This window comes from Allorhizobium sonneratiae, assembly GCF_023700755.1.
GTDB lineage: Bacteria > Pseudomonadota > Alphaproteobacteria > Rhizobiales > Rhizobiaceae > Allorhizobium > Allorhizobium sonneratiae.
This window is the reverse complement of the sequence record NZ_JAMKOJ010000013.1, coordinates 1-56,958: the sequence shown is the minus strand read 5'-3', so window position 1 is coordinate 56,958 and position 56,958 is coordinate 1. Positions and strand designations below refer to the sequence as shown.

General features: G+C 59.3%; 52 protein-coding genes, 1 tRNA gene and 1 pseudogene (1 of these 54 only partly in view). 36 read left to right on the top strand and 18 right to left on the bottom strand.

Going from position 1 to position 56,958, the window contains the following annotated elements:
* Together NAC44_RS19520 and NAC44_RS19515 are read left to right on the top strand one after the other, a co-directional pair.
* Positions 1-1,122, top strand: the 3' portion of a protein-coding gene (locus NAC44_RS19520) for a D-alanyl-D-alanine carboxypeptidase (protein ID WP_250943239.1). The gene continues 189 nt to the left of window position 1, outside the view; 1,122 of the gene's 1,311 nt are visible here — the last part of the coding sequence; the start codon falls outside the window, past its left edge; its stop codon occupies positions 1,120-1,122.
* Between the two features lie 171 nt (positions 1,123-1,293).
* Positions 1,294-1,593 (top strand): pyrophosphohydrolase domain-containing protein, encoded by a 300-nt coding sequence (locus tag NAC44_RS19515; protein WP_250943238.1) that lies wholly within the window; start codon positions 1,294-1,296, stop codon positions 1,591-1,593.
* On the opposite strand, the gene NAC44_RS19510 is transcribed toward NAC44_RS19515, so the two are convergent.
* From NAC44_RS19510 to NAC44_RS19495, 4 genes are all read right to left on the bottom strand, one after another.
* The gene (locus NAC44_RS19510; protein WP_250943237.1) at positions 1,594-2,265 is read right to left on the bottom strand and encodes an HAD family hydrolase; all 672 of its coding nucleotides are present in this window, start codon (positions 2,263-2,265) and stop codon (positions 1,594-1,596) included.
* Positions 2,262-2,711, bottom strand: a complete 450-nt coding sequence (locus tag NAC44_RS19505; RefSeq protein ID WP_250943236.1) for a bleomycin resistance protein — start codon at positions 2,709-2,711, stop codon at positions 2,262-2,264. The genes NAC44_RS19510 and NAC44_RS19505 overlap by 4 nt, the downstream gene beginning before the upstream one ends.
* Positions 2,708-4,123 carry a metalloprotease TldD gene (gene tldD / locus NAC44_RS19500; RefSeq protein WP_250943235.1) on the bottom strand — a complete coding sequence of 472 codons (1,416 nt, stop codon included), beginning with the start codon at positions 4,121-4,123 and terminating at the stop codon, positions 2,708-2,710. The genes NAC44_RS19505 and tldD overlap by 4 nt, the downstream gene beginning before the upstream one ends.
* A 70-nt stretch (positions 4,124-4,193) precedes the next feature.
* Positions 4,194-4,766, bottom strand: coding sequence for an invasion associated locus B family protein (locus NAC44_RS19495; RefSeq protein WP_250943234.1), 573 nt, complete (start codon positions 4,764-4,766; stop codon positions 4,194-4,196).
* A 550-nt stretch (positions 4,767-5,316) separates the two neighbouring features.
* Here NAC44_RS19495 and coxB point away from each other — a divergent pair.
* The 9 genes from coxB (at position 5,317) to ispH (ending at position 13,044) form a co-directional block, all read left to right on the top strand.
* On the top strand, positions 5,317-6,210 hold the full coding sequence (gene coxB, locus NAC44_RS19490; protein WP_250943233.1) for a cytochrome c oxidase subunit II: 894 nt from the start codon (positions 5,317-5,319) through the stop codon (positions 6,208-6,210).
* 16 nt (positions 6,211-6,226) lie between these two features.
* On the top strand, positions 6,227-7,900 hold the full coding sequence (gene ctaD, locus NAC44_RS19485) for a cytochrome c oxidase subunit I (protein ID WP_250943232.1): 1,674 nt from the start codon (positions 6,227-6,229) through the stop codon (positions 7,898-7,900).
* Between the two features lie 63 nt (positions 7,901-7,963).
* Complete coding sequence (locus NAC44_RS19480) at positions 7,964-8,896, top strand: heme o synthase (RefSeq protein WP_250943231.1); 933 nt, start codon at positions 7,964-7,966, stop codon at positions 8,894-8,896.
* Entirely contained in the window at positions 8,896-9,030 is a 135-nt protein-coding gene (locus tag NAC44_RS21285; protein ID WP_274706972.1) for a hypothetical protein, read from the top strand. Before NAC44_RS19480 ends, NAC44_RS21285 begins: the two co-directional genes overlap by 1 nt.
* A gap of 92 nt (positions 9,031-9,122) precedes the next feature.
* Positions 9,123-9,725 carry a cytochrome c oxidase assembly protein gene (locus NAC44_RS19475; RefSeq protein ID WP_250943230.1) on the top strand — a complete coding sequence of 201 codons (603 nt, stop codon included), beginning with the start codon at positions 9,123-9,125 and terminating at the stop codon, positions 9,723-9,725.
* 61 nt (positions 9,726-9,786) lie between these two features.
* Entirely contained in the window at positions 9,787-10,665 is an 879-nt protein-coding gene (locus NAC44_RS19470; RefSeq protein ID WP_250943229.1) for a cytochrome c oxidase subunit 3, read from the top strand.
* Positions 10,666-10,716: 51 nt separating this feature from the next.
* Entirely contained in the window at positions 10,717-11,100 is a 384-nt protein-coding gene (locus NAC44_RS19465; protein ID WP_250943228.1) for a DUF983 domain-containing protein, read from the top strand.
* A gap of 5 nt (positions 11,101-11,105) precedes the next feature.
* Positions 11,106-11,834, top strand: coding sequence for an SURF1 family protein (locus tag NAC44_RS19460; RefSeq protein ID WP_250943298.1), 729 nt, complete (start codon positions 11,106-11,108; stop codon positions 11,832-11,834).
* Between the two features lie 199 nt (positions 11,835-12,033).
* Positions 12,034-13,044: a 4-hydroxy-3-methylbut-2-enyl diphosphate reductase gene (gene ispH, locus NAC44_RS19455; protein ID WP_250943227.1), complete on the top strand. Its 1,011-nt coding sequence runs from the start codon at positions 12,034-12,036 to the stop codon at positions 13,042-13,044.
* A 3-nt stretch (positions 13,045-13,047) separates the two neighbouring features.
* Here the strand turns inward: ispH and NAC44_RS19450 are convergent, their stop codons facing one another.
* Complete coding sequence (locus NAC44_RS19450; RefSeq protein ID WP_250943226.1) at positions 13,048-14,031, bottom strand: MATE family efflux transporter; 984 nt, start codon at positions 14,029-14,031, stop codon at positions 13,048-13,050.
* A gap of 54 nt (positions 14,032-14,085) precedes the next feature.
* On the bottom strand, positions 14,086-16,764 hold the full coding sequence (gene ppdK / locus NAC44_RS19445; protein ID WP_250943225.1) for a pyruvate, phosphate dikinase: 2,679 nt from the start codon (positions 16,762-16,764) through the stop codon (positions 14,086-14,088).
* A 585-nt stretch (positions 16,765-17,349) separates the two neighbouring features.
* Between ppdK and NAC44_RS19440 the strand changes: the two genes are divergently transcribed.
* Together NAC44_RS19440 and NAC44_RS19435 are read left to right on the top strand one after the other, a co-directional pair.
* Positions 17,350-17,853 carry an invasion associated locus B family protein gene (locus tag NAC44_RS19440; protein ID WP_250943297.1) on the top strand — a complete coding sequence of 168 codons (504 nt, stop codon included), beginning with the start codon at positions 17,350-17,352 and terminating at the stop codon, positions 17,851-17,853.
* A gap of 15 nt (positions 17,854-17,868) precedes the next feature.
* A complete protein-coding gene (locus NAC44_RS19435; protein ID WP_250943224.1) occupies positions 17,869-18,483 on the top strand; it encodes an SH3 domain-containing protein in 615 nt (204 codons plus the stop codon).
* Between the two features lie 166 nt (positions 18,484-18,649).
* Here NAC44_RS19435 and mhpT read toward each other — a convergent pair whose 3' ends face one another.
* Positions 18,650-19,885, bottom strand: a complete 1,236-nt coding sequence (gene mhpT, locus NAC44_RS19430; RefSeq protein ID WP_250943223.1) for a 3-(3-hydroxy-phenyl)propionate transporter MhpT — start codon at positions 19,883-19,885, stop codon at positions 18,650-18,652.
* A 441-nt stretch (positions 19,886-20,326) separates the two neighbouring features.
* Positions 20,327-20,932 (bottom strand): hypothetical protein, encoded by a 606-nt coding sequence (locus NAC44_RS19425; protein ID WP_250943222.1) that lies wholly within the window; start codon positions 20,930-20,932, stop codon positions 20,327-20,329.
* A 17-nt stretch (positions 20,933-20,949) separates the two neighbouring features.
* Here NAC44_RS19425 and NAC44_RS19420 point away from each other — a divergent pair, with 17 nt between their 5' ends.
* The 5 genes from NAC44_RS19420 (at position 20,950) to NAC44_RS19400 (ending at position 27,786) form a co-directional block, all read left to right on the top strand.
* Entirely contained in the window at positions 20,950-21,309 is a 360-nt protein-coding gene (locus tag NAC44_RS19420; protein WP_250943221.1) for a hypothetical protein, read from the top strand.
* Between the two features lie 30 nt (positions 21,310-21,339).
* On the top strand, positions 21,340-22,737 hold the full coding sequence (gene thrC, locus NAC44_RS19415; RefSeq protein WP_250943220.1) for a threonine synthase: 1,398 nt from the start codon (positions 21,340-21,342) through the stop codon (positions 22,735-22,737).
* Positions 22,738-22,787: 50 nt separating this feature from the next.
* Positions 22,788-24,089, top strand: a complete 1,302-nt coding sequence (locus NAC44_RS19410) for a M16 family metallopeptidase (protein WP_250943219.1) — start codon at positions 22,788-22,790, stop codon at positions 24,087-24,089.
* A gap of 158 nt (positions 24,090-24,247) precedes the next feature.
* Positions 24,248-24,862 (top strand): GNAT family N-acetyltransferase, encoded by a 615-nt coding sequence (locus NAC44_RS19405; protein ID WP_250943218.1) that lies wholly within the window; start codon positions 24,248-24,250, stop codon positions 24,860-24,862.
* Entirely contained in the window at positions 24,862-27,786 is a 2,925-nt protein-coding gene (locus NAC44_RS19400) for an EAL domain-containing protein (RefSeq protein WP_420839994.1), read from the top strand. Before NAC44_RS19405 ends, NAC44_RS19400 begins: the two co-directional genes overlap by 1 nt.
* A 39-nt stretch (positions 27,787-27,825) precedes the next feature.
* Here NAC44_RS19400 and NAC44_RS19395 read toward each other — a convergent pair whose 3' ends face one another.
* The gene (locus NAC44_RS19395) at positions 27,826-28,533 is read right to left on the bottom strand and encodes an ArsR/SmtB family transcription factor (protein ID WP_250943216.1); all 708 of its coding nucleotides are present in this window, start codon (positions 28,531-28,533) and stop codon (positions 27,826-27,828) included.
* Between the two features lie 121 nt (positions 28,534-28,654).
* Between NAC44_RS19395 and NAC44_RS19390 the strand changes: the two genes are divergently transcribed.
* On the top strand, positions 28,655-29,590 hold the full coding sequence (locus NAC44_RS19390) for a DMT family transporter (protein ID WP_250943215.1): 936 nt from the start codon (positions 28,655-28,657) through the stop codon (positions 29,588-29,590).
* Here NAC44_RS19390 and NAC44_RS19385 read toward each other — a convergent pair.
* Complete coding sequence (locus NAC44_RS19385) at positions 29,581-30,186, bottom strand: YqgE/AlgH family protein (protein ID WP_250943214.1); 606 nt, start codon at positions 30,184-30,186, stop codon at positions 29,581-29,583. The two genes, NAC44_RS19390 and NAC44_RS19385, sit on opposite strands and share 10 nt — an antisense overlap.
* A 515-nt stretch (positions 30,187-30,701) precedes the next feature.
* On the opposite strand from NAC44_RS19385, the gene NAC44_RS19380 reads away from it, so the two are divergent.
* From NAC44_RS19380 to NAC44_RS19360, 6 genes are all read left to right on the top strand, one after another.
* Entirely contained in the window at positions 30,702-31,565 is an 864-nt protein-coding gene (locus NAC44_RS19380) for a protein-disulfide reductase DsbD domain-containing protein (protein WP_250943213.1), read from the top strand.
* A 70-nt stretch (positions 31,566-31,635) separates the two neighbouring features.
* Positions 31,636-32,121 (top strand): peroxiredoxin, encoded by a 486-nt coding sequence (locus NAC44_RS19375; RefSeq protein ID WP_250943212.1) that lies wholly within the window; start codon positions 31,636-31,638, stop codon positions 32,119-32,121.
* 195 nt (positions 32,122-32,316) lie between these two features.
* Positions 32,317-32,442: a hypothetical protein gene (locus tag NAC44_RS21280; protein WP_274706980.1), complete on the top strand. Its 126-nt coding sequence runs from the start codon at positions 32,317-32,319 to the stop codon at positions 32,440-32,442.
* The gene (locus NAC44_RS19370) at positions 32,439-33,188 is read left to right on the top strand and encodes a metal ABC transporter ATP-binding protein (RefSeq protein ID WP_250943211.1); all 750 of its coding nucleotides are present in this window, start codon (positions 32,439-32,441) and stop codon (positions 33,186-33,188) included. Before NAC44_RS21280 ends, NAC44_RS19370 begins: the two co-directional genes overlap by 4 nt.
* On the top strand, positions 33,185-34,057 hold the full coding sequence (locus NAC44_RS19365) for a metal ABC transporter permease (RefSeq protein WP_250943210.1): 873 nt from the start codon (positions 33,185-33,187) through the stop codon (positions 34,055-34,057). The genes NAC44_RS19370 and NAC44_RS19365 overlap by 4 nt, the downstream gene beginning before the upstream one ends.
* A gap of 16 nt (positions 34,058-34,073) precedes the next feature.
* Positions 34,074-34,970 (top strand): metal ABC transporter solute-binding protein, Zn/Mn family, encoded by an 897-nt coding sequence (locus NAC44_RS19360; protein ID WP_420839990.1) that lies wholly within the window; start codon positions 34,074-34,076, stop codon positions 34,968-34,970.
* 96 nt (positions 34,971-35,066) lie between these two features.
* On the opposite strand, the gene rnhA is transcribed toward NAC44_RS19360, so the two are convergent.
* The 3 genes from rnhA to NAC44_RS19345 form a co-directional block, all read right to left on the bottom strand.
* Positions 35,067-35,504, bottom strand: a complete 438-nt coding sequence (gene rnhA, locus NAC44_RS19355) for a ribonuclease HI (protein WP_250943209.1) — start codon at positions 35,502-35,504, stop codon at positions 35,067-35,069.
* Entirely contained in the window at positions 35,501-36,481 is a 981-nt protein-coding gene (locus tag NAC44_RS19350) for a homoserine kinase (RefSeq protein WP_250943208.1), read from the bottom strand. Before NAC44_RS19350 ends, rnhA begins: the two co-directional genes overlap by 4 nt.
* 82 nt (positions 36,482-36,563) lie before the next feature.
* Positions 36,564-37,253, bottom strand: coding sequence for an HAD family hydrolase (locus NAC44_RS19345; protein WP_250943207.1), 690 nt, complete (start codon positions 37,251-37,253; stop codon positions 36,564-36,566).
* Between the two features lie 154 nt (positions 37,254-37,407).
* Between NAC44_RS19345 and NAC44_RS19340 the strand changes: the two genes are divergently transcribed.
* The 4 genes from NAC44_RS19340 (at position 37,408) to NAC44_RS19325 (ending at position 41,825) form a co-directional block, all read left to right on the top strand.
* Positions 37,408-37,836: a DUF1284 domain-containing protein gene (locus tag NAC44_RS19340; protein ID WP_250943206.1), complete on the top strand. Its 429-nt coding sequence runs from the start codon at positions 37,408-37,410 to the stop codon at positions 37,834-37,836.
* A 137-nt stretch (positions 37,837-37,973) separates the two neighbouring features.
* Entirely contained in the window at positions 37,974-39,104 is a 1,131-nt protein-coding gene (locus NAC44_RS19335; protein WP_250943205.1) for a site-specific DNA-methyltransferase, read from the top strand.
* Positions 39,105-39,724: 620 nt separating this feature from the next.
* Entirely contained in the window at positions 39,725-41,152 is a 1,428-nt protein-coding gene (locus tag NAC44_RS19330; RefSeq protein WP_420839993.1) for an O-linked N-acetylglucosamine transferase, SPINDLY family protein, read from the top strand.
* A gap of 67 nt (positions 41,153-41,219) precedes the next feature.
* On the top strand, positions 41,220-41,825 hold the full coding sequence (locus NAC44_RS19325; RefSeq protein ID WP_250943203.1) for a pyridoxamine 5'-phosphate oxidase family protein: 606 nt from the start codon (positions 41,220-41,222) through the stop codon (positions 41,823-41,825).
* A 120-nt stretch (positions 41,826-41,945) separates the two neighbouring features.
* On the opposite strand, the gene NAC44_RS19320 is transcribed toward NAC44_RS19325, so the two are convergent.
* The 3 genes from NAC44_RS19320 to mutY all read right to left on the bottom strand — a co-directional run bounded on the left by NAC44_RS19320 (position 41,946) and on the right by mutY (position 44,593).
* On the bottom strand, positions 41,946-42,554 hold the full coding sequence (locus tag NAC44_RS19320; protein ID WP_250943202.1) for an HAD family hydrolase: 609 nt from the start codon (positions 42,552-42,554) through the stop codon (positions 41,946-41,948).
* Positions 42,555-42,865: 311 nt separating this feature from the next.
* Positions 42,866-43,234: a hypothetical protein gene (locus NAC44_RS19315; RefSeq protein ID WP_250943201.1), complete on the bottom strand. Its 369-nt coding sequence runs from the start codon at positions 43,232-43,234 to the stop codon at positions 42,866-42,868.
* 228 nt (positions 43,235-43,462) lie between these two features.
* On the bottom strand, positions 43,463-44,593 hold the full coding sequence (gene mutY / locus NAC44_RS19310) for an A/G-specific adenine glycosylase (protein WP_250943200.1): 1,131 nt from the start codon (positions 44,591-44,593) through the stop codon (positions 43,463-43,465).
* 81 nt (positions 44,594-44,674) lie between these two features.
* On the opposite strand from mutY, the gene NAC44_RS19305 reads away from it, so the two are divergent.
* From NAC44_RS19305 to NAC44_RS19280, 6 genes are all read left to right on the top strand, one after another.
* Positions 44,675-45,175 (top strand): DUF721 domain-containing protein, encoded by a 501-nt coding sequence (locus NAC44_RS19305; RefSeq protein ID WP_250943199.1) that lies wholly within the window; start codon positions 44,675-44,677, stop codon positions 45,173-45,175.
* A gap of 126 nt (positions 45,176-45,301) precedes the next feature.
* Positions 45,302-45,991 carry a DsbA family protein gene (locus tag NAC44_RS19300; RefSeq protein ID WP_250943198.1) on the top strand — a complete coding sequence of 230 codons (690 nt, stop codon included), beginning with the start codon at positions 45,302-45,304 and terminating at the stop codon, positions 45,989-45,991.
* A gap of 72 nt (positions 45,992-46,063) precedes the next feature.
* Positions 46,064-49,522 carry an AAA family ATPase gene (locus tag NAC44_RS19295; protein WP_250943197.1) on the top strand — a complete coding sequence of 1,153 codons (3,459 nt, stop codon included), beginning with the start codon at positions 46,064-46,066 and terminating at the stop codon, positions 49,520-49,522.
* A 16-nt stretch (positions 49,523-49,538) separates the two neighbouring features.
* Complete coding sequence (locus NAC44_RS19290) at positions 49,539-49,991, top strand: Ivy family c-type lysozyme inhibitor (RefSeq protein ID WP_250943196.1); 453 nt, start codon at positions 49,539-49,541, stop codon at positions 49,989-49,991.
* A gap of 276 nt (positions 49,992-50,267) precedes the next feature.
* Positions 50,268-52,292 (top strand): O-linked N-acetylglucosamine transferase, SPINDLY family protein, encoded by a 2,025-nt coding sequence (locus tag NAC44_RS19285; RefSeq protein ID WP_250943195.1) that lies wholly within the window; start codon positions 50,268-50,270, stop codon positions 52,290-52,292.
* Between the two features lie 560 nt (positions 52,293-52,852).
* A complete protein-coding gene (locus NAC44_RS19280; protein ID WP_250943194.1) occupies positions 52,853-54,799 on the top strand; it encodes a hypothetical protein in 1,947 nt (648 codons plus the stop codon).
* 188 nt (positions 54,800-54,987) lie between these two features.
* Here NAC44_RS19280 and NAC44_RS19275 read toward each other — a convergent pair whose 3' ends face one another.
* Positions 54,988-55,419, bottom strand: a complete 432-nt coding sequence (locus tag NAC44_RS19275) for a hypothetical protein (RefSeq protein WP_250943193.1) — start codon at positions 55,417-55,419, stop codon at positions 54,988-54,990.
* A gap of 376 nt (positions 55,420-55,795) precedes the next feature.
* On the opposite strand from NAC44_RS19275, the gene NAC44_RS19270 reads away from it, so the two are divergent.
* A tRNA-Pro gene (locus NAC44_RS19270) sits at positions 55,796-55,872 on the top strand.
* A 347-nt stretch (positions 55,873-56,219) separates the two neighbouring features.
* Here the strand turns inward: NAC44_RS19270 and NAC44_RS19265 are convergent.
* Positions 56,220-56,958, bottom strand: a pseudogene (locus NAC44_RS19265) (beta strand repeat-containing protein); the annotation flags it as partial.

Here is a 56,958-nt window from a genome sequence, read left to right as displayed (position 1 = left end):
GAGGCGATCCGCCGGGGCGATCTGAGCTGGGACAGCCCGGTGCCGTTTTCCAAACATGCCGCCTCGCGTCCGCCGACCAAGCTGCGTCTGAAGCCCGGCGATGTCATTACCGTGCGTCAGGCCATTCTGGCCATGATCACGCTGTCGGCCAATGACGCGGCTGTGGCGCTGGCGGAAAAGATCGGTGGCACGGAAGAGCATTTTGCCGAGATGATGACGGCAAAGGCCCGCGAACTGGGGATGCCGCATACCACTTATGTCAATGCTTCTGGCCTGCCGGATGACCGCCAGATCACCACGGCGCGGGACATGTCGACGATGGCGGTGGCGCTGCTGCGTGATTTTCCCAATGACTACAAGCTGTTTTCCACCCGCAAATTCGATTTCCGTGGCCGTACCATCTATGGTCACAACAATCTCATGTACCGCTTCAAGGGCATGGACGGTATCAAGACCGGCTATACTGATGCTTCCGGCTTCAATCTGGTCAGCGCCGTCGAAGACGGGCGCAAGCGCGTGATCGGCGTGGTCATGGGCGGTCGCACCGCCGCCAGCCGCGACAATCTGATGGCGCGGCTGATCAATCAGAACCTGTCCAGGGCGCAGGATGGCGATTCGCTGATTGCCAGCGCCACACCGACGCCGCCCATCGTCGTGGCCGCCACCACTGGCAGCATCCCGACCCCGGTGCATCGTGACACGCCGGAAGAAAAACTGGTCACCGTGGCTGATGTTGACACGCCGGTGCTCGGCTCCCGTTTCGGCAATGCCTATGCTGGCGGCAGCGCCAACAGTGCCGCCGCGGCCGCCGATGCGATGATCATGGGCGCTCACCCGCGGCCGCTCAAACCCATTCCGCTCAACCGGGATGGCTCCTGGCAGATCCAGATTGCCGCAGCCCAGAGCGCCGAACAGGCAATGAACATGCTGCAGTCTATCCGTCGCAAGATCGGCGGCCCGCTGACGGATCGCGATATCTACACCGAAGCTGTCACCCGCAATGGCGCCACCGTCTATCGCGCCCGTTTCACCGGCTTTACCAGCAAGGAAGAGGCGCAGAGCGCCTGCCAGAAACTGGTCGAAAGCCGCTATGATTGCGTGCTGATGCCCGCTCGGGGATAGTGCCTGTTTCAAGTCTTTTTTGACGCATCGGCTTGGCGAAAAACCGGTTTCCACTTTTCGCCCGATGCTCGGTCATCTGATATCCTGCATGAGAGGCCCCCTATGGGGCCTTTTTCCTGTCGACAATCTGAGGGAATCGGAGCATAAAGTCAAGAACAAAAGGAGAACTTCATGCTGGATGATCTCATGGAGAAATTCGAGGCGGCGTCAGCCCGCTATGCTGAAACCCATGGGCTGGTGCGGGACCGCGACTGGTTTCTGTTGAAGCTGGCGGAGGAGGCGGGCGAAGTCTTGCAGGTCGCCAACCGCTTGAGCGGCCGCAGCCGGTCCAAGGGCATGACAGAGGCTGAGATAAGGTCAATGCTGGCCGACGAGACCGCCGATCTTCTCGGCCATGTTCTCCTCTTTGCCCGCCATCACGGCCTCGATCTTGAGGCGGCGATCGAGCGGAAATGGCGGTTCAAGCCTTGATCAGCCGATCAGATCGCCAACCTCGGTGAGGTCGTTGATCACGAGCGTGGCGAGTGCCCTGATCTCGTCGCTGGGGGCCAGCATGTCCGGCACCATTACTGCCATCATGCCGGCAGAGGCGGCGGAGCGGATGCCGTTGAAGGAATCCTCCAGCACCAGACAGTCTTGCGGAGCAATGTCCAGTCTTGATGCCGCCGTCAGATAGGGATCGGGTGCAGGCTTGCCCTTGGCGTAATCGCCCTCGGCGACGATATGGTGGAAGCGATGCAGAAGATCGAAACCGCCAAGATGATGCTGTACGGCCCGATGGGTGGAGGAGGTGCAGATGGCGCGCGGCAGGCCGACGGCATCCAACCGGTCGAGCAGCGAAATCACGCCGGCCTTCAGCGCCAGCTCGTTTTCAATCAGCGCGTCGAAATGCTCGATCCAGATCAGACGAAAGGCATCGGCATCGAAATCTGCGCCGTAATGGTCCTTCAGCAGCGCGACGATGCCCGGCCAGGGACGCCCCAGCATGGCTTCATAAACGGAAGGACCGACGTCAAGGCCTGAGGCTGCGCCCGCCGAGATCACCGATTTGCGATAGAGGATTTCGCTGTCGAGGATCAGCCCGTCCATGTCGAAGACAACGGCCTTGGGCGGGCGGGGAAGGCGAAAAGGCAAAGCCGTCACAGCGGGCGCACTCCAAGATTTTGATAGAAACGCAAAAGATAGCCGTCCGGATCGGCCACGATCAGCTGTCGGTTTCCGACGGCGTGATCGCCACGCCTGTACCATTTGTCTTCCAGGGGAAGATAGAGGGGAATGTTTTCTGTGCCCAGTCGCTCAGCCAGCGGCGCGATCTCATCCACCCGGATTTGCAGGTTCAGGCCGCGTCCCAAAGGCTTTTCAAAGGGCGCATCAAAGGGCGCAGTGTCAAGAGCAAAGGTCCGGCCTTGCCCGATCTCATCGATCATCATCTGCGCCTCTCCCAGCGCAAGATAGGAAAACCCCTCTTCCGGTCGCTCATAGAGGAGGGAAAAGCCGAGGATGTCGATATAAAAGGCCCGGCTGTTTGACCAATCGGTCACGGCCAGTTCGGGTACCAATGCGTTGCCGCTAAAGCCGCTTACGCTCACGCCTGCGTTCCGCCCACCGTGATCTGGTCCATCCTGAGATGCGGTTGGCCGACGCCGACGGGCACCCACTGGCCAGCCTTGCCGCAATTGCCGATGCCGGTGTCGAGTTTCGTGTCATTGCCGATCATCGTCACCCGCTTCATCGCCTCCGGTCCGTTGCCGATCAGCATCGCGCCCTTGACCGGAGCGCCGATCCGACCGTTTTCGATCAGATAGGCTTCGGTGCAGCCGAAGACGAATTTGCCCGAGGTGATATCCACCTGTCCACCGCCGAAGGAGACGGCATAGAGGCCGCGCTTCACCGAAGCGATGATGTCCTCCGGCGTTTTGTCGCCGGAAAGCATATAGGTGTTGGTCATGCGTGGCATCGGTTGATGGGCATAGCCCTGACGGCGGCCATTGCCGGTGGGCGCCATGTCCATCAGCCGGGCATTCTGCCGATCCTGCATATAGCCGACCAGCCTGCCGTTTTCGATCAGTACGTTATAGGCAGACGGCGTGCCTTCGTCATCGACGCTGAGCGAACCGCGTCGCCCGTCGATCGTGCCGTCATCGACCACGGTGACGCCGGGGGCGGCGACCATTTCGCCCATCAGCCCGGCAAAGGCGGAGGTTTTCTTGCGGTTGAAATCGCCTTCCAGCCCGTGGCCGACCGCCTCATGCAGCATCACGCCCGGCCAGCCATTGGCAAGCACCACATCCATGGAGCCTGCCGGTGCGTCAACGGCGTCCAGATTGACCAGCGCCTGACGCAGCGCCTCGTCGGCACCCGCCTTCCAGCTGTCTTCGCTCAAGAAATCGCTAAAGCCGATCCGCCCGCCAAACCCGTAGGAACCGGATTCCTGCCGGTCGCCAGCGCCGGTGACCACGGAAATGTTCAGCCGGGTCATCGGGCGGATGTCCCGCACACGGTGGCCATCGGCGCGCAGGATTTCCACCACCTGAAAGCTGGCCGCCACCTGTGCCGTCACTTGCCGCACCTTGGGGTCCTTGGCCCGCAGATAGGCGTCGATCTCGCCAAGCAGCGTCACCTTTTGCTCAAAGCTCGGGCTGCCGATCGGATTTTCGTCGCTATAGAGCTTGCGATTGCTGCGCTGTGGCGCATCGGCATAAGAGCCGGCATAGCCGCGGGTGACGCCGCTGACCGCATCGGCAGCGCGTTTCAGCGCCTCGCGCGACATTTCGCCGGAATGGGCATAGCCGATGGCCTCGCCCGCCACGGCGCGCAGGCCAAAGCCCTGATCGGTGTTGAAACTGCCGCCCTTGAGGCGGCCATTGTCGAAGGTCAGCGCTTCAGCCTGAGCCTGTTCAATGTAAAGCTCGCCATCATCAGCCCCTTTCAGGGCTTCGGCAACCGTTTGCTCCAGCGCGCGTTCGTCACAATCGAAAAGGCTGATCAGGTCGGTGGTCATAACGGTCTCCTACAGCATGGTCCCCTCATGTAATGATCAGGACCATGCGCGACAAGGTGAAGCGCAGGCATCAGGGCAGGGCGTCATAGCCCTGAGCAAAACCGTTCAGCGCCACGGGAATGCCGATGCGGTCCTGATCGGCGGATTCGCGCACGGCAAAGACGGCACTCTTGCCGTTTCTGAGGATCTGCATCAGCTTGTCGTCGATTTCCACCTCGACATAGCAGCCCTCGGCAAAGCAGCGGGTGAAATTGGCCCGGCCGATATTGTTGTTATCGACATAAAGCTCCATGCCGTCTTTCAGCAACACGCCAAGCGGTGCCAGAATGCGCAGGATTTTTGCCTTTCGGTCGGCGGTTTTCAACACCACGACCGAAAGCCCGACTTCCGGGCGATCTTCGGCAATCACATTCTGCATCAGTGCGCATTGCTGATTGGCCGCACCCGCAGGCGTATCGCAGACAATCGACCAGGCGCCGTAATTGGCCCGCACGGTTCCCGGCTGCTGGGCAGGAACGGAAGAGGGGCTGCCGGGTTGGGGTTGCGCGGCTTTTGCAGCGGGGGTCGTCTGTACCTTGTCGTTCGCAGAACCCGGGTTCTTGGCAGGGCTTGCGTCCTGGGCATAGCCAGTTTGCGTAGACATAAGGCATGCCAGAGCGGCGGCTGCGAGAATGGCGAAGCGACCCTGACGACCGGTTCTTCGCTTCGCTCCGGTCGATTTATGCTCTGGAATGGCCATTGAAACCTCTGAGATACGAATCAGTCTGCCCATGTTGGATCGTGCATGTTGCGCTATAAAGTCCCTCTAAGCAGATATTCGCCGGATCGCCAACGTCTATCTGCCTCGGTTGAGGCAGAAAAGAGAGACGGATGAGAGGGGATTTCCACCGGCGACACAGTCTCATTCCAGCCGAGTACGGCATTATTGGGACGATGGCACGAAAGAGCATCCTTCGGGCGTCAGCCTGTGGAGCGGCTCTTTTACGACCATAAGTTTAGAGCGTCATGGTGGAAATTGTGACGTGTCGGGCTGTCACACAGCGCCTTTCCCCTTGGCCCTGAGGGAAAATGCCGCATGCCGCACCAAAGCGCCTTGTTGCGTCGGAAGGGGACTTGTGAGTATAAATTAGGATCATATCAGAGATTGTACGTTTGCCATTGATTTGGATCAAACGGGGGAGGAAGAGACAATCATGATAAGGAAAGCCATCTCTTGCTGGATTGGTGTCATTTTCTGTCTTGCGGGCGCTTTGCCCGCCCTTGCGGACCAACCCCGCCAATGGGAGTTTGATCTGCAGGCGGCGGCAACGCCGGTGATGCAGCAGATCCGCTGGTTCAACCATTATACCTTATGGTTCATCGTGCCGATCACGCTCTTCGTGCTGGCACTTCTGATCATCGTCGTCATGCGGTTTCGCGCCAGCGCCAATCCGGTGCCTTCACGCACCAGTCACAATACGGCAATCGAGCTCGCCTGGACGCTCGGGCCTGTGCTCGTGCTGTTTTTCATCGCCATTCCCTCGTTCAATCTTTTAACCTATCAGCTGGTCATTCCGCAAAACCCGGATGTGACGGTCAAGGCCACCGCCACGCAATGGCAGTGGAACTATGAATATGAGGGTGGACAGAAGCCGCTCGCTTTCGACAGCTTCATGCTGAAGGAGACCGACAGGGCAAACGCCGGCAAGACCGACAAGGCGCTTTATCCGCGCCTTCTCGCCGTGGACAACGAGATGGTGGTGCCGGTCGGCAAGACCGTGCGGGTGCTGGTGACGGCAGCCCCCACCGATGTCATCCATTCCTTCTCCATGCCCGCCTTCGGTATCAAGCTCGATGCCATTCCCGGTCGCCTCAATGAAACCTGGTTCCGGGCTGACAAGGAAGGAATTTTCTACGGTCAGTGTTCGCAGCTCTGCGGCAAGGATCATGCCTTCATGCCGATTGCCATCAGAGTGGTATCGGAGGATCGTTACAAGACCTGGATGGCGGCTGCGGGGCAGGACCTCGGTGCGGCCAACAAGGCCCTGATGGCGGCTGTCGACGGGGTGCGCGCCCCACAGCAGCTTGCCCAGACCGTCAGCTATTGAAGAGGGAGTGAGAACGATGGCCGGACCTGCCGCCGAGGGCGCTCATGCCCACCACCATTCAGATCATGACCATAAGCCGGGCTTTGTCGCCCGCTGGCTGTTTTCAACCAATCACAAGGATATCGGCACGCTCTATCTGATCTTCGCGATCATGGCGGGCATTGTCGGGGGCACGCTCTCCGTTATCATGCGCATGGAGCTGCAGGAGCCGGGCATCCAGATTTTCCACGGGCTTGCCTCGATGGTCTATGGCTATCAGGGCGATGCCGCCATCGACGGCGGCAAGCAGATGTACAATGTCTTCACCACGGCGCACGGGCTGATCATGATCTTCTTCATGGTCATGCCGGCAATGATCGGCGGTTTTGCCAACTGGATGATCCCGATCATGATCGGTGCGCCGGATATGGCCTTTCCACGGCTGAACAACATTTCCTTCTGGCTGATCGTGCCGGCTTTTATCCTGCTGATCCTGTCGATGTTTGTCGAAGGTCCGGCCGGTGCTTACGGTGCGGGCACGGCGTGGACGCTCTATCCGCCGCTCTCCACTCTGGTCGGGCATCCGGGACCGGCGGTGGATCTGGCGATTTTTGCCCTGCATATTGCCGGGATTTCGTCCATTCTCGGGGCGATCAACTTCATCACCACGATTTTGAACATGCGTGCACCGGGCATGACGCTGCACAAGATGCCGCTGTTTGCCTGGGCGGTGCTTGTGACGGCCTTCCTGCTGCTTCTGTCACTGCCGGTTCTGGCAGGCGGCATCACCATGCTTCTCACCGACCGCAATTTCGGCACCACCTTCTTCTCGCCCGAAGGCGGCGGCGATCCGGTGCTTTACCAGCATCTCTTCTGGTTCTTCGGCCATCCAGAGGTCTATATCCTGATCCTGCCCGGCTTCGGCATCGTCAGCCACATCATCTCGACCTTCTCGAAAAAGCCGGTCTTCGGCTATCTCGGCATGGCCTATGCCATGGTGGCGATCGGCGCGGTCGGTTTCGTCGTCTGGGCGCATCACATGTATACGGTGGGCCTGTCGCTGGGGGCGCAGCGTTATTTCGTCTTCGCCACCATGGTGATTGCGGTGCCGACCGGCATCAAGATCTTCTCCTGGATTGCCACCATGTGGGGCGGATCGCTGGAGTTTCGCACCCCCATGGTCTGGGCCATCGGCTTCATCTTCCTGTTCACGGTGGGCGGTGTGACCGGGGTGCAGCTTGCCAATGCCGGTCTCGATCGTTCACTGCACGATACCTATTACGTGATCGCACATTTCCATTATGTGCTGTCGCTCGGCGCGGTATTTGCAATCTTCGCCGCCTGGTATTATTGGTTCCCGAAAATGTCGGGTTATATGTATAACGAGTTCATCGGAAAGCTGCATTTCTGGGTCATGTTCATCGGTGTGAACATGGTGTTTTTCCCGCAGCATTTCCTTGGACTTGCCGGTATGCCCCGCCGTTATATCGATTATCCCGACGCCTTTGCCGGCTGGAACAGGATCTCCTCCTACGGCTCCTATATTGCCGCCGTGGGTGTGCTGATCTTCCTCTACGGCATCTTCGAGGCTTTCGCCAAAAAGCGGGTTGCCGGAGACAATCCCTGGGGTGTCGGTGCGACCACGCTGGAATGGCAGTTGTCGTCACCGCCGCCTTACCACCAGTGGGAGCAATTGCCCCGCATCAAATAGGATAAAGGTTCCGGCATGAACGGCTTATGCCGGAACCCTTGCATGAGCAGGTCAGGACAGGTCATGGCAGTCATCGAAAACAGCGACAGCATCGGTCCGGGAGGCGATTTTCGCCTGTCGGAGGCCAGCGCGAAGGACTTTCTCGCGTTGCTGAAGCCGCGTGTCATGTCGCTGGTGGTGTTCACCGCCCTGACCGGTCTCATTCTTGCACCCGGCACGATCAATCCGGTGTTGGGGGCGATTGCCATTCTCTGCATCGCGGTTGGTGCCGGCGCCTCCGGTGCGCTCAACATGTGGTATGATGCCGATATCGATGCGGTGATGACCCGCACGGCCTGTCGCCCGATTCCCGCCGGACGTATCCGCCCGCAGGAGGCGCTGGCCTTCGGCGTGACGCTCTCGGCATTTTCGGTGGTGATCCTCGGTCTGGTGGTCAACTGGATGGCGGCGGCGTTTCTGGCCTTTACCATTTTCTTCTATGCCGTGGTCTATACCATGTGGCTGAAGCGCTCCACGCCGCAGAACATCGTCATCGGCGGCGCTTCCGGCGCCTTTCCGCCGATGATCGGCTGGGCCTGCGTCACCGGCGATGTCTCGTGGAACAGTCTCATCCTGTTTCTGATCATCTTTTTATGGACGCCTGCGCATTTCTGGGCGCTGGCGCTGTTCAAGATGGGCGATTACGGCGCTGTCGGCGTGCCGATGATGCCGAATGTTGCAGGCGAAAGATCGACCAAGCGGCAGATGTTCGTCTATGCGGTGCTGACCGGGCTTGCCGCGGTCGCCCCGGCGCTGACCGGGCTTTCCTCATGGGCCTATGGGCTGGTGGCGGGGGTCTTGAGCCTTGTTTTCATCGGTTATTCCATTGCAGTTTTGAAAATGCCGGAAGGGGACAAGCGCATGGCGGCGGCCAAGCGCATGTTCGCCTATTCGATCCTCTATCTGTTCGTGGTGTTTGCGGCGCTTCTGGCCGATCATTATCTGATGGTGGTTTGATGGAGCGAATAACCTTGACCGAGGCGCAGAAGAAATCGCGCAGGAGCCGCAATCTTGCCCTTGGTCTGGTCCTGGCCGGGTTGGTGCTGTTGTTTTATGTGGTGACGCTGATCAAGATCGGCGGGGGGCATTGAAGACGAGCGGATAGGCTTTGACATCAGCATGCTCTGAAAGGAATTGCAGCTGAGATCTGCGGTTCCGCAGCGGACGGTGAGGAGGACGGTCCATGGCGGGTTCTGGCACAGAGGGTGGAGGCGGTAAAAATCTGACCGTGCTGCTGGCATGTCTCGCCTTTGTCGGTGCGGCGGTCGGCATGAGCTTTGCGGCCGTGCCGTTTTACCGGATGTTCTGTCAGGTCACCGGCTATAATGGCACCACCCAGCGGGCCGAGCAGGCCCCGAGCGTGGTGCTCGACCGGCAGATGCGCGTCACCTTCGATGCCAATGTCGCCCCGGGTCTGGACTGGAGCTTCAAATCCGATCAGGTCTCCGTCTCACCCAGGATCGGTGCGCCGACCGAAGTGCATTTCAGCGTGACCAATCATGCATCCGTGCCGACGCGCGGTCAGGCTGTCTTCAACGTCACGCCGCTTGATGCGGCAGTCTATTTCAACAAGATCGAATGTTTCTGCTTTACCGAGACGGATCTGAAACCGGGCGAAACGCGGGACATGCCGGTGGTCTTCTATATCGATCCGGAGATTGCAAAACAGGACGAGACGAAGAATATCGGCACATTGACGCTCTCCTACACGTTTTATCCGAAGGAGGGGCCGCAAAAACCGGTGGCGCAATTGCCGCAAGGCAGGGGTGATGCGTCGAAACTGTGAGACGACATGCAGGAGAGAGCTCCTGATATCATGGGCTTTGAGGAGAAGGGGATGATCAGACATGGCTGAAGCGCATCGCAAGAACCACGATTATCACATTATCGATCCCAGTCCCTGGCCGATCACGGCGGCCATCGGCGCTTTCGTCATCACCTTTGGCGGCGTCGGCTATATGCGCTATCTGCATGGCGGCTCCTTCAAGATGTTCGGACTGGAACTGGCCCAGCCCTGGCTGTTCTTCATGGGGCTGGCGATCATTCTTTTCACCATGGTCGGCTGGTGGGCCGACACGATCAAGGAAGCGCATGAGGGTGCGCATACGCGGGTGGTGTCGCTGCATCTGCGCTATGGCATGATCATGTTCATTGCCTCGGAGGTGATGTTCTTCGTTGCCTGGTTCTGGGCGTTTTTCGACGCCAGCCTGTTTTCTCATGAGGCGATCCAGGCCTCACGCTTTGCCTTCACCGGCGGGCAATGGCCGCCCAAGGGCGTGGAAGTGCTCGATCCCTGGCATCTGCCGCTCTACAACACGGTGACGCTGCTGTTATCCGGCACCTGCGTCACCTGGGCGCATCACTCCCTGCTGCATAATGACCGCAAGGGGCTGATCCAGGGCCTGTCGCTGACGGTGCTGCTCGGCGTGCTGTTCACCTGCGTGCAGGCCTATGAATATATGCATGCCCCCTTCGAGTTCAAAAACTCGATCTATGGTGCGACCTTCTTCATGGCCACCGGCTTTCACGGTTTCCACGTTATCGTCGGCACGATTTTCCTGCTGGTCTGCCTGTTTCGGGCGCTGGCGGGCGATTTCACCCCGAAACAGCATTTCGGCTTTGAGGCTGCCGCCTGGTATTGGCATTTCGTCGATGTGGTCTGGCTCTTCCTGTTTTTCGCCATCTACATCTGGGGTGGCTGGGGTGCACCGCTGGCTCATGGGTGAAATCATCCGAAACCTCTGAGCGCCTGAAACCAGAGTGGAGGGAGGACCGCCATGCATGGTCATGCTGATGATTATCCGCCGGTGCCGCCGATGACGGCGGCGCTGTCTGCCGCCTGTCCGCGCTGCGGCCATGGCAGGCTGTTTAACGGGCTGACCAAGCTGAAACCGGCCTGTTCCGTCTGCGGCTTCGATTATACATCCATGGACCCCGGTGACGGTGCCGCGATCTTTGTCATTCTGATCGCCGATTTTCTCGTTGTCGGGTTGGCGCTCTATACGGAGGTGACCTATGCGCCGGGCCTGTGGGTGCATTTTTTCATCTTCGGTCCTCTGGCGGTGGTGCTGTCACTCTGGCTGCTCAGAACCATCAAGGCGCTGCTGATTGCGCTGCAATTCAAGCACAATGCCCATCAGGGCATGATTGATCGGACGTGACCCGGATGCGCACGGTCCGTCAGGTGCTGTCGGGGTTTCTGCTGCTGTCGGTTCTGGCCGTGCTTGTCGGTCTTGGAACCTGGCAGTTGCAGCGGCTTGCCTGGAAAGAGGGCCTGTTGGCCGAGATTGAAAGCCGCCGGCATGAGCCGCCGCTGACGGTTGAGGCGGTCGCCAGAATGGTGACGGAACGAAAGCCGGTTGATTATCGGGCAATGACGGCGACCGGTACGTTTCAGCACGACAAGGAGCGGCGGTTTCTCGCCACCTATGACGGCAGGCCGGGCTTTTACATCTATACGCCGCTGACACTGGCCGACGGTTATATTCTCTTCGTCAATCGCGGTTTTGTGCCGGATGAGCGCAAGGACCCCTTTTCCCGCCATGAAGGACAGGTTGCAGGATCGGTAACGATCCACGGGCTGGCGCGGGAAAAGCTCGGTGGCAAACCCTCCGCGCTGGTACCGGACAATGATCCGGCCCGCAATATCTTCTACTGGAAAGATCTGGATACGATGGCCGCCAGCGTCGGTCTCGATCAGGCGAAAATCCTGCCGTTTTTCCTCGATGCAGGGCCGGAGCCTGTGCCGGGCGGTCTGCCGATCGGCGGGGTGACGCAGATCGATCTGCCCAACAACCATCTGCAATATGCGCTGACCTGGTATGGTCTGGCGCTGGCGCTTCTGGTTGTCTGCCTGCTCTCCTGGCTCAGGCGCAGACGGTTGCGGGGTCTGTGATCGCCTGTTCTTGCGGTCGCAAGGGCAAAAAGCTTTCACCTTACAGCGCCGTGCGCCATATATGGCGCACAAAGGACGCTGTAAAACTTTTAATCTGCTGCATAATTCCTTAAACCGATTCCGGTTTAAGGAATTATGCAGCAGTATGACAGCGGCTAAGAGAGGGTGTTTTGGCACTTTCCCGCCAAATCTGCGAAGGATGACGAGGTCGAGCGTGACGGACAAATCTCCCCTGACAATCAGGCTGTGCGGCCCGCGTGGTTTTTGCGCCGGTGTTGATCGGGCAATCCAGATCGTGGTGCTGGCGCTGAAAGGCTATGGCGCGCCGGTCTATGTCCGCCATGAGATCGTGCATAACCGCTATGTCGTCGAAGGGCTGGAGGCCAAGGGCGCGGTTTTCGTCGAGGAGCTGAATGAAATCCCGGCAGAGCATCGTCAGCAGCCGGTGGTGTTTTCCGCCCATGGCGTGCCGAAATCGGTGCCGCAGGATGCTGAGGCGCGCAATCTTTTCTATCTCGACGCCACCTGTCCGCTGGTGTCGAAAGTGCATAAACAGGCCATGCGCCATCAACGGCTCGGTCGCCATGTGGTGCTGATCGGCCATGCCGGTCATCCGGAAGTCATTGGCACCATGGGGCAATTGCCGGAAGGGGCGGTCTCGCTGATCGAAACGGTAGAGGATGCCGAGCGCTATCAGCCGCAGGACGCGGACCAACTCGGCTATGTCACCCAGACGACGCTGTCGGTCGATGATACGGCTGGCGTGATTGCCAGATTGCAGGAGCGCTTTCCCAATCTGAAAGCGCCTGCTGCCGACAGCATCTGCTATGCCACCACCAACCGGCAGGAAGCCGTCAAGCAGGCCGCACCCGGCTGCGACCTCTTCGTTACCGTCGGCGCGCCGAATTCGTCCAATTCACGGCGCCTTGTCGAGGTGGCGCTGAAGGCGGGGGCAAAACGCTCGATCCTGGTACAGCGGGCAAGCGAGCTGAACTGGGACGATATCGGCGATATTCGCACCCTTGGCCTCTCTGCTGGCGCTTCTGCCCCGGAAGTGGTGGTCAATGAAATCATCGAAGCCTTCAAATCCCGCTTTGCCGCGACGATCGAACTGGCCGAATTCACCGTCGAAAACGAAAATTTCCTCGTCAATCGCGAACTGCGTGAGATCGAGCTGACAAGCGAGGATATGGCCTTCGTCAACGGTTGAAGGTTATTTCCCGATCCCTGGCGTCTTCAGACTGTCGAAAACCGAGGGCGCGTTCGGGTCCGGCTTCGGCTCGTCCTGAAGGAAGGACGGAAGCGGGCCATCGGCATCGACTGAGCCGTAAGCACCCTGATCCTGCATGGCTGGCGGTTCGTCCGCTCCAGGAACCGCCGTGTCAGCGGAAAGGTCGGGATGCACCTTGATTGGCAGCGGCACGTAAAGCGACACGGTGACGATGACGGCAATCACCACCAGCCAGCTGCCGAGAATGCGGGCGGGAATGACAAGCCACGGCCCCCTGAAGCAGCGCAGCAGAAAAGCCGGTGTCAGCATGATCCAGAGTGCGGAAAGCACCGAGGCCATGGCGAAGGAGGGGATGCCGACGCCGAAATCGTCGAGCCCGATAAACAGCGAAAAGGAAAAGGCGACGATGGCTGCCGCCACCATCACGCCATAGCGGCGAAACCGCCCCGGCAGCCACAGGCTGATACCGGTGGCGATCACCGCTGTCGGGGCAATCAGATAGAGCACCTTGCCCAGCGCGCTGTCGCGGATCACCACGAAAATCGGGTCGAAAAACAGCAGCATCGGCAGGAGAATGGCCACAAAGACGGCCACCACCAGGGCAAAATACCGGTGTGTCTCCATCATCGCGCAGGCGATGCCAAGGCCGATCATCGCCAGCACCAGATCGTAGACCGAAAAGGTGAAGAGCGCGCCAAGCTCGGTAAAGCCATAATCATGCGGGATGAGCTGTGACACCGCCAGCAGGAAGAAACCGAAACCGGCAAGAAGCGCAGAGGCCTTGAACCGGTCCTTGCGCATCACCTGCCGGATCTCGCTCCAGCGGGTTTTCTCAGCCTCCTCGCGCTGGCGAAGGCGACGGCGGTTCATGCGCGGCGCATCCGGCGGGCTGCCTTTTTGCCGCCGTTTGCGGGAAGGTTTCTGGCCTGAGGGCGGCGATGATTGTGGCGCGCTGTTGTCCTTCATGCCTGCCGATCTACCAAGCGTGGTTTCCATTGGCCAGCCAAAACTGTCACAAATTCAGCTTTTGCCGGTTTCGCGCCGTTGCAAAATGCTGGCCTGCGCCGCAGAAAGCCGGGCAATCGGCACACGGAAGGGCGAGCACGAGACATAGTCCAGCCCGACATCCTCGCAGAAATGGATCGAGGCCGGGTCGCCGCCATGCTCGCCGCAAATACCGAGCTTCATCTCGGGCCGGGTCTGGCGTCCCCGCTCGGCGGCAATGCGGATCAGCTCGCCCACACCGTCGAAATCCAGCGAAATGAACGGATCACGCTCAATGATGCCCTTGCGCTGATAGGTGGGGATGAAGGCTGCCGCATCGTCGCGGGAGATGCCGAAGGTGGTCTGGGTCAGGTCGTTGGTGCCGAAGGAGAAGAATTCCGCCGCCTCGGCAATCACATGGGCGCGCAGTGCTGCGCGCGGCAGTTCGATCATCGTGCCGACCAGATAGGTGATGGTAAGCCCTGCTTCACGCATCACAGCACTCGCCACCTTTTCGATACAGGCTTTGACATAATCAAGCTCGGAGCGCAGGCCAACCAGCGGCACCATGATTTCCGGCTCCACTGGCGCGCCGGTCTCGCGGGCTGCGGCCACGGCTGCCTCGAAAATCGCCCGTGCCTGCATTTCGGCAATCTCGGGATAGGAGATTGCCAGACGGCAGCCGCGATGGCCGAGCATCGGGTTGAATTCGTGCAGCGCCTCGACCCGCTGGCTGAGCTGGCGCGGAAGAAGTCCCATGGCCGCGGCGACATCGGCGATTTCTTCTTCCGTCTTCGGCAGAAATTCATGCAGGGGCGGGTCGAGCAGGCGGATGGTCACCGGCTGACCATGCATGATGGTGAAAAGCTCGGTAAAATCAGAGCGCTGCATCGGCAGCAGCCGGTCGAGCGCGGCGCGGCGGCCTGCTTCGTCCTCGGCAAGAATCATTTCGCGCATCACATGAATGCGCTCGCCTTCGAAAAACATGTGTTCCGTGCGGCAAAGGCCGATGCCCTCGGCCCCAAAGGCGCGGGCGGCGCGCGCATCGGCAGGCGTGTCGGCATTGGTGCGCACGGTCATGCGCCGCGCCTTGTCTGCCCAGTCCATCAGCCGGGCGAAATCGCCGGAAAGCTCAGGCTGCACCATCGGCACGGCCCCTTTCAGTGCCTGGCCGGATGAGCCGTCAATGGTGATGAGATCACCCTTTTTCAGCTTGACACCGAGGCCGAGCAGCAGGCCATTGCGCTGATCGACGCGCATATTGCCGGCTCCTGTGACACAGGGAATGCCCATGCCGCGCGCCACCACTGCCGCATGGCTGGTCATGCCGCCGCGGGTGGTGAGAATGCCTTCGGCGGCATTCATGCCGTGAATGTCTTCGGGGCTGGTTTCCATCCGCACCAGGATGACCTTGCGGCCTTCCTGTTCGGCGGCCATCGCCTCTTCCGAGGTGAAGACGATTTCCCCCGTTGCCGCCCCCGGCGAGGCCGGAAGGCCGGAGCCGATCACCTGACGGGCAACCCGCGGATCGATGGTTGGATGCAAAAGCTGGTCGAGCGAGGCGGGCTCAATGCGGGAAACGGCCTCTTCCTCGGCAATCAACCCTTCATCGACCATGTCCACGGCAATTTTTAGCGCCGCTCGCGTGCTTCGCTTGCCGGCGCGGGTTTGCAGCATCCACAAGGCACCGCGCTCAATGGTGAATTCCACATCCTGCATGTCGCAATAATGTGCTTCCAGCCGGTCGCAGATTGCCGTCAGTTCGGCAAAGGCCTCCGGCATCAGCTTTTCCAGCGAGGGCCTGTCATGGCCCTGTTCAATGCGGGCTTTCTCCGTCAGCGCCTGCGGCGTGCGAATGCCCGCCACCACATCCTCGCCCTGGGCATTGACGAGAAATTCGCCATAAAGCGTCTTTTCGCCGGTGGAGGGGTTGCGGGTGAAGGCGACGCCGGTGGCCGAACCCGACCCGAGATTGCCAAACACCATAGCCTGAATATTGACAGCCGTGCCCCAATGACCGGGAATATTGTGCAATTGCCGATAGGTGACGGCGCGCGCGCTCATCCAGCTGGAAAAGACCGCGCCAACAGCACCGGCAAGCTGCACCATCGGGTCCTGCGGAAAAGGCTCACCTAGCTCTTCCTCGATCAGTGCCTTGTAAAGCCGGATCACCTCCTGCCATTCGCTGGCGGAAAGATCGGTGTCGTTTTCATGGCCGAAACGCGCCTTGGCGTCGTCCAGAATGTCCTCGAAGATGGCGTGGTCCAGCCCCAGAACCACATCGCCATACATCTGGATGAAACGGCGATAGCTGTCGAAGGCAAAGCGGGCGTCTTCGGCGCTATGGCCCAGCCCTTGCACCGTCTGGTCGTTGAGACCGAGATTGAGCACCGTATCCATCATGCCGGGCATGGAAGACCGCGCGCCTGACCGCACCGACAGAAGAAGCGGATTGGCCGCATCGCCGAAGCGTTTGCCGGTTTCAGCCTCGATGGTGGCAATTCCTGCCAGGATTTCGTCGCGCAGACCCTCGGGCAGAGCGTTGTTCTTGAGAAAATAAACGCAAGCGTCACTGACAACCGTCAGTCCTGGCGGCACCGGAAGACCGATCGCGGCCATCTCTGCCAGATTGGCGCCTTTCCCCCCCAGCCGCGTCACATCTCTGGCGCTGCCTTCAGCCTTGCCGGAGCCGAAGGTATAGACCCATTTTTCCATGGTTATAGGCTTCCCTCTCCACCCTTTTCCCCCTCCGTCCAGAATATCGAAAGGGCATCGATATCCTTTATCCTCACAGCGGCCTCAGCCGATTTTGGCTGTAAAACCAATGAAGATGGGCAGGATAGTCCATCCACAAAGCTTTTGAAACATCTCTTCGGTTACTATATGCCGCATTGCAGCATAAATGCGGCAAAACCGCTTCATTCCGACGTCTCAGCTGTTCCGCACGGGCAGGACAGCGGTTGACAAGCCCGGATAAACATGTCGATTTGCGACGCGGTTGCGACATTGTTTCGTCCCATTGTCTCAGGATGCGCCCGATGGATCGTGGCAAACCTCTCAAGGCTTTGTGATAAAATCTTAACCTGTCGGTAACCACCTCTATCGCTGAATGCGATAAACAGGCCATGGAAATCGATTTTCACGGCTCTTTTTCCCACGACGGATGATGAAACGGATCAGGCTTTGCCTGTGTTTCAAGGCTTTCGTCGTCGATCAACCAGACTGCGCCTGTCCGACATCGGCAGATGCCGGTGCAGGACCGATCTATGAGGACCACGTTCAAGGAGTTTGCCAACCATGATGACGCTTCAAACCGTTGCATTGATGCTTGCCATAATCGGACTTTCGGCATCAGTCGCCACGGCGGCCCCAAGGATGATCAAGCAATTCGACCATTGGGGCCTGTTTTCCTACAAGGATGGCGGCAAGACCGTTTGCTATGTCCTGTCGGTTCCGGTGAAGGAGAACCCGGTCGGGGTCGATCATGGCAAGAATTTCTTTCTGATTGCGCCGAAACGCACCGGCCATGGCGCTTTTTATCCACAGGCGATCATGGGCTATAATCTGAAGCCCGGTTCGACCATCGGTCTGGCCATCGATAACGACAACAGTTTCGAGATGATGCCGAAGAAGAATATCGGCTGGACCCGCGTGGAAAGTCAGGATGCTCAGGTGGTTTCCGCCATGAAGCACGGCCACAAGATGACTGTGACGGCAGTTTCGGCGCGCGGCACCCACACCTCCTACAGCTATTCGCTGAGCGGTGTATCGGCGGCGTTGAAACAGGCGGCATCCTGCCGATGAGGAAGGCGGCGACCCATGGGGAATGCCGGTAAACCCTCAGCGGATGACGAGGAGGATGGCGTGCTGCAGGCGGCAGCCAGACCCGGCCTGTCACGCCGTTGCCTGTTGACGGGTCTTATGGCCGTCGCCATGGCCTCTGCTGCGCAAGCGTCGATGGATCGCAAGGCAGGCCGGGTGACGGGCCTGCCCCTGCCACGCTTCGTCTCGCTCAAATCCGATAAGGCCAGGATGCGGGCCGGACCGTCCTTCGACTATCCCATTCGCTGGGTTTATGAGGCGAAGGGGTTGCCGGTGGAAATTCTGGAAGAATACGGCAACTGGCGTCAGGTGCGTGATTGCGATGGTGTCAGCGGCTGGATGAATTCTGCGCTGCTCAGTGGCAAGCGCACCGGTCTTGCCGCGCCCTGGCGCACGGTTTCGGGCGAGATGATCGATATGCACGCCGCCCCCGGCCCCTTGTCGCAAGTGATGGCGAAGTTACAGCCGCGCGTGCGTCTCAATGTGCATGATTGCGATGGACATTGGTGTGAAGTGTCCGTCCAGAATGGCGGACCGTCCGGCTATATCCGCCAGAGTCTTGTCTGGGGCGTCTATCCTGCCGAAATCATCGGCGAGAAAGACCCCTTCTGAACGGACCTCTTCTGATGATCGTCCCCCGGCAGTTTTCTGCCGGGGCAAGGCATGTCCTGCGGCATCACGCGTTTTATCAAACACATGATGCTGTAAAGCCCTAAATTTACTGCATAATTTTACCCTAAACTCGATTCCGGTTTAAGGAATGATGCAGGATGCCGGTTCAGCTCTTGGCAGCAGCGGTTGCCACCCTTGAGCGTCCCTGCTTTGGTTGGCCGGAGATCCGCGCCATCAGGACCAGCGTGGCAATGCCGCCGATGAGCGCCACCGGCACGATGGCCATCAGAACTTCAGAGGGGCTGCGACCGGAAGCGACCAGACCGCCGCCCAGAAGCGGACCGACAACGGAGCCGATCCGCCCGGCGGCAACGGCAAGACCGACACCGGTGCCGCGCACATCCGTCGTGTAGCATTGCGGCGCAATGCCGTAGAGCAGGGCTTGCGCCGCCATGATGCTGACACCAACCATGGCGCCGGCCAGCGTGTTGATGGCCATGCTGGCGGGCGCAAGCCCCATCAGGATCAGCGAGCCGACCAGAAGCGCAAAGCAGATCGCGCCGTTCAGCACCTTGCGGTCGGAATCGAGCGACCATCCGGCCAGAAGGCTGCCGCAGGCCCCCGCCACGTTGAAGACCAGCTGGATCACGCCCGCCTGTTCACGCCCCAGGCCGCGGGTGACGAGAAGCGTCGGCAGCCAGTTGAGCAGCAGATAAAGAACCAGAATGCTGAAGAAGAAGCCAATCCACAGCAAAAGCGTACGGGCAATGGCGGTTTGCGAGAAAAGCTGTTTCCACGCCCCGGTGCTGGCCTCTTTCTCTGCCTTGTCAATTGTCAATGGCGGCAGCAGCGCCAGAAGCGGCCCCACCAGCAGCACCGGCATGATGCCGCCGGCAATGAAGATCGAACGCCAGTCGTCATGCAGGCCCGCCATGGCGATCACGCTGGCAACGCCGCCACCGAGCGGCACACCGGCATACATCAGTGACACCGCCCATCCGCGTCGTTCCGGCTTTGCTGCTTCAGCGGCAATGCTGACCAGATTGGGCAGCGCACCGCCCAGCCCAAGGCCGGTGAGAAAGCGCAGCACGACCAGTGATTCGATCGAACCGGCCGCCGCTGTCGCCATCGAGAAAATCCCGAAAACGATCAGCGACAGCGCCAGTCCAAGACGCCGTCCGAAACGGTCGGAGACGAAGCCGCCAAAGATCGCCCCGAAAATCAGGCCGAAGGTGGCGGAAGAGAAAAACAGACCCATCTCTGCAGGGGTCAGCTTGAAATAGGGGGCAAGCTTGGGCGCGGCGACACCTGCCGCCTGCAGATCGAAGCCCTCGATCATCGCCGCCAGAAAAATGAGCAGAAATATCCGGGATGCCCCGGTTTTTGCAGCAGAACCTTGCATGACGCAACCTCCCTCTTACGTGCATCGCTACAGTATTCAATTTTAAATGCATTTGACTGCTTGAGCTCGCCCCTCGCGCGTATCGCGAAAGCAGCCCTTTTCGCAGAATCACCCTTTAACAATCGATGATATCGATGCGGCCTTGCCTCTCCTCCGGCCCATCAGATCTCCACCCATAAAGTATGCTGAGCATACGAATGAAATTGCCGGAACGCAAGATGGCAGCCGTCGGGCTGGCGAAAAAGGCCTGTCCCGGGAAGGATTGACAGCAAAAGGCCGCAGCCGTCCTGTCTGACGGATGCGGCCAATATCGGTTGCACTCCTGCAGAATGTCTTAAATCCGTTGAGATTTAAGTTGAAAATTATGCAGCAGATTTAAAGTCTTACAGTATCGTATCCGTGTTTGATAAACCGCACGATGCTGTATCGCTTGTCGCGGGCTTATTTTTTCCGGCGCTTTTCAACGTGTTTGGCCGGTGCCGGGCCGTCATCGAAACCGACATAGACCTGGGTTGTCGGGGCCGGATTGGCTGGAATGGTTACATCCTTGGTAAACAGGAACTGGGTCGGCTGATCGGCGCTGGGGAGTGTGGCGCTGAAGGGCACGAGCTCGGAGGCAATCACCTGATCGCCATTGACCACGGCAACCCGGATCGGCATGGACAGGGTTCCGGCATGGCCCATGGGGCCTGCAATCAGACGACCCTGCGCCTGAACCTTGATGGTCATGCTGGTCGGCGATTGCGTGCAGGCGCGGGTGGTGTTGGCAAGCGTTGCCTGGAAGACGACATCGGCGTCGCTCTTGCTGCCGGGCTTTGAATAGGTGCGGTAAAAGGCGGTGCCGTCGCGCAGCGACACCTGCGGGCACACGCCCTGGATCACGGCGCCTTCCGGAGCCGGTGCTGCCGCTGCCGTCGCTGTTCCTGCGGCAGGAGAGGTTGGGCTGGGTGTCGATTGTGCCGAACCGGAGCCGCCAAAGGTGCTGCATCCGGCAAGTAGGGCGATAAGCGAGAATGCGGTCACGCTGCGGGCAACTGTCTTAACCACCGGATTACACCTCCTGCATGTCATCTTGGCAATGGCTTGTCATTGAGAGCTATTCATTTCGAGAAATCCGAAAAGGCTTTCAATCAAGCCTTTTCATATCTGCTGGCGATGGTCTATACCAGCCACGCGGCAAAAAATCGATGATGGCGCATGGCTCTCGCGGAATTTTTATGAAAATTCAAGCTTTTCTCCGCCGGTTTGCGGAGCGCGTGACAAGGCTGCCTCAGACGATATCGGGCCGCGATGACAGTTTCGCCCGGCGAAGCGGTGTTTCATGGCGAAACAGCGCCGATCATGCGGGCTCCCCGGAGGTGTTTCGGGTGAGGGCAAGTGAAGGGCGATCCGGGACAATTTACGACAGGGCAGGCCGCCTGTGAGGCCTGCCTTCTGCGATCAGGGATGAACGAATGGACTATCTTTCCACACGCGGCGAGGCTCCTGCTCTCGGTTTCAGCGATGCGCTTCTGGCGGGGCTTGCCCGCGATGGTGGGCTTTATCTGCCGCGCGAATGGCCGAAAATGACAAAGCGCGAGATCAAGGCTTTGCGCGGCAAGACCTATCAGGAGGTGGCCTTTGCCGTTCTCAAGCCTTTTGTCGGCGGCGAGATCGAGGATCAGGCGCTGAAAACCATGATCGAAGATGCTTATGCCACCTTCCGCCATCCGGCGGTGGCGCCTTTGGTGCAGACCGGTCCCAATGCCTATATCCTCGAACTGTTTCACGGCACGACGCTCGCCTTCAAGGATGTCGCCATGCAATTGCTCGGGCGGCTGATGAACCATGTGCTGACGGTGCGCGGCGCCCGCGCCACCATCGTCGGGGCGACCTCCGGCGACACCGGCGGTGCGGCGATCGACGCCTTTGCCGGCCTCTCCAATGTCGATGTCTTCATTCTTTTTCCCCATGGCAAGGTCTCGCCGGTGCAGCAGCGGCAGATGACCACCTCGGCCTCTCAGAATGTCCATGCGCTGGCCATCGAAGGCAATTTCGACGATTGCCAGAGCCTGGTGAAGGCGATGTTCAATGACGGCGCCTTCCGCGACCGGGTGAAGCTTTCCGGCGTCAATTCGATCAACTGGGCCCGGATCATGGCGCAGGTGGTCTATTATTTCACCGCCGCGCTCTCGCTCGGTGCGCCGGACAGGAAGGTCTCCTTCACCGTGCCGACCGGCAATTTCGGCGATATTTTTGCCGGTTACGTCGCCCGTGAAATGGGGCTTCCCATCGACCGGCTGGTGATTGCCACCAATGACAACGACATTCTCGCCCGCACGCTGAAAACCGGGCGCTACGAGATGCGCGGCGTCCAGGCGACGACCTCGCCGTCGATGGATATCCAGATTTCGTCGAATTTCGAGCGGCTGCTGTTTGAGGCCTCGGGCCGTGATGCCGGTGAAATCCGCGCTGAGATGGACAGTCTCAAACAGTCGGGCGCCTTCGAGATCAAGCCGGAAACGCTGAAGGCCATCCGCCGTGTCTTCCGCGCCGGGCGCGCCACACAAAAGGATGTGGCCAAAACCATTGCCACAACCCTTGCCGAGACCGGTTATCTTCTCGATCCGCACACCGCCTGTGGCGTCTTCGTTGCGCAAAAGCATGAGAAGCCGCAAAGTCCGATGGTGACGCTGGCCACCGCCCATCCGGCGAAATTCCCCGCGGCGGTAAAATCGGCCTCGGCTATTGACCCGGCGCTTCCAACGTGGCTTGCTGGACTGATGGACAGGGAGGAGCGTTTCGATATCCTTTCGGCGGAGCTGAAGACGGTTGAGAATTTCATTCTTGCCCGTGCCAGGGCCGCTGAATAACCGCCACCGGATCGAAAGCGCAGCAGTAGAGAATTGCGGAAAGAGTGGACATGACTGTTGAGTGCACCCGGCTTGCTTCGGGATTGACTGTTGTAACCGAAACCATGCCGCATCTGGAAAGTGTTGCGCTTGGTGTGTGGGTAAAGTCCGGTTCGCGCGATGAGACGGGCGACGAGCACGGCATCGCCCATCTTCTCGAACACATGGCCTTCAAGGGCACGAAACGGCGCAGCGCCCGCCAGATCGCCGAGGAAATCGAAAATGTCGGCGGTGAGCTCAATGCCGCCACCTCCACCGAAACCACCTCCTATTATGCGCGGGTGCTGAAGGAGAATGTGCCGCTGGCCGTCGACATGCTGGCCGATATTCTGACCGAATCGGTTTTTGATGACGAAGAATTGATCCGGGAAAAACATGTGATCCTGCAGGAGATCGGTGCATCCGTCGATACACCCGACGATGTGGTCTTCGACCGTTTCGCTGAGACGGCCTTCCGCAACCAGACGCTTGGTCGCAGCATTCTCGGCACGCCTGAAACGGTGGAAAGCTTTTCCAGCGACCAGATCCGTGCCTATATGGCGCGCAATTACACCACCGAGCGCATGTTCGTCGTGGCGGCGGGCGCCGTCGATCACGATGCTTTCGTTCGCGAGGTCGAAACCCGCTTTGCCGGTCTGGCACGAGGGGCCGCCACCGTCGCGCCGTCCGTTGCCCCGGCGATCTATACCGGCGGTGATGCCCGCGAAAGCCGCGATCTGATGGACACGCAGCTCCTCATCGGGTTCGAGGGCCGCGCCTATCATATGCGCGACTTCTACTGTTCGCAGATTCTCGCCAATATTCTTGGCGGCGGCATGTCTTCGCGGCTCTTCCAGGAAGTGCGCGAGTTCCGCGGGCTGTGCTATTCGGTCTATGCCTTCCATTGGGGCTTTTCCGATACCGGAATATTCGGCATTCATGCGGCAACCGGCGGCGACAATCTGCCGGAACTGGTGCCGGTTCTGTTGCAGGAACTGCACAAGGCCTCCGAACATATCGAGACCCAGGAAATCGACCGCTCGCGGGCGCAGATCCGTGCGCAGCTTTTGATGGGGCAGGAAAGCCCGGCAGCACGGGCCGGACAGATTGCAAGGCAGATGATGCTTTACGGTCGGCCGATCTCTAACGGCGAACTGATGGAGCGGCTGGAAGGCATCACCATCGACAGGCTCACCGATCTGGCCGGACGCCTCTTCTTTACCGGCAAGCCGACGGTGTCGGCCATCGGGCCGGTCGAGCGGCTGGCTTCGCTGGAAGAGATCGTTGCAGGGCTTGGCCAATCGGGCAAAAAGTCATTGAGGGCGGCGAGCTGAGAGACAGAATGATAGGCAATTCTGCCATGAACGGGTGAGGCCTGGCCTTTCATCCTGCGGCAGGACAGAACAGACAGAACGGCGCAAAAGTTGATCTGACGCGCCGTCCACTGTCGGGGCAGGCGGTCGCGGCCGCTGCAAGAGGGGCAGGGAAAAAAATGACGCGATCGGTGTTTCGGTTTCTGTCGCGGCAGCCGGAAAGGCCACACCTGCGTGACGGTGTTCACCTGTTGCGTCTGCCGCGCAACAGCGACTATCAGCAATGGTACAGGCTGAGGTCGCAAAGCCGGGCGTTTCTCCAGCCCTGGGAGCCGCTCTGGCGCACTGACGAACTGACGGAATCGTCCTTCCGCGCCCGGGTTCTGCGCAATACCCAGGAATATGAATGCGGCCTGGCCGTACCGTTTTTTCTCTTCGACGAAAAAAACGATCAACTGATGGGTGGTCTGACCATCGGTCTCATCCGCCGCGGCGTTTCCCAGGCCTGCATGATCGGTTACTGGATGGGGGAGGTTTTCGCCGGCAAGGGTCATATGTTTGCCGCACTTCAAATGGCTATACCTTACATCTTCAGGGAACTGGAATTGCATCGCATCGAAGCGGCCTGTATTCCCGACAACGACAAGAGTGTGCGCCTGCTGGAACGGGCCGGATTTCAACGGGAGGGTCTTTTGCGCGCCTATCTGAACATCAACGGAGCCTGGCGGGACCATGCGCTCTACGCCCTGATTTCGGATAGGACGGAGCTTACCCGAAAGCATTTTTACGCATGATGGTTTTTTTCTTCGTTTTATCGATTGTTTGCCTGTGTCTGGCCGTTTTTTTCCGGCGTTTTCTTGCTGTGGCGATTGCCGGGCTTCTGCTCTTTGCCGCAGCGGCACCGGCGCTGGCCGTTGAGCCGGTGAAGATCACCAAGGACGACACCGCGCTCGATCTGACGGCGACCACGGAAATCTATCACAATCAGGGCGATGCCTTTCAGGTTTCCACGGCCGCCGGTCCCGACGGTATCCGCCGCCGCATCGAGGTGCGCGCCACATCGAAGACGCATGAGGGTGACTGGGCGGTGTTCGCGCTGGCCAATGTCACCGACGAACAGCTCGAACGGGTGATTGTCGCGCCGCATTACCGGCTGGTCAATTCCGGCGTCTTCTGGCCGGATCTCGGCTCTGAACGTATTGTGGCGATCACGCCGAGCGAAGGCTTTGCGCTTGACAAACTGCCGAGTGACGATGCCGATGTCTTCCGCCTGACGCTCAATCCCGGCGCCGTCGTTACCTTCGTGGCGGAACTCTCCTCGCCGAAACTGCCGCAGCTTTATCTGTGGGAGCCGAATGCCTACAAGGACACGCTGAATTCCTTCACCCTCTATCACGGCATCGTTCTTGGCATTTCCGGCCTGCTGGCGGTGTTTCTCACCATTTTGTTCGTCGTGCGCGGCACCTCCATGCTGCCGGCGGCGGCAGCCCTTGCCTGGTCGGTTCTTGCCTTTGTCTGTGTCGATTTCGGCTTTCTCGGCAAGCTGATCACCATCACCGCCATGAGCGAACAGGTCTGGCGGGCCTCGGCGGAGGTGGCGCTTGCCTCCAGCCTGGTGATTTTCCTCTTCGCCTATCTCAATCTCAACCGCTGGCATGTGCATCTGGGCTATGCCACCTTTGCCTGGGTCGTCGGCCTGGTGCTGCTCTTCGGCGTGGCGGTCTATGAACCGGAAATCGCCGCCGGCATTGCCCGCATTTCGCTGGCGCTGACGGCGGTGGCGGGCATTGCCCTGATCGTCTATCTCGGTATCAATCGTTATGACCGCGCTATTCTTCTGGTGCCGACCTGGACGCTGATCGTCGCCTGGGTGATTGCCGGATGGCTGACGGTGACGGGCAGGCTGTCGAACGACATCATCCAGCCGGCCGATGCCGGGGCGCTTGTGCTGATCGTGCTGTTGATTGGCTTCACGGTCATGCAGCATGCCTTTTCCGGCACGGGCTATCATCAAGGCCTGTTTTCCGATCTGGAGCGGCAGTCGCTGGCGCTGACGGGGGCGGGCGATACGGTGTGGGACTGGGATGTGGCGCGCGACCGGGTGGTGACCATTCCCGACATATCCATGCGTCTCGGCCTGTCGCAGGGGGCGCTGAACGGGGCGGTGCGCAACTGGCTGCCCAATCTGCATCCAGATGACCGCGACCGCTTCCGCACGACGCTCGATGTGCTTCTCGAACACAAGCGGGGCCGGATCAATCATGAATTCCGCCTGCGTGCCGATGACGGTCATTTCCACTGGCTGCATATCCGCGCCCGTCCGGTTCTGGGCGCCAATGGCGAGATCATCCGCTGCGTCGGCACGGTTGCCGATGTCACCGAGCAGAAAAATACCGTGGACCGGCTGCTGCTTGACGCCATCAACGACAATCTCACCGGCCTGCCGAACCGTGAGGTGTTTCTCGACCGATTGCAGATGCTGCTGACGCTGGCCGGTGGCAGCGACACTGTGCGTCCGACGGTGATGATCATCGATTTCGACCGCTATGGCGAGGTCAATGACCGCTTCGGCATCGCCGCCGGAGACAATATCCTGATTGCTTTGACCCGGCGTTTGCGCCGTCTGATGAAGCCGCAGGATACGCTGGCGCGGCTGGCCGGAGACCAGTTCGGCCTCATTCTTGCCGCCGAGCGCGACCCGGCGCGTGTTGCCGATTTTGCCGATGCGATCAGCAAGGCGATCAAGGTGCCGATCACCTTTGCCAATCAGGAGATCAACCTGACAGCCTCGATCGGTCTGGCAAGTTTTGTCGACCAACAGGAAAGTGCAGCCAGCCTGTTTGCGGATGCGGAACTGGCCATGGTGCGGGCCAAAAGGGGCGGCGGCGACCGGGTGGAACCCTTCCGTCCAGCCTTCCGTGGTGTGGTTCTCGACAAGCTGCAACTGGAAACCGATCTGCAAAAGGCCATCGAGCGCGGCGAACTGACCATGGCTTATCAGCCCGTCATCGGGCTGGAGGCGGGTGAACTTGCCGGTTTCGAGGCTCTGATGCGTTGGGATCATCCCAAGCGTGGGAATGTGCCCCCTTCGGAATTCATTCCGCTGGCCGAAAACAGCGATCTGATCACGCCACTCGGCATGTTTGCTCTGGAGCGCACGATCAGCGATCTGGCCGAATGGGAGACATTGGCGGGCAAGCTGCCGATCTTCGTCTCCGTCAATCTGTCCAGCGCGCAATTGCTCAATAACGGGCTTTACAACGACATCCGCACGCTGTTGACCCGGATGAACTGCGATCCGCGCCGCCTCAAGCTGGAACTGACCGAAACGGTGGTGGTGAAAAATCCTGAACAGGCGCGTCTGGTGCTGACCAGGCTCAAGGAGCTCGGTCTCAGCCTGGCACTCGACGATTTCGGCTCCGGCTATTCCTCACTTACCTATCTGACCCGCTTCCCCTTCGATACGCTGAAGCTCGATCGCAGCCTGGTGACCGAGCAGAGCGAACGGCGCGATATCGTCCTGCGGTCGGTGATCGCCATGGCGGGCGAGATGGGCATGGATGTCGTGGCCGAAGGCATCGCCACCGATGAGGATGCCGCTATGCTGCGGGCCATGGGCTGCCGCTACGGCCAGAGCTATCTCTATGGCGCAGCCATAGGCCCGGATGCGGTGTCACGTCTGTTGAAAGAACAGACTCAGCGGGCAAGACGGGTGTGAGCGCAGACGGTTGAGCCGTTTCACACAATCGGCAATCGCTCAAAGATCGGTGATACCGAAGAGGTCGGCAAAAACGCTTCGGCCATGCGGTGTGACGCTCAGACTGCGCGATGAAGCGCGTCTGAGCAAGAGCCCCTGATCGAGCGCATGACGCATCAGGGCTGCACCCGCCCGTCCGGCAAGATGCGGGCGTCTTTCGCTCCAGTCGAGACAGGCGCGGCATAAAGGCCGGCGGCTGGCTGTATCATCTGCCTGCCCCTTTGGGTCCAGGCCGAAACAGGTGAAAAATCCATGGCCTGAGGGTGTCAATGTGAAAGCGCCGTCATGGGCCTCAAGATGCCCCATGCTGATCAGACGATCGGCAATCGCCACGCCAAGCGTACCGGCTATATGGTCATAACAGGAGCGGGCGGCGCGGAGCGCACGGTCTTTCGGCCCCACCGGGCGCAGCCGTACCGGCCCGGTTGCCGCCAGCGCCATCATGGTTTCCATGGTCTCGGCCACTTCGGCTGAGGCTATGCGATAATATCGATGGCGTCCCTGTTTTTCTACGGCCAGCAGGCCACCTTCGACCATTTTGGCCAGATGGCCGCTTGCCGTCTGCGCCGTCACCCCCGCCGTGTCCGCCAGTTCTCCTGCCGTCAGTGCCTGACCCGCCATCAGCGCCAGCAGAATATGGGCCCGCGCCGGATCGCCGATCAGCGCGCCAATTTCCGCCACTCTGTTTCCTGAAGCGATCTGGGTCATGGCTGCACAATAGGCTGGCCTGAGATGGGTGTCACGAGGCAAGATTTCGCTCTTCGCCGAAGCATCGCGGCGGTGAAAGCTGGTTTAACCGGGGCGATGTCATGGTTTGGAGACTGAAACAATGCGTGTTCATAGACCTGTTTTACCCGAATTGGGTTTTTTGCTGCTTCTCGCCACCTTGTGGGGCGGCGCTTATACGTTCATCCGTCTGGGGGTCGAGACCATTCCGCCGATCACCCTGATTGCAGCGCGCACCTTGCTTGCCGGATGTATCCTGCTGGGGATATTGCGCATCCGAAAGGTGGACATGCCGCGCGATCGGCAAAGCTGGCTCAATTTTTTCATTCAGGCCTGCCTGAACAGCGCCGTGCCCTTCACCTTGATCGCCTGGGCCGAACAGCATGTGGATGCGGGGCTGGCTGTTATTCTCAATGCCATGACCCCGATCTTCGCTTTCATCATGACCGCTCTGGTGACACGGCATGAAGGGGTAAGCTTCGGCAAGCTGACCGGCATCCTTTCCGGCATGGCGGGAACATGTCTGATTGTCGGAACCTCGGCCTTTGCCGGTGCCGGGCATGATCTGACCGGCGAACTGGCCGTGGTATTCGCCTCTGTCGCCTATGCGGCGGCAGCGATATTCGGCCAGCGTTTCCGCACATATGACGCCATGGTACCGGCGGCGGGCTCAATGCTGTGCGCCAGCGCCATGCTCATTCCCCTCAGCCTCATCGTCGATCATCCATGGCAACTCCATCCGTCCCTGATGTCGATGATGGCGCTGGTCTTCCTCTCTGTTTTCTCGACGGCGGGCGCCTTCGTCATCTATTTCCGCCTGATGCGGACATTGGGAACGGTTGGCACAACGGCGCAGGGCTTCGTTCGGGTGCCGATCGGGGTGGCCATCTCCATGGCGTTCCTCGGCGAACGGCCGAGTGCTGTGGCCTGGGTGGGGCTGGTGTTCATTCTGCCCGGTGTTCTGGCCATGACGCTGCCCGCCAGCCTGTGGCAGGACAAAAAAGCCTTGTTGCGCAGGAAAGCGCGGCTTCAGGCGTGACCGGCCTCGCTGGAGAGCATGGCGGCGCTGATTCCGATCAGCGCCAGCGCCCGGTCATATTTGCAGTCCAGTGCCCGGTCGAAAATCAGATCCTCGTTTGGCGGGCAATTCAGCCAGCCGTTCTGGGCGATTTCCGCCTCCAACTGGCCGGGTCCCCAGCCGGCATAGCCGAGCAGCATGGTGGCTCTCGACGGGCCGCGCCCGTCGGAGATGGCGCGAACGATGTCGAGCGTGGCGGTGAGCGAGATGTCGTCGCTGACGGGAATGCTGCTTTCGCTCAGATAATCATCGGAATGCAACACGAAGCCGCGGCCGCTTTCCACCGGCCCCCCGGTCTGGATCGGGAAATTGCGCGCCTGTTCCGGCAACATGATCGCCTCGTTCTGATCGATCATGTTGAGATGCAGAAGGATATCGGCGAATTTCACCGATTGCGGCCGGTTGATGATGAAACCCATGGCGCCAGCCTCGGTATGGGCGCAGACATAGATCACGGTGCGGATGAAATTGGCGTCCTTCATGCCGGGCATGGCAATCAGGAACTGGCCGTCGAGCAGGCCGCGTTCACGATCGGACTTCAGGGACGAAAATGCCATGCTGCCTCCGGTGTGTTATGGATCGCTCATCGCCACGTTCTGGGGGACACTCGATCATCGGGTTCAACAGTTTAGTTCGGTTTAGAGCATTGTCCTGAGAAAAGTGCATAGCGGTTTTCCGTCCGGAAATGCGTAAAAACAGAGAGTGAGAGCATCGGGTAAAAAGGTGTCACCTGCTTTTCGGTCATCCCGGCTGTCTGGAAAAGCAGAACCAACCCATCCCGCTTTCTCATCAACGTGTCATGCCGTTTCGGGTTACGCGCCCATGCGCAAAGCCGTGCCTGACCGTATCCCCGCCATTCGCTCTAAAACACGTTGCGTTTCATTGCGGACAATGAAACGCGACATGCTTTCGAAAACGCAGAAACCACGCTGTCATAAGCTGAATTGGATGCGCGGTCTGCATGCCAATTTGGATAGGATGAAGCATCGCGCCCGATCAATCAACCGAAAATGATCGGCATAGGACAAGCATCTGTAGCGACAGGCGGCGCTTTCGGGCTATGGTTTGTGCCATGATAGTGTCGCTGTTTCTGTTCTGTCTTCGCTGCGTGGTTCTTGCCGGGCTTATGATTGCGGCATCCCTCGCATCGGCCTTTGCCGCCTCATCCGATTGGGTGGTCAGCGAGGGGGGCCGGATGCGGCTGATCCTGCTTGCGCCTGCAGCCGATGGCAGCCGTGAGGCCGGGCTTCAGATCGTGCCCAATCCGGGCTGGTTCACCTATTGGCGCGAACCGGGCGATGCGGGAATTCCACCGCAGATCAGCCCGCAGCCGGGGTCGGCCATAAAGCTGTCTCAGCTCGCTTTTCCCGTGCCGGAGCAAAAGCAGATCGGAACGGTGCGTGATATTGGCTATGCCCATCCGGTGACGTTTCTGTTCACCATCACGCCTGACGGAAGGCAACAGGCGAAAGCCTTTGCCGTTAACGCCTTTATCGGCCTTTGCCACAATATCTGCATTCCGTTTCAGGCCAGCCTGTCGATCGATGCGCTCGCAGCGACGAGCGCAACCTCTGAAGAGGCGATGCTGATTGCGGCGGCCAAGGCGCGTGAACCGGAGCAGCCGACAGCCGATTTCCATGTTGCAGACTTTCATCTGGCCAAAGATCAGAGCCGTCTCGATCTCGATCTTGTGCTGCCGAATGGGTCGGCAACCGCACCAAACCTGTTTTTGACCGGGCCGGAAGGCGTTTTGTTCACCGATTACCGGGTGGTGAAGCGTGACGGAAACCACATGTCGGTCAACATTGTGCTGACAAGGCTTTCCCCTGGTGAAAAGCTGTCGGGTCAGGTCTGGCGTCTTCTTGTGGATGCCGCCAATGGCCGCGCCATGGAAGCGCCTCTTGCCTTCGCCAATACCGGCTCTATAGTCCCCTGACCCAAAGAGAGCGTGTCAGAGGACAGCTCCATGTTTATCGGAACACGCCCCATTGAAGAGGAGAGACGAGATGACGATTGCTGTCGGCGAAAGCCTTCCCAAGGCGGTTTTCAAGGAAAAGACGGCGAATGGCCCGGTCGAGATCGGCACAGAGGCGCTGTTCAAGGGCAAGAAAGTGGTGGTGTTTGCCGTTCCCGGTGCCTTCACCCCGACCTGCACGCTCAATCATCTGCCCGGTTATCTGGAGCACCGCGAGGCGCTTCTGGCCAAGGGCGTGGACGATATAGCCGTCATCTCCGTCAATGACTGGCATGTCATGGGCGCCTGGGCCCAGCAGAGCGGCGGCATGGACAAGATCCACTTCCTCGCCGACTGGGACGCCAGCTTCACCAAGGCGCTCGGTCTTGACATGGACCTCTCTGCCGGCGGTCTTGGCGTGCGCTCCAAGCGTTATTCCATGCTGGTTGAAGATGGCGTGGTGAAAAGCCTCGACATCGAGGAAAATCCGGGTCAGGCGACCGTGTCTTCCGCCGAAGCCATGCTGGAACGGCTGTAAAATCCTTGTCCATCTTGCTCGGATAGGCTGGAATCGATGCCGGTTGACGGCATTATCCAGTGTTTTTTGGAGGATGGCGCGGAACATATGTTCCGCGCTTTTTCATGTGCAGCAGCGGATTTTGTCCCTTGCAAGATGGAGGTAATATAGTTACAAGGCAGATGTAACGTTATTACATTCAGGACTGTGTCTGCCGTGCCCGATAAAATCCGTTCCTCCTTCAGCCTGCTTGCCGCCTCGGCGCTGTCGCGTCTGCTTCTGGCGCTGGTTTTCATTGGCTTTATCTGGCTGGCCATTCAATGGGCGGTGGCGGTGCAATGAGCGGCGGCATTACACTCGATAATCTGACGGTGGCCTATGATCGCCATCCGGCGGTGCATCATGTCAGCGGTACGCTGAAAGAGGGCAGTCTGACGGCCATTGCCGGACCGAACGGGGCTGGCAAATCGACGCTGATCAAGACGATCATGGGCGAGCTGCGCCCGGCCGAAGGCAGCGTCACCCACAATTTCTCCAGGAAGGATTTCGGCTACCTGCCGCAGGCTGCCGATATCAATCGCCGCTTTCCGATTTCGGTGATGGACACGGTGCTTCTGGGGGCCTGGAAGATGAGCGGCGCCTTTGGCCGCATTGGCAGGCAGATGCAGGCGAAGGCCGAGGAGGCACTGGCGACCGTAGGCCTTGAAGGCTTTGGCGCAAGGCCGATCTCGGCGCTCTCAGCAGGGCAGTTTCAGCGCGTGCTGTTTGCCCGGCTTTTGTTGCAGGATGCCAGGGTCATTCTGCTGGATGAGCCTTTCACCGCCATCGATGCCCGCACCACCAGCGATCTTATCCGCATCATCACCGGATGGCATGGCGAGGGCCGTACGGTTGTCGCGGTCCTGCATGATTTCGATCAGGTGCGCGCCTATTTTCCGCAAACCCTGCTGATTGCCCGCGAGCTGATCGGCTGGGGCCGCACCGAGGACACCCTGTCTGCCGCCAATCTGATGAAGGCGCGCGCCATGGCGGAAAAATGGGATGAAAAGGCAGGTGTGTGCATGCCGGATGCGAGGCCAGCGGCATGACGGCCTACGATCTTTTCATCGAACCCTTTGCCGATTTCGGTTTCATGCGCCGGGCGCTGGTTGCCTCTGTCTGCCTTGGTCTCGGCTCCGGACCCATCGGCGTGTTTCTGATGCTCAGGCGCATGAGCCTGGTGGGCGACGCCATGAGCCATGCGGTGCTGCCAGGGGCAGCCATTGGCTATCTGATTGCCGGGTCCCTGTCGCTGACGGCCATGGGGCTGGGTGGGCTGGTGGCGGGCCTGTCGGTGGCGCTCTTGTCCGGCTTCATCAGCCGCACCACGATCCTGCAGGAGGATGCCAGCTTTGCCAGCTTTTATCTGACCTCGCTGGCGCTCGGCGTGCTGATCGTCTCGCTCCGCGGCTCGAATATCGATCTCCTGCATGTGCTGTTCGGCACCATTCTTGCCATCGACAATCATGCTTTGACGCTGATCGGCTCGATTGCCACCTTTTCGATTCTGACGCTTGCGCTGATCTACCGGCCTTTGGTGGTGGAATGCCTCGATCCCGGGTTTTTAAGAGCCGTGGGCGGGCGCGGGCCGCTTTATCATTTTCTCTTTCTGCTGCTGGTGGTGCTCAATCTGGTCGCCTCCTTTCAGGCGCTTGGCACGCTGATGGCCGTGGGACTGATGATGTTGCCGGCGGCGATTGCCCAGCTCTGGTCGAAAAGCCTGCCTGGCATGATCGTGATCGCGGCACTTTCGGGCATTGGCGCCAGCTATCTCGGGCTGATCGCCTCCTATCAGTATTCACTGGCGTCGGGGCCGACCATCATCATCACGGCGGCCTTGTTCTACGCCTTGTCGCTGTTTCTTTCCCCCGCTGGTTATCTCAAGCGGCTTCTTCCTCAACCTCATCTGAAAGCATGACAACAGGACATCTCTGATGATGCGAAAACTTGCACTTACCTCCGCCCTGCCGCTGCTTCTGGTGCTCGGCATCGTACCGGCCCAGGCGGAAACCCTGAAGGTCGTTGCCTCCTTCACCGTGTTGGCCGATGTGGTCAAACAGGTTGGTGGTAACCATGTCGATGTCAAAAGCCTTGTCGGCCCGAACGGCGATCCCCATGAATTCGAGCCCTCGCCAAGCGACGCCAAGAATCTGAAGGAATCGCAGCTCACTTTCGTCTCCGGTGAGGGGCTGGAAGGCTGGATGGACCGGCTGATTTCGGCCTCCGGCTATAAGGGGCAGCCGGTCACCGTGTCCAAGGGCATCAAGACCCGCACCATGACCGATGACGGCAAGACGATCATCGATCCGCATGTCTGGAACAGCCCGGTCAATGTCAAGATCTGGGTCGGGAATATCGAAAAGGCGCTTATTGCCGCTGATCCGGCTGATGCCGCCGACTTCAAGGCCAATGCCAAGGCCTATGACAAGGTGCTGGACGGGCTGAACGCCTATGCGCATGAGCAGTTCGATCACATTCCGGCAGCCGACCGCAAAATCCTGACCAGCCATGACGCCTTCGGTTATTTCGGGCGTGAATATAACGTCAAGTTCCTGTCGCCCATCGGCTTTTCCACCGAAACCGAAGCCTCTGCCGCTGATGTTGCCAAGCTGATCAAGCAGATCAAGGCCGAGCACGTCAAAACCTACTTCTTTGAAAATTCGAACGATCCGCGTCTGGTCAAGCAGATCGCATCGGCCACGGATGCCCAGCCGGGCGGTGAGCTTTATGTCGAGGCGCTCTCCAAGGCCGACGGCCCGGCTCCGACCTATGAAAAAATGTTCCGTTATAACGTTGATGCCTTGGCCAAGGCGATGAAGAAATCAAGCTGATCACCCCATCATCAGCCTGATAGGCCGCCCTGCGCGAACCCTACACATTTTCGCAGGGCGGCTTTCGTTTCCGTGACGTTGGTTCAAGCGTGCTGTTTACCGCTTGAACGGTTCCATGCCCTTGCGCGCCAATTCGTCGGCGCGTTCGTTTTCCGGGTGGCCGGCATGGCCCTTCACCCAGTGCAGCGTCACCTTGTGACGGTTGCGTGCCTCTTCCAGCTGTTGCCAGAGTTCGGCATTTTTGACCGGCTTTTTGTCTGCCGTTTTCCAGCCGTTTTTCTTCCAGCCGAAAATCCATTTGGAAATGCCGTCCTTGACATAGGCGCTGTCGGTATAGAGATCGACCTCGCACGGGCTTTTCAGCGCATTGAGTGCGCTGATTGCGGCCATCAGTTCCATGCGGTTGTTGGTGGTTTCCGCCTCGCCGCCGCATAATTCCTTTTCGGTCTCGCCATAACGCAGAATGGCGCCCCAGCCGCCCGGACCGGGATTGCCGGAACAGGCGCCGTCGGTAAAAATCTCGACATGTTTCATTCGGGCGCATCCGTGATTGGCCAGCCGTAATCGCCAGCACCGGCTGCGGCCTGATGAAAGCGCAGCTTTTTCAGATATTCCAGCGGGTCCTTCTTCACCACCAGCGCATCTTTCGGCGTGGTCAGCCAGTCATAAAGACGCGTGAGGAAGAAACGCAGCGCAGCACCCCGGCACAGAATGTGCAGGCTGTCGGCTTCCGCCTGCGAGACGGAGCGCACCGCCAGATAGTCTGCTATCATCGCCCGGCCCTTGGTGATGTTGTAGCTGCCATCCTTCTCGAAGCACCAGGCATTGAGGCAGATGGCAAGGTCATAGAGAAGAAAATCATTGCACGCGAAATAGAAATCGATGAGACCGGAGAGGGTGTCGCCGAGGAAAAACACATTGTCGGGAAAGAGATCGGCATGGATGACACCGCAGGGCAGGTCTTGCGGCCAGTTCTCGGTGAGATAGGCAAGCTCACCGTCGATCTCACCGGCAAGACCGGGCAGCACCTCGTCGGCGCGCTCCTTCGCCTTTTCCCACAACGCCTGCCAGCCGGAGAGCGACAGGGCATTTTTCCGGGTCATGGCAAAATCTGCCGTGGCAAGATGCAGCCCGGCCAAGGCCGCGCCCACCGCGCCGCAATGTCTGGGCTCCGGCTTTCTCAGCCACATGCCTTCAAGGAAGGAAATCAGCGCCGCAGGCCGCCCGGCAAGCTCGCCAAGCTCTGCGCCATCCTTGCGCGCCAAAGGCAGCGGGCAGGTCACGCCACGGTCGGCGAGATGGCGCATCAGTCCGAGAAAAAACGGCAGATCGGCGCGCTCCACCCGCTTTTCGTAAAGCGTCAGGATCAGCGGGAATTTCGAGGTATGCAGCAGGAAATTGGAATTTTCCACGCCTTCCGCAATGCCCTTGAAGGATAACAGCTCGCCCGCGTCATAATCGGCAAGAAAGGTCTTGAGTTCGACCTCGTTGATATCGGTATAGACGGCCACAGGTCCCATCCGTTCGGTTTGGTTTGACCTGTGCATGGCACAGATCACCAAGGCTTGAAAGAGCGGTCAGCGGCTTTGCCCGTTATAAAACGCCTTCCCATTCCGCCATGGCGGCGGCGACGGCGGGCAGATCCATCATTCTGGAGATCACCGTTTCCGCGCCCGCATCCGTCAGCCGGTCGGCATGGGACGGATAGGTATGCGAGGCCCCGGTAAAGCCGATCACCCGCATGCCCGCAGCGCGCGCAGCCATCACCCCATGCACGCTGTCTTCGATCACCAGACAGGCTTGCGGCTTGACATTGAATTGCGCGGCGCCATGCAGATAGATGTCGGGCTTGGGCTTCACCCGATCTGCCCCGAGATCCTTGGCCGAATAGATATGGGGGGCAAAGGCGTCCTTCAGCCCGACCTTGGTCAGCATCATATCGAGCCGGGCAGAAGAGGAGTTGGAGCAGATGCAGCGTGGCCCGGAGAGCCGCGACAGCGCATAGATCACGCCCTCAATGATCTTCACTTCGCGCGCCAGCCGCTCGTCCAGCAGCTTTTCCGATTTATCGATCAGGCTGGCCGACAGCGGAATATCGATCTGCTGTTCGATGGACAGCAGGATATTCTTCCAGGTCATGCCGGCAAAGCGCTCGCCCATTTCTTCCACCGAAATCGGATAGCCGGCATCGGTCAGCAGTTTCGATTCGACCTTGGCGGCAATGATTTCGGAATCGACGAGCACACCGTCGCAATCGAAAAGAAGAAGGTCGAAACCGGCCATGGCATATGAACTTTCATCGTGTCTGTGAGGTCAGGCCGTGCCTACAGCAATCTTTGGCAAAGGACAATTGCGCTCTGTTCAAATCTGCCTCCCGCTCATACTCTGCCCGGCATCGCAACAGGATCTCCGGTATGAAAACAGGACGAGCAGCCGCATGACCGTTCGCCTCCGCCCGCATCACCTTTTGTGCATGCTGACCTTTATCGGCAAGGGCTACAGCCCTGCTTTCGTGGAGAATTACAAAAGAATTGCCGCACGTCTCAGTGCAGGCGAGGAGATCGTCATCGTCGATGGGCCGGATGATGTCTGCGCACCGTTGCTGGGCGAGGGCAATCCCCATTGTCACCGCGACAGCGTGACGGCCCGCGATGCAAAGGCGGCAGAAGCCGTGGCCGAGCTGATCGGCCAGCCGGTCCATCAGGGCGCGGTGATCCGGCTGGACGCGGCGCTGATGCGGCGGCTGCGTCAGGCCTTTGCGGCAAACACCATCCGCGCCGCCTGCCTGGGCTGCGACTGGCAGGCGTTGTGCGACGGCATTGCCGGTGGGGCCTATGCGGGCGCATTGGTCTTTCCCGAGACCTGACATCTTCCTCTGGGGCAAAATCGTCCCGCATCGGGAACAGAACGGCTTTTATGGGTACGCCTTCAGCATTTGGTAACCAAGTTCGGTAACCATAAGGGATATCAACGTCTCGCGTCCGCGTAACCAGTGAGTATCCCATGGCCTCTGTCTTTCCGCTTGCCGATCTTCGCCGGTCTTCCGATCCCTTCGCCTACGTCAACTCGATCATCAAGGGCGATTGCGTATCGGCTCTCGAAGCGCTGCCGGACCAGTCGGTGGATGCGATTTTTGCCGATCCGCCCTATAATCTCCAGCTTGGCGGGCTGTTGCACCGCCCCGATCAGTCGGTGGTCGATGCTGTCGATGATGCCTGGGACCAGTTTGCCTCCTTTGAAGCCTATGATGCCTTCACCCGCGCCTGGCTGCTGGCCTGCCGCCGGGTGCTGAAGCCCAACGGCACGATCTGGGTGATCGGCTCCTATCACAATATCTTCCGTGTCGGCACGATGCTGCAGGACCTGAATTTCTGGATCCTCAACGATATTGTCTGGCGCAAGACCAATCCCATGCCCAATTTCAAGGGCCGCCGCTTCCAGAACGCCCATGAAACCATGATCTGGGCCTCGCGCGATGCCAAGGCCAAGGGTTACACCTTCAACTACGATGCGCTGAAGGCGGCCAATGACGATGTGCAGATGCGCTCCGACTGGCTGTTTCCGATCTGCTCCGGCGGAGAGCGGCTGAAGGATGAGGCGGGGCATAAAATCCACCCGACCCAGAAGCCGGAAGCGCTGCTGGCGCGGGTGATCCTTGCCTCGACCAAACCGGGCGATCTGGTGCTCGATCCCTTCTTCGGCTCCGGCACCACAGGAGCGGTCGCCAAGCGGCTCGGCCGCAATTTCGTCGGTATCGAACGCGAGCAGGATTATATCGACGCCGCCCAGGCGCGCATTGCCGCCATTGAGCCGCTCGGTAAGGCGGAGCTGACGGTGATGACCGGCAAGAAGGCCGAACCGCGCGTTGCATTTTCCGCTCTTCTCGATGCCGGGCTGCTGGCGCCGGGCCAGGTGCTTTACTGCGACAAGCGCCGTCATTCAGCGATCATCCGCGCCGATGGCACGCTGGTCTCCGGTCAGGAGGCAGGCTCCATTCACCGCGTCGGTGCGCGGGTGCGCGGGCTCGATGCCTGCAATGGCTGGACATTCTGGCATTATGAAGAGCAAGGCCGGTTGAAATCCATCGACGATCTCAGGGCAAGAATGCGTCAGGCCATGGCCGGACTGGCCTGAAACGAATAAACAGCATTCGGGTGGATAACATCCGCCCGAATTCTTACGTATATTATAAAATAATCATTTATTTTTAATTTCTTAGACGCCTGAAATCATGAATGTCTGTCAGTTTCGGGCAAGACTGCATCGCTACATCCCTCAATCAGTCGCCGGTGGGCGGGCGATTGAGGGACGGCGACGTGGCGGCACTTCTTTATGACAGGGCAAGGCAGGAATTCATGGCGGGCGCCTATCAGGACGCCTCGGCCACGATTGCCCGTCTGCTTGAGGTCAGTCCGAAGGATGGCGACACGCTTTTGCTGGCCGCCTCGATTGCCGAGCGTCTGGGCGATGCTCTGCTGGCCGCCCGCTATTATGAGCGCTCTCTGGGGCAGCTCGCATTGCCCGTGCGCAAGCAGGCAGGCTTTCGTGCTGCCAGCCATTATCTCGATGGCGCCGAGCCGGATCGGGCGCTGGCTGTGCTGCTTGTATTGCACAAGGATTTTTCCGCAGATTGCGACGTCAATCATTCAATTTGCAGTCTTTATCGCGAGGCCGGGCGCTATCCGGATGCTCTCGCTTATGCGCAGACGCTTGCGCGTGTCGGGCGCGATTTTGAAAACTGGCTGAATGCCGGCATGGTGCTGCTCGGTGCGGGCAAGGTGGAAGAGGCCTATGCGCCGCTGCGCAAGGCTTATGATGCAAAGCCCGATGAAAGGCTGGCGCTGACCGAATTGTTCTGGTGTGCGATCAGCCTTTGCGATTTTCCGCTGGCCGACCGGCTGCAGGGCGAACTGGTCGCGGCTTACGAACGCGATGGTGAGCGGCTCGATATTCGCGAAAACGTCTTCCGCTCACTGCAATGGTGCAGCGATGAGGCCTATCATGTGCTGAGCGCGCTGAACACGGCGGCCAATCTTAACGTACCGGTCAAGCCTAGGCCCTCCTATCGACGAGATGTGAGCCGCCGTCTGCGGATCGGCTATGTCTCGTCCGATTATTGCGAACACGCAACGCTTGCTCTGATGGCGGGCGTGTTCGAACATCATGACCGCAGCCGTTTCGAGGTGTTCGGCATCTGCCACACCCGCGCCAAAGATCGTGGCGGACGGCTTCGCCAACGCTTCCTGAATGCGGTGGAACATTTTGTCGACATCGTCGATCTTGATGACGATCAGGCCGCGGCCGCCATCCGCGCGCTCGATCTCGATATCCTGATCGACCTGAAAGGGTTTACCTTCGACAACAGGCTCGGCATTTTTTGCCGCAGACCGGCCCCCATTCAGGTTTCTTATCTCGGCTTTCCCGGCAGCGTGGCCGGTGTTGGCATCGATTACGCCATCACCGACGCCATCGTCACGCCGCCGTCTTCGGAGCCGTTTTATGCCGAAAAGCTGATCCGCCTGCCGGGGAGCTATCAATGCAATGACGGCACGCGCGAAGCGGTGATGCGGCAGGGCCTGCGCGCCACCCATGGCCTGCCGGAAAAGGGCATGGTCTTCGCCGCCTTCAATCAGGCGGTCAAGATCCGCTCGGCGGTCTTTGCCGCGTGGATGGACATTCTGACGGCGGTCGAAGGCTCGGTGCTGTGGCTGATCGAGATGAACGAGACGACGCGGAGCAATCTCCGCGCCGCCGCCAGCCGCGCCGGTGTTGATCCGGGACGGCTCATCTTTGCCCGCAAGACCTCGATCCCGGAGCATCTGCACCGCCTGACCCATGCCGATATCGCGCTCGACACCTCGCCCTATAATGGCCACACCACCACGGCGGATGCGCTGTGGGCAGGCGTTCCGGTCATCACCTTCAAGGGCGAAAGCTTTGCCGCGCGTGTCGCCGAAAGCCTTTTGAATGCCGTCGGCCTGCCCGAGCTGGTGGCCGATACGCTTGACCAATACCGCCTGATGGCGGTTGCACTGGCGCAGGATGGGGTCCGCCAATCCCGCCTGCGCCAGCATCTCCTCGACGCGCGCAAGACCGCGCCGCTTTTCGACACGGCTCGCTTCACCCGCGATTTTGAAAGCGCGCTGGAGACGATCGCAGCCGATGCGGCTGCGCGCGGCTGAGCCTTTTCAGGCTTGCCTTGCATCGGCAATTGGTCTCTTCTGCTGTTGAAAACAAAGGCGCAAGACGATGACCATCACCACACTGGACGAACTGGAAGCGATTTACGGCCCGGTCAAGCAGACCTCGCTGGCCAAGGAAATCGACCATATCAATGCCGATTACGCCGCCTTCGTCCGCGCCTCGCCCTTCATTCTCATGGCAACTGTCGGGCCGGAGGGAACGGATTGTTCGCCCAAAGGCGATGCGCCGGGCTTCGTTCAGATGCTGGATGACAAAACGCTGGCCATTCCCGACCGCCCCGGCAATAACCGCATCGACAATCTGAAGAACATCATCGCCGATGGCCGGATTTCGCTGCTGTTTCTGGTGCCCGGCGTTGGCGAGACACTGCGCGTCAACGGTCACGCCAGCATCACCGCCGAGGCTGGCATGCTGGAGCGTTTCAGCGTCGAGGGCAAGCTGCCGAAAACTGTGATCCTCGTAAAAGTCGAAACGGTCTATTTCCACTGCGCCAAGGCTTTCATGCGTTCGAAACTCTGGGACCCGGAAAGCCAGATCGACCGCGCCAGCCTGCCATCGGCAGGCGCGATCTTGAAACATATCGTCAACGGTTTCGACGGTGACACCTATGACCGGGACCTGCCCGCAAGGTCACAGGCGACGCTCTATTGATCGCTGGGCTGTTGAACCAGATTGATGTCGAGCGTTCTTCCGGTGGCTTCGCAACTGATTTTTTGCAGCAGATGTAAAGCCTGTCGAATTGCAGCGCATGCATCGCGATAGGCTTTGTTGTCATAAAACCCCGAAAGCCTGCAAATCGCTTTTCAGCTTGTCCGGGTTTTGGAAATGCACCGCCTGCCAGCCGGCTTCTTTTGCCCCTTCCACATTGGGCAGGCTGTCATCGATGAAGATCGTATGGGCCGGATCGAGATCGAAGCTTTTGACATGGTGATGATAGATGGCGTTATCCGGCTTGATCAGGCCGATCTCGCCCGAGACGGTCACGCCGCGCGGCAGGGTGAGGAAGGGGAACATCTCCTGCGCTTCGGCAAAGGTGTCGGCGGCGAAATTGGTCAGCATGGTCACGTCGCGGCCCTCTTCGATCAGGCCGGTGAAGATCTCCACTGTGCCGTCATAGGCATGCGGCACCATTTCGCGCCAATGTTTGCGGAAGGCGCGGATATGGTCTTCTCGCTCGGGATGATCGGCAATCAGCAGCGCTTCGGCTTCCACCCATGTGCGGCCGCGGTCCTGCTCGATATTCCAGTCATGGGTGCAGACATGGGCAAAGAACCAGGCGCGTTCTGCCTCGTCGGGAATGATCCGGCTGAAGGGAATGTTCGGATCGTAATGGATCAGCACCTTGCCGATGTCGAACACGATATGCCTGATCTCTGTCATGTCTTTTCCCTTGTGCGAAGGACATTAAATGGAGCAAGCATCTATGGCAGTTGAGATGTGTTGAGACAAGTTATCTCAAGGCAGTGACTTGAGATAACAATTTTCAGGACTGTAGGCGGTCATAATAATTTATGAGAGCGTTGGACGAAAAGTGGGAACCGATTTTCGATCCGATGCTCTTGTGGTTTGATCGAGACAAAAAAAGTCCTCTGAGGGCGGAATTCTTTTATCGAGGAAAATCAAACCACTCGATAAGGTTAGCCTCGTGGGGCGGCCCGACATTGAGGGTGCGAAATGTCGGAACCAGACCCTTAGGAAGCCGGATAATATATCGCTATTGTCGCATCATGCGCTTGCGCATTTGTGAATACAGTTCGGGCGTTCTGTGCTTGCTTGAGGGTGAGCGAATTGATGTGGTTTACCACCTCATTGTAGAGATTCTCGTAATCAGTGTTCGTCTTATATGTTTTCATTACATAATTTGATGTGGAGAATCCCTGAAAATCACGCCCATCCTTATCATAAATGATAATTCCGCGAGCATCTCCACCCTTCATATCACTAGCTGATGACTTGAATGTTTCTTTCTGCTTGTCTGTAAGGTCGTTGATAAGAGTCAGCAATTCAGTTTCTACTTCGCCTGCCTGAGTTTTTGCTACGGCTTTAAATGTCCATGCCATTTTTGAATTCCTTTCAATTTTTAATTGTGTAAAATAACAACTACACTCATTGGTTATTTTCAATGATGGCTTTAAGCAAGGATTTTCTTCTTTTGATTGCGACTAAAAATGGTATAAATCAATGGCTGTTTAGGTTGCGGCATGAGAGTGGGTGTCTGCCAGGAACATCTCGAACCAGACCGGCGCACAATGCTTCTGATTTTGGCGTGTGTTGATCTGGAAAAAAGGTCACTCTTTTTCAGCAGTCTGCTCATCGTTATTGGCGTGACCTGATATGATAGGTATTGCGGCGGCGATCACTTTTTTCATGACGGTCGGCAGAGCTTGCCGATCAAGATTTGCAAGCGGCTCCCACCATCCGTGATGAGTGGCAGGGCTGGCGATGTTATCGGCGCGAAACACCGATAGCCTCAACTCGAAATGGGTAAAGACGTGGGTGATGATGCCCTTTGCCTGCCAGTCGGCGGCAAATGGGGCGCTGGCAGTGGTGTGGTCGCCGTCGACGCGGGATGTCCATTCGGTGGTTGGCACTTCCGTCATGCCGCCCAGCAGGCCTTTGTCTTCACGTCTGCGCAATAAAATCCGGCCTTTATCATCCAGCGCAACAAAGGCAGCACCGAGGCGCACGGGTTTGGCCTTTTTCGCTGCCTTGACTGGAAACTGTTCGGGATCATGGTGCTCCAGCGCCTGACAGTGATCGCGGAAGGGACAGAGCGCGCAGGCGGGTCGTTTCGGCGTGCAGATGGTCGCGCCCAGATCCATCATCGCCTGGGCAAAATCGCCGGGACGATGGGCGGGTGTCAGTTCCGCCACTTTCGCCTTCATCTGCGGTTTTGCGCCGGGCAGGGGGGCATCTATGGCAAAGAGGCGGGAGATCACCCGTTCGACATTACCGTCCATCACCGCCGCCTGCCGGTTGAAGGCAATGGCTGCTACGGCCGCTGCCGTATAATCGCCAATGCCGGGCAAGGCGCGCAAACCGTCTTCGGTGTCGGGAAAAACACCGCCATGCTGGCTGGCCACGGTTTCGGCGCATTTTTTCAGGTTGCGGGCGCGGGCGTAATAGCCCAGTCCCGCCCAGGCGGCCATGACCGCTTCGGTTTCGGCGGCGGCCAGATCGGTGACACGCGGCCAAAGGTGCAGGAACTTTTCGAAATAGGGTTTGACCGCCTGTACCGTCGTCTGTTGCAGCATCACTTCCGACAGCCAGACATGATAGGGGTCGGCACGCAGGCCTTTTCTCGCCATGGCTGGCGTGATCCGCCAGGGCAACTCACGATGATGCCGGTCGTACCAGGCAAGCAGCAGGGCGGAAAAATCCGTCTGGGAACGGTCGATCTTGGAGGAATGTGCGGTCATGAATTGCCGTTTGCCGGAAAACGGCCTTATATGAAGGCGAATCAGCTTGTGTTTCAAGTCATTTGCCAAGCCTGGGGAACGATGGCCGTCAGAAAAAAGGGTGCAAGCCAGATTGCCGAACTGGCCAATGGCATCATCGATCCGGTGATTGCGCGCCGCGCTGGCATTTCCACGGCGCTTCTCGGCTCCTGGGACGAGATTGCCGGGGCCGATTTTGCCGATTGCACCCGGCCGGAAAAGATTGCCTGGCCGCGACGGGATTTTCCTGGCGACAGCGTCGGCCATCGTCCCGGCGTGCTGACCATTGCCTGCGAGGGTGCGCGCGCGCTTTTCCTGCACCATGCCCAGGGTGAGCTCATTGCCCGCATCAACGGCTTTTTCGGCTATCCGGCTATCGGCCAGATCCGCATTGTGCAAAAGCCGGTCTCCTCGCTTTCATCACGGCGACGCGGCCCGGCAAGGCTTGATGCCGTGCAGGAAAAGCGGCTGGCGAAGATGACGGAAGGCATTGAAAACGAAAAACTGAAACAGGCGATCGAGCGGCTGGGCCGCGGTGTTCTTGCCGGCAAAAAGCAATCCTAACGCTTTTGTAAGTTGAAAAAGTGAACGGACTGATGAAAACTGTTTGAGATTTTTACACGGTTTTTGGCCTTGTTTCGTCATAGAGGGCCGTTATAACCGCCAAACAGGATCAATTTGGGTGTACAGATGTCGAATTTTCAAGCGAATGTAAGCAGACGCGGGCTGATGGCAGGTGTGGCCATGGCGGCAGGCGGGCTCGGTGTTACCGCTCTGGCTGGGCAGGCTGCGGCGGCAACCGAGGTTCCCAAGCCTGACCGTGAGGTCAATATGGCCGACGTGTTGAAAAAGCCGGATGGTGCGCTGCCGGACATGACCATGGGCAAGGCGGATGCGCCGGTGAAAATGGTCGAATATCTGTCGATGACCTGCCCGCATTGCGCCCATTTTGCCGTGACCACCTTCCCGGAACTGAAGAAGAAATATATCGATACCGGCAAGGTCGAATATATCCTGCGCGAATTCCCATTCGATCCGGCCGCGACGGCAGCTTTCATGCTGGCGCGTTGCGCCCCGAAGGATGATTATTTCCCCTTCATCGAAATGTTTTACAAGCAGCAGGCCGATTGGGCGGCCCCGGCCAATGGCGATGTGCGCGGCGCCATGCTGCAATTGTCGAAAGTCGCCGGTTTTACACAGGAGAGCTTTCAGGCCTGCTTGACGAACACCAAGCTTGCCGCTGAGGTAACGGCGGTCCGCGATCGTGGTGCCAAGGAGTTTGGCGTCAACGCCACCCCAACCTTCATCATTAACGGCAAGGTCTATGCCGGGGATATGCCAATTGAAACCGTGTCGGCGATCATTGACAGCATGTTGTGATCCGGCCTTGCAAACAGCAAAGGGCGACGGAGCAATCCGTGCGCCCTTTTTTGCGTTTGAAGGCATCTGCCGATGAAGTTCACCAAGCTGAGACTGGTGGGCTTCAAATCCTTCGTGGAGCCGGTTGAATTTATCATCGAAAAGGGGCTGACCGGCGTTGTCGGCCCGAATGGTTGCGGCAAGTCCAATCTGGTCGAGGCGCTGCGCTGGGTGATGGGGGAAAACTCCTACAAGAACATGCGCGCGTCGGGCATGGACGACGTGATCTTTTCCGGCTCCGGCAATCGTCCGGCCCGCAATTCCGCCGAGGTGGCGCTTTATCTCGACAATGCCGATCGCACCGCGCCCGCCGCTTTCAACGATCAGGATGAAATTCAGGTGTCACGCCGCATCGAGCGGCAGAACGGTTCGGTCTATCGCATCAATGGCAAGGAAGCCCGCGCCAAGGATGTGCAATTGCTGTTTGCCGATGCCTCGACCGGGGCGCGCTCGCCTTCCATGGTCGGGCAGGGCCGCATTGGCGAACTCATTCAGGCAAAGCCCCAGGCCAGACGGCAATTGCTGGAAGAGGCGGCGGGCATTTCCGGCCTGCATTCGCGCCGCCATGAGGCGGAACTGAGGCTGCGCGCCGCCGAAACCAATCTGGAGCGGCTGGAGGATATCGTCGCCCAGCTGGAAAGCCAGATCGAAAGCCTGAAACGACAGGCGCGTCAGGCCAACCGCTTCAAGCTGCTCTCCGCCGAGATCCGCGCCCGCGACGCCATGCTTTTACATATCCGCTGGAGCGAGGCGAAACAGGCCGAAGCCGAGGCCGACAGTGCCCTGAACGTCGCCACCTCGCTGGTGGCCGAGCGGGCGCAGGCGCAGATGGAGGCGGCAAAACAGCAGGCCGTCACCAGCCTGAAACTGCCGGAACTGCGCGATGAGGAGGCAAAAGCCGCAGCCGCCCTGCAACGATTGCAGATTGCCCGCAACCAGCTTGAGGAAGAGGCCAGCCGCCTGTTGAAGCGTCGCGACGAGCTGATGCGGCGGCTGTCCCAGCTTGGTGAGGATATTGCCCGCGAGGAGCGGTTGGTGGCCGACAATGCGGAGGTGCTGGCCCGGCTGGAGGCTGAAGAAACGGAGTTGCAGGCGCTGCTGGCCGATCAGGGCGATGAAGCACAGGAGCTGAAAATCGCCTTTGAGGAGGCCGCCAGCCGTCTTGCCGAAATTGAGCAGCATGTTGCCGGGCGCACCGCCGAGCGGGCCGAGGCCGCAGCCGCACGCAACCAGATGGAGCGGTCCCTGCGCGATCTGGCCGAACGGCGGCTGAGGCTGGAGCGGCAGGCCGATGAGGCGCGCCGCGAATGTCAGGCGCTCACGGAAAAGCTCGCCAGCCTGCCCGACCCGGAAGAAAAGCGCGATGCGGTGGATGCCGCCGATTTTGCGGTGGAAGAGGCCGAAGCCCGGATGATCGAGGCTGAGGAAGGTCTGAACGAGGCGCGCCGGATGGAGGCGATGAGCCGAAGACCGGTGGAGGAGGCGCGAAGTGCGGTCTCGGCGCTGGAAACCGAGGCGAAAACCATCGGCAAAATGCTGGCCTCGGTGACGGCAGGGGCATTTTCGCCGGTGGCCGAAGCGCTGACTGTTGCGCGCGGTTTCGAGACGGCGGTTGGGGCAGCACTTGGCGATGATCTCGAAAGCCCGCTTGATTCTGCCGCGCCCGCCTATTGGTCGATGCCGGGGCCGGAGGATGATGATCCGCCGCTGCCCGACGGTGTGTCTGCCCTGAGTGATCATGTCGAGGCGCCTGCGGTCCTGTCCCGCCGCCTGCGACAGATCGGTGTGACCGATCTTCAGACCGCCCGCCGTCTTCTGCCGATGTTGAAACCGGGGCAAAAACTGGTGACGACAGACGGGGCGATTTTTCGCTGGGACGGTCATATTACCGGCTCGGAAGCGCCCAGCGCTGCTGCCTTGCGTCTGGCGCAGAAAAACCGCCTGGCCGAACTGGAGGCGGAGATCGATGAGGCGCGGATCGTGCTGGAAGAGGCCGAAGTGCAGCTTGCCTTGCGGCGTGAGGCCGTGAGCGCCGCCGAGACGGCTCTGGCCGACGCACGCGAGCGCCAGCGCATGGCGGCACGGCAGTTGGCCGAGGCCCGCGAAGCGCTGACATTGGCAGAGCGTGCCTCTGGCGATCTTCTGCGCCGCCGCGCCGTGATCGAGGAGGCTGAAAAGGGGCTGGCCGGGCAGATCGAAGAGACGGAAGCACTGCGGCAGGAGGCTGCCATTGCCCTTGACGGCCAGCCGGATCTTGCCGCGCTCGATCAGGACCTCGACAGGCTCAGACAGGAACAGGCCATGGGCCGGGCGCTTCTGGCCGAAGCCCGCGCCCGCCATGAGGGATTTGCCCGCGAAAACGACCAGCGCCAGCGTCGTATCCTGGCCATAAGGCAGGAGCGGGAAAGCTGGGCAGCGCGGGCCAGAAGCACCGAGGAGCATATCGCCACCCTCAGGGAGCGCGCGGAAGAAGCGCAGATCGAATTGCAGGATCTGGAAGCCGCCCCCGATGATCTCGATGAAAAACGGCTGCTGTTGATCCGGGAGCTGGACAAGGCTGAGGTAGCACGGCGTGCGGCAGGTGACCGGCTGGCCGAGGCCGAGACCCTGCAACGCGAGGCCGATCAGCAGGCGGCATCTGCCCTTGCCGCTTTGGCCGATGTCCGGGAAAAGCGCGGTCGCGCCGAAGAAAGGCTGATTTCCGCCCGTGAGCGTCGCAAGGAGGCCGAAGCGCGCATTCAGGAGGTGCTGGCCGTTGCAGCGCATGAGGCGCTGCGCCTTGCCGGCCATGCTGTCGATCAACCGCTGCCCGATCAGCGCACGGTGGAGCGGGATCTCGACCGGCTGAAAATGGAGCGCGACCGGCTGGGCGCTGTCAATCTGCGCGCCGATGAGGAGCAGAAGGAGCTGTCCGACAAGCTTCAGGCACTGATCCGCGAACGCGACGACATCATTCAGGCGATCAAGGCTCTGCGCGGTGCGATCCAGAGCCTCAATCGCGAGGGCCGTGAACGGCTGCTCGCCGCCTTTGATGTGGTCAATGCCCAGTTCCAGCGGCTGTTCACCCATCTGTTCAATGGCGGCACGGCGGAGCTGCAACTGATCGAAAGCGAAGACCCGCTGGATGCGGGGCTGGAAATCCTGGCGCGCCCGCCCGGCAAAAAGCCGCAGACCATGACGCTTCTGTCCGGCGGCGAGCAGGCGCTGACGGCCATGGCGCTGATCTTTGCCGTGTTTTTGACCAATCCCGCGCCGATCTGCGTGCTGGATGAGGTCGATGCGCCGCTTGATGATCATAATGTCGAGCGCTATTGCAATCTGATGGACGAAATGGCCGTCTCGACCGAAACCCGTTTCGTCATCATCACCCACAATCCGATCACCATGGCGCGGATGAACCGCCTCTTCGGCGTCACCATGGCGGAGCAGGGCGTCTCCCAGCTCGTCTCGGTGGACCTGCAGACGGCGGAGGCCCTGCGCGAGGCTGTGTAAGAAATGGGAGCTGCCGATGAAAACACCATCGCTTGTCTTTTGTCTTGTTCTGGGCCTTGGCATTGCGCCTGTCCCGGGCCTTTTTGTTCCGGGCCTGCCACTCGCGACGGCTCAGGCGGCCAGTCTTTCCGGCAATTTTCTGGCCCAGACGGTGAGAAGCTCGAAACCGCATCGTGAGGCGCTGGAGCGACTCATCCGCGGTGCCCAGGGCATTCCACCATGGGTGCTGAATATGGTGCAGGCAGATACTTATGTCGGCCTCGCCTCGATTGAAGTGCCGGTCGAGGGTAGACCGATGCAGCTTTTCTTTGCCTGCGCGCCGAAACGCTGCCAGCAAAGCGCCATCAAGGTGCTGTTTTCCGCCGATGGCAAACATGCGGTGATGCGGGTCGATGATCAGGGTGCGCCGCCTGTGTTTCTGGGAAGCCCTGATGCGGCGGAAAAGGCAGCGCTGGAGCGCAAACCGTGATTGCGTGCCGCGCCTTTGTGGCGGCTTATATCAAACAAGCCTGATGCAAGCTCGTCCCACTATGTCAAAGGTGGGGACGAACATTGTTTGCTGCCGGTTGTGATCGCGGGGGCGCAGACCCTGCCGCCAGTCTGATACCCGGTCTGGATGCTGACCATGTTTGTGCTGAAGATCAATCGGCTGCGGTCAGCATGCGGGTGTCGGGAGAGGCAATGTCCCCGGCCCGCTCTTTCCGGGAGCCAGTAAAGGGCGGGCTGGATCATCGTGGATACGGGCGTGGGAAATGGTGCGGGCAATGTGACAGTTGCCGATGTGTTTGATCTGGCGCGCAAGCAGGCCCTGCCGGTCGGGCAGGTGTTCGAGATTGCCGAGGCCTGGAACAGGGGTGGCCATGTCGCCCAGGCTGCGGAGCTTTACAAGACCTGGATCGCCTTCAATCAAGGCAATCCGCTGCTGCATCTGGTTTATTTCAATTATGCGGTGACGCTGCGGCGGCTGGAGGATGTGTCCGGCTCGATCCATGCCCTGCGCGCATGTATTGCGCTGAAGCCCGATTTCGCCCAGGCCCATATCAATCTCGGTCGTGCTTATGAGGATGGTGGTCAGCTTGGTCAGGCAGTGCTGCAGTGGCAGGAGTTTACCAAGGCCACTGCCGATATAACCCCTGATCGCTTTTCTTTCCGTCTGATGGCGCTCAAGCATATTGGCCGGGTCATGGAAAATGCCGAGCAATATGAGGAGGCCGAACGCTTTCTCGCCGAGGTGCTGGAATTGCAGCCGGAGGCCGCCGATGCAGGTTTGCATCTGACCGGGCTTCGCCAGCGCCAGTGCAAATGGCCGGTCATCATGCCGAGCGAGCGGGTCTCGGCCCGGCAGTTGCTGGATTCGATGTCGACGCTGACACTGTCCTGCTATGCCGACGATCCGCTGTTCCTGATGGCCAAAGCCTATCGCCATCAGAAGAAAAATCTGGGCTATCCCGAACCAGCCGATCTGATGGCGCCCACGGTTCGCGCAAAGACAGGTACAGGCGAAAGGCTGAAAATCGGCTATGTCTCCTCCGATCTGCGCGATCATGCTGTCGGCTTCGCGCTCAGCGAATTGCTGGAGCTGCATGACAAGACGAGCGTGGAAATCTACGCCTATTATATCGGTGAGCCGCGTCAGGGCGATCCAACCCAAGAGCGGATGAAGAAGGTCATCGATGTCTGGCGCGATATCGCTGCCATGGAGGATCTGGATGCCGCGCGCCTGATCATTGCAGACGGCATCGATATCCTCATCGATGTCAATGGCTATACCAAACATGCGCGCACGAAGCTTTTTGCCTATCGCCCGGCGCCGGTCATCGTCAATTTCTGCGGCTATCCGGGCACCATGGCCACGCCCTATCATCAGTATATGATTGCCGATCCGGTCATCGTGCCGCCCGGCAGCGAGATCTATTATACCGAAAAAGTCCTCCATATTCCGTGCAACCAGCCGGTGGACCGCAAGCGTCTCGTGGCGGAGCGCCCCACGCGCGCCGAGGCGGGCCTGCCGGAAGACGCCTTCGTCTTTGCCTGCTTCAACGGCATGCAGAAGATCAACGAGGCCTGTTTCAAGCGCTGGATTGCCATTCTGGGTGCTGTGCCCAATAGTCTTTTGTGGTTGCTCAGCGGACCGGATGCGGCCAATCAGCGCCTGCGCGATTTGGCTGCGGCTGCGGGCCTCGATCCGGCCCGGATCGTCTTTGCCGGCAAAGCACCCAATCCCCAGCATCTGGCCCGCATTGCGCTTGCCGATCTTTTCCTCGACACCTTCCCCTACGGTGCTCATTCGACTGCCGCCGACGCCATCACCATGGGGCTGCCGGTGCTGACCATGCCGGGCAAGAGCTTTGCCACCCGCTTTTGCGCCAGCATCGTTACGGCAGCCGGCGTCGCCGAGCTGATTGTGGAAAGCCCCGAGGCCTATGTGGAAAAGGCTGTGGCGCTGGCAAACGACCGTCAGGCACTCAAAGCCATACGGCAGAAAATCGCCGACCAGCGCGAGACCTGCGCGCTTCGCGACATGCCCGGGCTGGCAAAAAGGCTTGAGGACCTGTTCTGGCAGATGCAGGGCGAGGCCGAGCGCGGCGAAATTCCGGTTCCGGATCTGCGCAATCTCGACCTCTATTATGATGTCGGGGCAAAGATCCTGCTCGACAGCGGCGATTTTGAAACGGACGATGCCTATCGTCGGCGTTTCCGCAATCGTCTGGACGAGTTGAACCGGATGGAGCCGATCTACCCCGATTCGCGTCTCTGGCCATCTGTCTAGAGCAGTTCCAGGAAAAGTGTGAAACGGTTTTCCGTCCGGAAATGCGGAAAAACCAAGAGTGAGAGCGTTTCAATGAAGCACTGAACCGCTCTCACAGCGCCGCATCCCGTTCTCCTGTGTCGGTCAACATGGGAGGCAGTCGGCGGGAAGCGATAATGAAATATAACGAAATTTAATCTTTTGGTGTTCTTTGTGAATCATGTATAAGCATGCGTGCTAAGAGATTCGAGGGCTTACTCTTTTTCAAAATTGAAGCTTATTCAGTCTTGCAAAAGCTGGATGGGTAAAGTGAGGGGCTCGGGCGTTTTGCTGTTACAGTCCGGTTTCAGCAATGCTTCGGTCGATGGCATAAAGAAAATCGCATGGACGAAACAAAACGTCCGTGGCGGTGGTCGTGGGATGGAGAGGGCTAATGGACCTCCCGGCATGATGCGATCCCTACGTATGGTCCGCGGGGACCATGTTTCCAAAAAGTCGGATTTTGAGACAAGGCTGTGGCGTTTCCATGCCTTGCGGCGGGATCCGGCCTGTTGATCGCTGCCGCAAGGGGACAGATATCCATGACGAGTGTGGTTTCCTATATTTCAGTCTCGCAGATGAAGGGCTTGAGCACGAGCGCTATCGCCTCTCTGCTGACGAGTGACATTGCCCAACTGAGTACGGCCCAGGTCGGGGCCTTGAGCTCAGCTCAGATTTCCGCGATCACGACCGAGGATTTCGCCGTACTGAACTCCTCCCAGGTCGGCGCCATTTCCCACAAGTCCATTTCCGGCCTGACGGCTGAACAGCTCGCCATCTTGACCTCGGTGCAGGAGGCGGCGTTAAGCTCTCTTCAGATTGCCGGCATGAGCACTGAAGACATTGCCGATCTTTCCACCCAGCAGATTGCCGATCTGACGACATTGCAGGTGGCCAGCCTCACCTCGAAACAGGTTGCTGCCCTTACAACCGATGTGCTGGCCGCGCTTGGGTCGAATATCGGTGCGTTAGGTTCGCGTGCCGTGCCAGGCCTCACCAGCCTGCAGCTGTCCAGCCTCAGCAGTTCTCAGGCCGCGGAACTGACCTCGAAACAGCTTGGCGCCCTGACCTCTCTTCAGGTGTCGGAGCTATCCACGGCTGCGATTGCCGGTCTTGGCACGGACATTTCCGGCCTGTCCACGCGCGGTCTTGCCGGTTTGACCACGAGCCAGCTTGCCGCCATGGGCACGGCAGAAGAGGCGGCGCTGACCAGCGCCCAGATCGCGGCGCTTTCGACCGGCCTTGTCTCCGGCCTGACGAGCAGCCAGATCGCAGCCTTCGGCACAGAGCAGATTGCCGGGCTGACCTCGAAACAGGTTGCAGTTCTCTCGACGGAAGCGGTTGCCGGTCTTGGCACTTCCATTTCGGCTCTCAACTCGAAGGGCTTTGCCGGACTGACGACGGTTCAGCTTGCGGCGTTGACGACGGCGCAGGTCGCAGCCCTTTCGTCCACTCAGCTCGCCTTGCTGAAAACCGCACAGGTCGGCGCCTTGTCCACCGACGCCATTGCTGCGCTTGGCAGCAATATCGATGAAATTTCCTCCCGCAGCATTGCTGGGCTGACCGCCGCGCAGGTGGTGGCCATGGGCACGCTGGGCGAGACGGCGCTGACGACCGGCCAGATTGCCGCGCTCGACACCGCCGATATCGCCGCCCTGACGTCCGAACAGGCTGCGGCCATGTCCACCGGCCAGATTGCCGCCTTGAGCTCCAAGCAGCTCTCCGCCCTGCCGACGGCGGATCTGGTCGCCTTCGGCACCAATGTTGCCGCCCTTTCAACCCGCACGGTTGCCGGCATGACCTCGTCGCAGCTCAATATCCTGACGACGGCACAGGTCGCAGCACTGAGCACATCCCAGCTGGCTGTCTTGAGTTCGGCGCAGGTCGCCTCGCTCTCCACCGACGCCGTTGCCGCGCTTGGCACGCGGATCGGTGCGCTGAGCTCACGCGGTCTGGCCGGCTTGACATCCTCCCAGGTGGTTGCCATGGGCACGCTTGGCGAGGCGTCTCTGTCTTCGGCCACCATTGCCGGACTTTCCACCGCTGTCATGGCGGCGCTGACCACGGATCAGGCCGCCGCTCTCGGCACGGCGCAACTGGCCGGCCTCAGCTCGAAGCAGATTGCCGCCCTGCCGACGGCCGATATCGTTGCGCTCGGTACGAACATTGCGGTGCTTTCGACCAAAACCGTTGCCGGCCTGACCTCGAGCCAGATCGAGGCGCTGACGACCGCTCAGGTGTCGGCAATGACGACGGCGCAGATTGCGGTGATGAACTCCAACCAGATTGCAGCGCTGACCACGGAGGATCTCAACAGTCTGACGACAGGTGAGTTTGCTGCCATTGGTACGAGGGGGCTGGCCGGTCTGACGACATCCGATATCGCCTCGCTGGATTCGACCCATCTGCGTTCCTTCACCAGTAACCAGATTCACGCGCTGAAGAGTGCTCAGCTCGATGCCGTGATTGAGGCCTACAAGAACGCCTGAAGCATGTCGCGTTTCATTGTCCTCAATGAAACGATATCGGACATGCGACAAATAAAAGACTGAGAGCATCGTGCCGATTCCGATTTTCGGCACGATGCTCTCGAAAACAAAATTCAATAATCGTCAGGATGAAGAAGCGGTGCCTGTTTCGGTACGCTTCTTCATCCATCTACGGATTTTCTCAGGATTCAGCCTGCATCCAGCGCTTGTTCACACCAGGTCTGGCCATTGCCGAGCGGCATATCATAGACCGTGGTGATCTTGCGGATGACATAATCGGACGAAACGGTCACCTGCAATTCGCAATGGAGATATTGTTTGCGCCCAGGGCTCAACAGCTTGCCGCGTTTTCCATTCGCAAGCTTTTCATACTTCTCGCCGGTCATGCGGGTCTTATAGGCGCCGCGCCAGTCGTAGGTCCTGCCGGACCCATTATCCTGATCGTTATAAGGCGGCCCGTATTGGGCGAAGAAGCGCCCGGCCGGCTGACCGACCCAACGGTCGGCAAGCGCATCCCGCTTGGGGGCCACGACCTTGGCGGCTTGCCCATCACTGCCTGTTGTTGCACAACCTGCCAAAGCCAGCAGCAGGCCAGCCGACAGCATGATTTTCATTTTCATTCCCTTGATCCTTCACTCATCCACCGGTCGTCAGCCGAAAACCGGTGACCCTTTTCGTAAATTCCCTACGGCAAAAGCCATAGCTCAAATTCAGATGAACGCAGCATTGATAGTGACGGAATCACTCTTTGCCCCTTCAAATTTTCGTTCAGACACTTTGCCGGACAAAACTTCGATAAACAGGCTCTTAGCCGCATCAGGCTTGCCCTTATCCCCAAACATCGTCGTTGAAAATGGCCACCAGACAGCCTTGCATAAGCTTGGGACAAAAGCCTGTCCTGTGCGGCTTTCCGGCCACGGTGGATAGTGTGAATTTTTTTTGAAATGACCGCTTGTCTAACCGAAATCCATGGTCTATACGAGCCACCACTGGTCACGGAGTGTAGCGCAGTCTGGTAGCGCACCACGTTCGGGACGTGGGGGTCGAGTGTTCGAATCACTCCACTCCGACCAGTTGAAACAGATATCCCGAGCTGTCGTTTTTCCTCTCTTGTGCTTTTATTCGCCCCTTAACAGGGGATAAGGCCCTGTTTTTTGCCATATAGCCGATACGCAAAGGCTCCTGCATTTCCGTGTCCGAAATGCAGGAGCCTTTTCAGTTTTTGGAGGGCATCGTTTTACGGATGCCCTTATATTTGCGCTTGGCGTTTGATGTGAGGAAAAGTGGGCAGAAGTGTCCACTTTTCTTCCGGAATGCTAAAGTACGTTGCGGCTTATCAGCCTCAGTCAGCGTGCTTTAACCCTTTGTTTTTTCGCATGTACGTTATCGTTTTATTGAAGATAATAAAACGCGACCTGCTTTAGAGGGCATGATAGGCGGCAATAACGGCGTTGACCTGATCCGAATTCATCGCCTGGATCTGACTGCTGGTAATGGCCGTCAGATGTGAGCTGTTGAGACCGGCAATGTCGTTGGTTGTCAGGCCGGAAATCGCCTTGGTGCTGATGGCGGCAATATCTCCCGTATCGAAAGCGTTGAGACCGGCGGTGGTAAAGGCCTCGATCTGAACGGAATTCATCAGCGAGATCTGGCTCGAGGTCAGGGCTTGCGCCTGCGTCGTTCCAAGCGTCGAGATGTCCTCGGTCGACAGTCCGGAGATCGCTTTGCTGCTCAGCGCTGCGACATCCGTGCCCAGAGCTGACACACCCGCCGTGCTCAAGGCTGATACCTGGGCGGAACTGAGACCTGCAACCTGTGCCGTGCTCAAGGCATCAAGCTGTGCGGTGGTCAGTGCCGCGATATTCGCCGTGGAGAGCGCGCCGATCTGTGCCGATGTCAGGCCTGTTTCGCCCGTTGTGCCAAGGGCGACGACCTGATTGGTTGTCAGACCTGCGAGTGCCTTGGTGCTGAGGCTTGCAACCGAGCTGCCGAGACCTGCAATGGCTGCCGTTGACAGGGATGCGACCTGGGCGGAGCTGAGGCTTGCCAGCTGCTTTGACGAGAGGCTTGTGATCTGTGTTGAGGAGATCGCCGCTGCCTGATCCGAAGACAGTCCTGCCAGTGCAGCGGTGCTGAGGCCGGAGATGTCGCTGCCAAGG

Coding starts and splice junctions, on each gene's coding strand:
- NAC44_RS19515 (WP_250943238.1), top strand. CDS start 1,294: ATGCTGGATGATCTCATGGAGAAATTCGAGGCGGCGTCAGCCCGCTAT.
- tldD (WP_250943235.1), bottom strand. CDS start 4,123: ATGACCACCGACCTGATCAGCCTTTTCGATTGTGACGAACGCGCGCTG.
- NAC44_RS19495 (WP_250943234.1), bottom strand. CDS start 4,766: ATGTCTACGCAAACTGGCTATGCCCAGGACGCAAGCCCTGCCAAGAAC.
- coxB (WP_250943233.1), top strand. CDS start 5,317: ATGATAAGGAAAGCCATCTCTTGCTGGATTGGTGTCATTTTCTGTCTT.
- ctaD (WP_250943232.1), top strand. CDS start 6,227: ATGGCCGGACCTGCCGCCGAGGGCGCTCATGCCCACCACCATTCAGAT.
- NAC44_RS19480 (WP_250943231.1), top strand. CDS start 7,964: ATGGCAGTCATCGAAAACAGCGACAGCATCGGTCCGGGAGGCGATTTT.
- NAC44_RS21285 (WP_274706972.1), top strand. CDS start 8,896: ATGGAGCGAATAACCTTGACCGAGGCGCAGAAGAAATCGCGCAGGAGC.
- NAC44_RS19475 (WP_250943230.1), top strand. CDS start 9,123: ATGGCGGGTTCTGGCACAGAGGGTGGAGGCGGTAAAAATCTGACCGTG.
- NAC44_RS19470 (WP_250943229.1), top strand. CDS start 9,787: ATGGCTGAAGCGCATCGCAAGAACCACGATTATCACATTATCGATCCC.
- NAC44_RS19465 (WP_250943228.1), top strand. CDS start 10,717: ATGCATGGTCATGCTGATGATTATCCGCCGGTGCCGCCGATGACGGCG.
- NAC44_RS19460 (WP_250943298.1), top strand. CDS start 11,106: ATGCGCACGGTCCGTCAGGTGCTGTCGGGGTTTCTGCTGCTGTCGGTT.
- ispH (WP_250943227.1), top strand. CDS start 12,034: ATGACGAGGTCGAGCGTGACGGACAAATCTCCCCTGACAATCAGGCTG.
- NAC44_RS19450 (WP_250943226.1), bottom strand. CDS start 14,031: ATGAAGGACAACAGCGCGCCACAATCATCGCCGCCCTCAGGCCAGAAA.
- ppdK (WP_250943225.1), bottom strand. CDS start 16,764: ATGGAAAAATGGGTCTATACCTTCGGCTCCGGCAAGGCTGAAGGCAGC.
- NAC44_RS19440 (WP_250943297.1), top strand. CDS start 17,350: ATGACGCTTCAAACCGTTGCATTGATGCTTGCCATAATCGGACTTTCG.
- NAC44_RS19435 (WP_250943224.1), top strand. CDS start 17,869: ATGGGGAATGCCGGTAAACCCTCAGCGGATGACGAGGAGGATGGCGTG.
- mhpT (WP_250943223.1), bottom strand. CDS start 19,885: ATGCAAGGTTCTGCTGCAAAAACCGGGGCATCCCGGATATTTCTGCTC.
- NAC44_RS19420 (WP_250943221.1), top strand. CDS start 20,950: ATGTCATCTTGGCAATGGCTTGTCATTGAGAGCTATTCATTTCGAGAA.
- thrC (WP_250943220.1), top strand. CDS start 21,340: ATGGACTATCTTTCCACACGCGGCGAGGCTCCTGCTCTCGGTTTCAGC.
- NAC44_RS19410 (WP_250943219.1), top strand. CDS start 22,788: ATGACTGTTGAGTGCACCCGGCTTGCTTCGGGATTGACTGTTGTAACC.
- NAC44_RS19405 (WP_250943218.1), top strand. CDS start 24,248: ATGACGCGATCGGTGTTTCGGTTTCTGTCGCGGCAGCCGGAAAGGCCA.
- NAC44_RS19400 (WP_420839994.1), top strand. CDS start 24,862: ATGGTTTTTTTCTTCGTTTTATCGATTGTTTGCCTGTGTCTGGCCGTT.
- NAC44_RS19395 (WP_250943216.1), bottom strand. CDS start 28,533: ATGACCCAGATCGCTTCAGGAAACAGAGTGGCGGAAATTGGCGCGCTG.
- NAC44_RS19390 (WP_250943215.1), top strand. CDS start 28,655: ATGCGTGTTCATAGACCTGTTTTACCCGAATTGGGTTTTTTGCTGCTT.
- NAC44_RS19385 (WP_250943214.1), bottom strand. CDS start 30,186: ATGGCATTTTCGTCCCTGAAGTCCGATCGTGAACGCGGCCTGCTCGAC.
- NAC44_RS19380 (WP_250943213.1), top strand. CDS start 30,702: ATGATAGTGTCGCTGTTTCTGTTCTGTCTTCGCTGCGTGGTTCTTGCC.
- NAC44_RS19375 (WP_250943212.1), top strand. CDS start 31,636: ATGACGATTGCTGTCGGCGAAAGCCTTCCCAAGGCGGTTTTCAAGGAA.
- NAC44_RS19370 (WP_250943211.1), top strand. CDS start 32,439: ATGAGCGGCGGCATTACACTCGATAATCTGACGGTGGCCTATGATCGC.
- NAC44_RS19365 (WP_250943210.1), top strand. CDS start 33,185: ATGACGGCCTACGATCTTTTCATCGAACCCTTTGCCGATTTCGGTTTC.
- NAC44_RS19360 (WP_420839990.1), top strand. CDS start 34,074: ATGATGCGAAAACTTGCACTTACCTCCGCCCTGCCGCTGCTTCTGGTG.
- rnhA (WP_250943209.1), bottom strand. CDS start 35,504: ATGAAACATGTCGAGATTTTTACCGACGGCGCCTGTTCCGGCAATCCC.
- NAC44_RS19345 (WP_250943207.1), bottom strand. CDS start 37,253: ATGGCCGGTTTCGACCTTCTTCTTTTCGATTGCGACGGTGTGCTCGTC.
- NAC44_RS19340 (WP_250943206.1), top strand. CDS start 37,408: ATGACCGTTCGCCTCCGCCCGCATCACCTTTTGTGCATGCTGACCTTT.
- NAC44_RS19335 (WP_250943205.1), top strand. CDS start 37,974: ATGGCCTCTGTCTTTCCGCTTGCCGATCTTCGCCGGTCTTCCGATCCC.
- NAC44_RS19330 (WP_420839993.1), top strand. CDS start 39,725: ATGGTGCTGCTCGGTGCGGGCAAGGTGGAAGAGGCCTATGCGCCGCTG.
- NAC44_RS19325 (WP_250943203.1), top strand. CDS start 41,220: ATGACCATCACCACACTGGACGAACTGGAAGCGATTTACGGCCCGGTC.
- NAC44_RS19320 (WP_250943202.1), bottom strand. CDS start 42,554: ATGACAGAGATCAGGCATATCGTGTTCGACATCGGCAAGGTGCTGATC.
- NAC44_RS19315 (WP_250943201.1), bottom strand. CDS start 43,234: ATGGCATGGACATTTAAAGCCGTAGCAAAAACTCAGGCAGGCGAAGTA.
- mutY (WP_250943200.1), bottom strand. CDS start 44,593: ATGACCGCACATTCCTCCAAGATCGACCGTTCCCAGACGGATTTTTCC.
- NAC44_RS19305 (WP_250943199.1), top strand. CDS start 44,675: ATGGCCGTCAGAAAAAAGGGTGCAAGCCAGATTGCCGAACTGGCCAAT.
- NAC44_RS19300 (WP_250943198.1), top strand. CDS start 45,302: ATGTCGAATTTTCAAGCGAATGTAAGCAGACGCGGGCTGATGGCAGGT.
- NAC44_RS19295 (WP_250943197.1), top strand. CDS start 46,064: ATGAAGTTCACCAAGCTGAGACTGGTGGGCTTCAAATCCTTCGTGGAG.
- NAC44_RS19290 (WP_250943196.1), top strand. CDS start 49,539: ATGAAAACACCATCGCTTGTCTTTTGTCTTGTTCTGGGCCTTGGCATT.
- NAC44_RS19280 (WP_250943194.1), top strand. CDS start 52,853: ATGACGAGTGTGGTTTCCTATATTTCAGTCTCGCAGATGAAGGGCTTG.
- NAC44_RS19275 (WP_250943193.1), bottom strand. CDS start 55,419: ATGAAAATGAAAATCATGCTGTCGGCTGGCCTGCTGCTGGCTTTGGCA.